Below are 55801 nucleotides of genomic sequence, written 5' to 3' on the forward strand. Positions count from 1 at the left end.
CGCAGACAAACAGCGTCTTGTCGCGCGCGCTCAGCTTGGCCTGCGACTGCGCGGTTTCCTCGAACTCGATGACCTGGCCTGGCTCGAAACCGGCGAGATCGCCGAGCGTCAGGCGGGCCAGCGGCATGGTCGCTTCGAGCGTCACCGTCGAGCGCATCACTTCTTCGGAAAAACGTGCCCGCCAGTCGGAGGTCGTGCCTTCGCTGTCGTGGACATCGGCGATACCGCGTGTGGCAAGCAGAATGCGCTGCGGGATCATCACCGTGACCGTTCCGCTGTCGGTCGGCGTCGAGATGCCGAAGACGATGCGCACCGCCGCGCCATCGCGCAGCACGCGACGCTTGGCTTCGCTGCCCGAAAGCGCCCGCGGCACCGGCAGCCGCAGCTCGAGCGAGCGCCGGCCCGATCCGTTCAACGCCTGCGCAACTTCCTGGAAGACCGTGGTCGCGACATCGGTCTCGATCTGCGACAGAGCGCGCTCGATCGGCGAAACCGGCTGATCCGGATCGCCGCCGAACAGCGCGCACACCATCACGGCGATGGCCGGCGCATCAGCCACCAGCGTCATCGCATCCGAAGACGTCGGCGATGCTATGATGGCCATGGCAAAGGCATCGCCGGCATTCGTGCGGGCATCGGGAACACGGCTGATCTCGACCGCGCGCAGGTCGACGGTGACCGGTGCGCCGAGTTCGCCGGCCAGGCTCTTCTGCAGCAGCGGCAGGGCGCGCTCGCCCATCGAGCGCCCGGTGCCGATGACATGAGCGGCCTCACCGCTGTCACCGACCAGACGCTCAATGATCAGCGAGCGGGCTTGCGAGGGGCTGCCAGGACTTGTCATGACGGCGTGCGGTCCTGTCTGTCGTCATGCATGGCTCAAGCCGCTTTCTTCTCGGCGGAAGCTGTGTTCATCGTGCTTTGCTCGACGGCATCGATCGTCGGCCGCTCATAGGACGAGATGGTCTTGCGACCGAACTCGATCGCCACCTGCGGCAGGGCGCCGTTCATGTAGGCAAGCAGCGTCTGCTTGACGATGATATAGAGGCGGTTCTTCTTCTCGCGCACCGTCTTGATCTTGGTGGCGACCGGCCCGACCACCGCATAGGACAGGAAGATGCCGAGGAAGGTTCCGACAAGGGCAGCGCCGATCAGGCCGCCGAGGATTTCGGGCGACTGGTCGAGCGCGCCCATCGCCTTGACCACGCCGAGCACGGCGGCGACGATGCCGAGCGCCGGCAGACCATCGCCCACCGCCACCAGCGCATGGTAAGCCTTCATCTTGTCGGACTTGATGGTCTGGATTTCCTCGTCCATCAGCGCCTCGATCTCATGCGAGCGGGCATTGCCGATGATGATGATGCGGCAGTAGTCGCAGATGAAATTCGTCAGGTCGTGGTTCTTGAGCACGGTCGGGAACGCCTGGAAGATTGCCGACTCCTCCGGATTGTCGATATGCGCCTCGACCTCGCTGCGCGACTTCGAGCGCAGTTCGCGCATCAGGCTGTGCAGCACGCCCAGCGTCTCCAGATAGTCGCGCTCTTTCGGCACCGCCTGCTTGAACGCTTCGAGGATACCCCTGCCGGTGTCCTTGACCGTCTTCATCGGGTTGGCGACGAGAAAGGTTCCAAGTGCGGCGCCACAGATGACCACCGCTTCCCAAGGCTGCATCAGCACATGCAGATGGCCGCCCATCGCCATGAAGCCGCCGAGAACACAGCCGAGCGTCACCACAAGTCCGATCAGAATGCCCACGCCAGATCCTTCCGCATCACGTCAGGCCTAACCGATAGCCCCCGTGCCTTGTGTGAGGCTTGAATCATGCAAGGTGAGGCGATTCAGCCTCGCGCAAGCAAGTCCGCATAGTCTTGCTTTTGAAGCTGCGACCGGAGGCATGTCGTGTTGAGCACTTTTACCAGCTACCAGCTCATCGCCAGGGACATCCCCAAGGCGATCGACCGCATCGAGGCGGAGCCGATCACCAAGCGCGACACCGACTACTATCTCGCGAACATCGGCAGCGTGAAATCGATCGACGATTTCGTCAAGAACGACCGGCTGTTCAAATATGCCATGAAAGCCTTCGGTCTCGGCGACATGGCTTACGCCAAGGCCTTCATGGTCAAAGCCCTGAAGGAAGGGGTGTCGGATTCCGACAGCTTCGCCAACAAACTGAGCGACAAGCGTTATGCCGAGTTCGTGTCGGCCTTCAATTTCGCCGCACTTGGCGCTAATGCCACGAGCTACAATTCGGCACAGCAGGGCGTGACCAACAATTATGGTCTCCAGGTCTCGGTCGGCCCTTCGCAGAACGGCTTCACCTACTACAAGGGCGAAACCTCGTACTACCTGAGCAACATTTCCAACGTAAAATCGATCGACGACCTGATGGGCAACGATCGCCTGCTCACCTATGCGATGGCCGCGTTCGGCCTGGACGCCGACGCCGAGCCGGCTGCGACCGTGCGGGCCATGCTGGAAGGCGGCGTCACCGACCCGAACAGCCCCGCAAACACGTCGACAAACAAGGGCTATGCGGCTTTCGTCGCGGCTTTCGACTTTGCCCAATATGGCGACCAGGCTACGGCGCGCGACGCCGTCCAGCAGGCGGTGCCGAAGGCTGTGATCGGCGGAACCGGACTGTTGCTCGTCAAGCCGACCGCGCAATACATCAAGGGCGAGGCCGACTACTACGCAGCCAACATCTCCAAGGTGAAGTCCATCGAAGACCTGCTGAAGGACAAGCGCCTGCTGACCTTCGCCATGGCTGCCTATGGGCTTGATGCATCGACCCAGACGACGAAGCAGATCCGCACCATGGTCAATGGCGGCGTCACCGATCCGTTGAGTCCCGCCAACCTGTTGACCGACAAGAGCTACGCCAACTTCGTCAGCGCCTTTGATTTTGCCCAGTATGGCGATCAGACGATCACGCGCGACGCGGTGCTGAAGACCACGCCGAAGCTCTACACGACCGAGTCCAGTCTTGGCCTCATCAAGCCGAATGCGGACGCCGTCCAGGCCGAGACCTGCTACTACCTCGCCAACATCACCAAGGTGAAATCGGTCGACGACCTGATGGCCGACAGCCGCCTTTATAACTATGCTCTGTCCGCAAGCGGGCTCGATCCGGCGACCACCAACAAGGATCTCGTCCGTGATGTCCTTGAGGGCGGTGTCCGCGATCCCGCCAGTGTCGCCAACAAGCTCTCCAACAAGGCCTATGCCAGGCTCGCCACCTCGTTGAATTTCGAGGCCTACGGCGCAGCGGCAACGACCCGCAGCCCGTCGCAGCAGCCGGTGGTCGACAAATACATGCGCCAGACCCTGGAAGAAGACGCCGGCAAGACCAATGAGGGCGTGCGGTTGGCGCTCTATTTCGAGCGCAAGGCCTCGACCATCACCAACTGGTACGACGTGCTGGCCGACACGGCCCTGGCCAGCGTGGTACGCACCGCCATCGGCCTGCCCGATTCCTTCGCTGCCGCAGATATCGACAAGCAGGCGCAGGCCTTCGACGCAAAGCTCGACCTCACCGATTTCACCGACCCGGCCAAGCTCGAGAAATTCCTCACCCGCTTCACCAGCCTTTGGGAAATCAATCATCCGACCTCGACCGCCCAGACATCGATCGGTGTGCTGTTTGCGCAGCCGACCACCGTCGGCATCTCGACCGATCTGATGATGGCCATGCAGAAACTGAGATTCTGAGAACACCATGCAGGACAGCCTTTACGTCGCCCTTTCCTCGCAGATCGCGCTTGAGCGCCGTCTCGACACCATCGCCGATAATGTCGCCAACGCCTCGACCATCGGCTTTCGCGCCACCGGCGTGAAGTTCGAGGATGTCGTCTCCGGCAGCGGCCCCAAATCGGTGTCCTTCGCCTCCTCCGGCAAGACCTATTTGTCCGGCGCCCATGGCGCGATGACGCAGACCGGCAACCCGTTCGACTTCGCCGTCCAGGGCGATGCCTGGTTCGGCATCGACACCCCGGCCGGCACCGTGATGACGCGCGACGGACGCTTTTCGATGAACGAGAACGGCGAGTTGATGTCGCTCGAAGGCCATCCGGTGCTCGACGCCGGCGGTGCGCCGATCCAGCTCGACCCGCGCGACGGCCCACCCAAGGCGGGCGCCGACGGCTCGCTGCGCCAGGGCGACAAGCTCGTCGGCGCCATCGGCCTGTTCAATTTCGATCCCGGCCCGAATTTCGTCCGCTACGGCAATTCTGGCATCGTGCCCGCGCGTGCGCCGGAGCCGGTCACCGACCGTTCCGATCTCGGCGTCGCGCAGGGCTATGTCGAGGAATCCAACGTCAATCCGGTGCTGGAGATGACGCGCCTGATCATGGTCCAGCGCGCCTTCGAGAACACGGCGGCGCTGATGCGCCAGACAGATGCCTCGACCGACGACGCCATCAAGACGCTCGGCTCCAAGTCGTAGCAGCATGTCGAGCAGCAAATCATCGATACGCGCGCTTGAACGGCAACCGGAGACAGCACCGGAAAACCGGCTGGCTGCGCTGGAGCGGATCTGGCGCCGCTTCGATGACACCGAGACGTTGCTGCGGCGCGGCGGCCGTGTTTCGGAGGTTTCGCCAACGCATTACAAGGTGCGCGGCCTGTCTGAAGTCGCCAGGCTTGGCGACCTCGTCGAACAGCGCGGCAATGCCGGCACGCGCCGCGGCGAGATCGTCAGGATCGGCCGCGACGAAGTCGTCATCGCCCCCTTCGAACGCAGCGCCGACGCCGGCATCGGCGACGCCGTGTTTCGCCGCGGCCCGCTGACGGTAACGCCGCTTGCCTCGTGGCGCGGGCGCGCCATCGACGCGCTGACCCGCGTCATCGATGGCGGCCCGCCGCTGATCAGGATCGGCGAGGCTGCGAGCGGCGACGGCACCACGCCCGGCGCCATGGCGCGGCAGCGCGTCGGCACCGCCTTCACGACCGGGGTCAAGGTCATCGACATCTTCACGCCGCTCTGCCTCGGCCAGCGCCTCGGCATTTTTGCCGGTTCCGGCGTCGGCAAGTCGACGCTGCTCGCCATGCTGGCCGGCGCCGACGCCTTCGACACCGTGGTCGTGGCGCTGATCGGCGAGCGCGGCCGCGAGGTACGCGAATTCCTCGAAGACACGATCGGCGCAGAGAGCATGGCCAAGACGGTCGCCGTCGTCGCCACCAGCGACGAGAGCGCCATGATGCGCCGGCGCGCGCCGGATACCGCCATGCGCGTTGCCGAACATTTTCGCGACCAGGGCCATCGCGTGCTGCTGGTGCTGGATTCGATTACCCGCTTTGCCCATGCGCTGCGCGAGGTGGCGACCGGCACCGGCGAGCCGCCGGTCGCCCGGGGCTATCCCGCTTCGGTTTTCACCGACCTGCCGAAGCTGCTCGAACGCGCCGGACCTGGCGCTGAAGGCCCCGGTATCAAAGGACAGGGATCGATCACTGCCATCATCTCGGTGCTGGTCGACGGCGATGACCACAACGACCCGGTCGCCGATTCGGTACGCGGCATCCTCGACGGCCATGTCGTGCTCGACCGCGCCATTGCCGAACAGGGCCGCTACCCCCCGGTCAATCCGCTGTCGTCGATCTCGCGCCTCGCCGACAAGGCATGGAGCCCCGAGCAACGCATGCTGGTGACCAGGCTGAAATCGATGATCTCGCGCTTCGAGGACACCCGCGACATCCGCCTGCTCGGTGCCTATCAGGGCGGCGCCGATGCCGAGCTCGATATTGCCGTGCGCCAGGTGCCGCTGATCTACGAGGCGCTGACGCAGTCGCCCAGGGATCGCGCCTCGAGCGACGCATTCTCCGACCTCGCCCGTCATCTGAAAGGCAAGCAAAGTGTCGATGCAGGAGACTGAGCTTCAGTACACCGAGCGGCTTTTGCGCGAGATGATCGCAGAGGCCAGGGCCGCCGAGGAAGCCCGGGCCAACGAAGCGAGAGCTGTCAGGGCAAAGGCCGATCTCGACAAGGCCGCCAAGGCTGAGGCCATTCTGGCCAGGGCCGCCAGGCCATTCTTGCCCAGGGTAGCCAGCGTAGTCGAGTCCACTGTGCCTCGCTTGGCCGAGCCTGCCTTGCCCAGCGTCGTCAAGCCTGAATTGCCAAGGACCCCTCGCGCCGGCCCCAAAGAAGCGATCGAGACCAGTCGTGACTCGCTTCTCGACGGGCTGTTCCCGGTCACCGAATGGCCGCAGCCGCCAAGGCCGCAATATCCCAGGCTCGACAAGAAATCCGACCGCCGCAGCGATATCGTCTTTGCCGCGCTCGGCATCACGCTTGGCCTGATCTGCGCGCTGTTTCCCTGGTATATCTTCTTCAATCAGGACCAGTTCGGCGTGCAGGCGATCAAGTTCGGCGGCAGCGGCACCAATGCAGGGCGGGTCAGCGGCGGCTCGCAGATGGAGAACAGCGGTCAGCCGCTGACGGCAAACGATGTTCCCGATGTCGACCTGTTCGCCACCGGCACGCTGCAGGACCCCGAGGACAAGACCCAGCCTCCCGGCGTCGACGAGCAGCCCTTCCCGGCGGACGCCAAATTTCGCATGGTTCATGTCGCCAATGGCCGCGCCATGATCGAGGACGATGCCGGCCTGTGGATCGTCCAGCGCGGCTCGAAGCTGCCCGATACCAGCGTCGTCTCGTCGATCGAGCAACGGGGCGGCAAGTGGGTCATGGTCACCAGCACCGACCAGGTGATCGAACTCTCCAAATAGCGGCACACCGGATTTACCCCCGAGCCGCGCAAGGTCCGCGCAAGACTGGCAGCCTAGTCTTGTACGTACCAGCCCGGAGATCCCCATGGAGCCCGTCAATCTTTTCGATCTCGCCGCCAAGCAGTCGCAATGGCTGTCGGTGCGCCAGTCGGCCATTGCCGGCAACATCGCCAACGTCAACACGCCGGGCTACACCGCCGGCGATGTCGAGCCGTTCGAGAAGGTGCTCGACCGCACGGCAGTGTCGCTGACCGCCACCCAGGCAGGCCACCTCGGCACTGCCGCCACTAATGCCGGCTTCACGGTCAAGCCAGAAGAGACGACCGGCGCCATCATGCCCTCGAAGAACACGGTGGTGGTCGAGAACGAACTGATGAAGGCCGGCGAGGTCCGCCGCTCCTTCGAGCTCAACACCGCGATCGTCAAGGCCTTCCATTCGATGATGATGATGGCGGTGAAGAGCTGACAATGGACGCCTTGACCTCAGCCCTCAAGATCGCCGCGTCCGGCCTCAGCGCCCAGTCTGACCGTTTGCGCGTCGTTTCGGAAAATCTCGCCAACGCGCAGTCGACCGGCAACACCCCGGGCGCTGACCCCTATCGCCGCAAGACCATCAGTTTCGTCTCGGAACTCGACCGTGCCTCGGGTGGCACGACGGTTGAGGTCAACTCCATCGACCGCGACCCCAGCGACTTTCCCGTCGAATTCCAGCCCGGCAACGAGGCCGCCGACGACAAGGGCTACGTCAAGATGCCCAATGTAAACGTGCTGGTCGAGATGGCCGACATGAGCGAGGCCAACCGCTCCTACGAAGCCAACCTTCAGGTCATCAAGCAGGCGCGTGATCTGATCTCCATGACCATCGACCTGATGAGGAACCAGTAATGATCAGCGGCATTGGCGGTATCGGATCGCTTCCCCTCAAGCCGGAGATCGGTGGCGCCGATACCACGACCGACCTGTTCCAGGGCACCAGGGCGCCGATGGCCGGCAGCGAAATCGGCACCACCTTCGCCGAAGCGCTGAGCCAGGCTGCTTCAAAGACCGTCAACACCTTGCAGAATGCCGAGCAGGTGTCGATCCAGGCGCTGAGGGGCGACGCCGACACCCGCCAGGTCGTCGACGCCGTCATGAGCGCCCAGCAGGCCCTGCAGACCACGATCGCCATTCGCGACAAGGTCGTCTCCGCCTATCTCGAAATCAGCCGTATGGGCATCTGAGGAGAACTTGCCGTGAAAGCACTCGCCATCGCAGCGACCGGCATGAATGCCCAGCAGACAAATCTGGAAGTCATCGCCAACAACATCGCCAACATCAACACCACCGGCTACAAGCGCGCGCGCGCCGAATTCTCCGACCTGCTCTACCAGGTCGACCGCACGCAGGGCGTGCCCAACCGCTCCAATTCATCGCTGGTGCCGGAAGGCGTGTCTATTGGCCTTGGCGTCAAGACGACGGCGGTGCGCAACGTCCATACCCAGGGCGAACTGACCTCGACCGGCAACAGTTTCGACATGGCGCTGACTGGCCGAGGCTGGTTCCAGATCGAGGGCGGCGACGGCGGCACGCTCTACAGCCGCGCCGGCGCCTTCAACACCAACGCCACCGGCCAGCTGGTGACCGTCGACGGCGCCAATGTCATCCCGGCCATTACCGTGCCGACCGATGCCATCGAAGTTGTCGTCAACAAGACCGGCCAGGTCTTTGCCCGCATCGACGGCCAGACCGACCTCCAGCTGCTGGGCCAGCTGCAGCTCGCCAACTTCGCCAATGAAGCAGGCCTCGCGCCGCTCGGCGACAATCTGTTCCAGGAGACGCCGGCCTCCGGCCCGGCCAATGTCGGCGTGCCCGGCGATCCCGGCTTCGCCTCGGTCGAGCAGGGTTATCTCGAGGCCTCCAACGTCGATCCGGTCAAGGAAATCACCGAGCTGATCTCGGCGCAGCGCGCCTATGAGATGAACTCCAAGGTCATCCAGGCCGCCGACGACATGGCCTCCGTCGTGTCCAAGAACATCAGGTAAGATTTGATGGTCTCTCCGGCCTTCCGCTCCGCGCTTTGCCGCACCGCGCTGATCCTGGCGCTGGTGGCCGGCGGTGTGCCGGCGTTTGCCCAGGAGAGCGCAGACCAGCAGACCACCACTCAGGCCGCGAGCAGTCAGGCAACCGGCGAGATCGTTCTGATCCCCAACCGGGTCATTTATCCCGGCGAGATGATCGACACCGGCGTGCTGAAACCGGTGACGCTGCTCCCCGGCAAGCACAGGCCGGATGCGGTCGCCACGCGGGCCATGGAACTCCAGGGCAAGGTCGCCAAGCGCACGCTGCTGCCCGGCCGCTATATCCCGGTCGCCGCCATCCGCGACGCCTGGCTGGTCGAACAGGGCGCCGACGTGCAGGTCTATTTCATCGCCGGCGACCTCACCATTTCGGCCACGGCGGTGTCGCTGCAGCCGGGTGCCGCCGGCGATTTGATAAAGGTCCGCAACACAGACAGCGGCAAGATCTTTTCCGGCACGGTGATGGCTGACGGCACCATCCGGGTCAGCGCGTCATGAGACGCGGAGCTGCCCTTCTGCTCGCGGCCGTTGTCGGCCTGCAGCCGGCGCTGGCCGACGGTCTTACGCCGAAGCAAAAGCGCGATCTTGCCGGCCAGAATGGCGGCGCCTTTGTCGATCCCGAATACGATCCGGCCACCACCAACCGCATGTTCAGGGTCTCCAACGGCCCAAGCTCTCTGCCACCCGGCCAGGTCGCATCGCGCATCAAGGACATTGCGCAGCTGCAGGCTTCGCGCGACAACCAGCTCGTCGGCTACGGCCTCGTCATCGGCCTCGCCGGATCGGGCGACAGCCTGCGCAATTCGCCGTTCACCGAACAGTCGATCCGCGCCATGCTCGAAAATCTCGGCATTGCCACCGAAGGTGGCAGCGCGCGGGCCAAGAACGTCGCCGCCGTCATCGTCACCGCCAACATGCCGCCTTACGTGCAGTCTGGCGCCCGCATCGACATCGACGTCTCCTCCATGGGCGACGCCACATCGCTTGCCGGCGGCACGCTGATAATGACGCCACTGAAGGCGGCCGATGGCGAGATCTATGCTGTCGGGCAAGGCTCGGTCATCGTTTCCGGCTTCACTGCCCAAGGCGATGCCGAAAAGCTGACGCAGGGCGTGCCGACGGCCGGCCGCGTGCCCAACGGCGCCATCGTCGAGCGCACGGTGCGCGCCGAATTCGAGGACCAGGCGCTGCTCACCTTGCAATTGCGCAACCCCGATTTCTCCACTGCCGTTCGCATCGCCGACGCCATCAACGGCTACACCTCGCAACGCTTCGGCATGCGCGTGGCGGCGGAGCGCGATGCACGTACCGTGCAGATCAGGCGGCCGAAGAATGTTTCGGCGGCGCGCTTCTACGCCGAGATCGAGAATTTGGTGGTCGAGACCGACACGCCGGCACGCGTCGTCATCGACGAACGCACCGGCACCATCGTCATCGGCAACGAGGTCAAGATCTCGCGGGTGGCGATCAGCCACGGCACGCTCACCGTGCGGATCACCGAACAGCCGAAGATCGTCCAGCCGGAACCGTTCTCCAAGGGCGTGACAGCGGAGGAACCCTTCACCACCATCGATGCCACGCGGCCTGACGCCCGCGTCAATGTGCTCGACGGACCGAACCTCGAAACGCTGGTGTCGGGCCTCAACCGTCTCGGCGTCAAGCCGGACGGCATCATTGCCATTTTGCAAGGCATCAAGTCGGCGGGCGCTTTGCAGGCCGATCTGGTTCTCCAATAGGCCATGCCGATGATCGATTTCTTTTCCCAAAAGCAGCACCGCCGCAGCGCAGCCTTGGCAGCTTGCGTCATCGCCGCCACCGTCCTTGCCGGCGGCACTGTCCGCGCGGAAGAAGCGGTGCGGCAGGTTCTGCCTGGCGGGCAACAGCCGGCGGCAGTGCAGCAGCTGGTCCGCGAGAAGGTGCCCGATGAAAGCGAGATCCAGCGCTTCTGCTCCAACATCGCCGACGCCGCCCGCGACCGCCGTTACGCGCTGCAGGCCGAAGAGCTGAAGCAGCTGCAGGCCGGCATCGACCTGCGCATGAAGGCGCTGGACGACAAGCGCGCCGAATACGAGCAATGGCTGAAGCGGCGTGAAGTCTTCCTGGCCCGCGCCGAGGATGGCGTCGTCAAGATCTATGCCGGCATGAAACCGGATGCCGCGGCCGAGCGCCTGGCCATGGTCAACGCCGATCTCGCCGCCGCCATCCTGATGAAACTCGATTCGCGCAAAGCCGGCGTCATTCTCAACGAGATGGACCAGAAGGCAGCGGCCACACTCACCGGCATCATGGCCAGCGCGGCGCGAAGGGTAGATCCGTCATGAAGTCGCATATACTCGCCCTGGTCGCCACGGCTTCACTTGCCGGCTGCGCCTCCGATCCCAGGGAGATCGGCAGGGAGCCGGCGCTGTCGCCGGTTGGCACCGGCATCACCGGCAGCGTCAATGCGCCCTACTCCTATCCCGAAACGCCAGCCGCGCCGGTGAAGAAATTCTCGCTGTGGGATGATCGCCAGAGCCGGTTGTTCACCGACCCACGCGCGCTGCGCGACGGCGACATCCTCACCGTCAGGATCAAGCTCAACGACAAGGCCAACTTCAAGAACCAGAACGACCGCAGCCGCACCGCCGGTCGCAAGCTCGGCTATGACGTCAACCTCGGATGGGAAGGTGCCACCACCAGCGGCAAGGGCGACGCCGGCTTGAGTTCCACCACCGAAACCAATGCGGACGGCGAAATCAAGCGCTCGGAGAACCTCGAGCTCAACGTCGCCGCCGTCGTCACCGAAGTCCTGCCCAACGGCAATCTGATGATCCGCGGCTCGCAGGAAGTGCGCGTCAATTACGAGCTCAGGGTGCTGACCATCGCCGGCATGGTGCGTCCATCCGATATCGGCGCTGAAAACACCATCTCTTATGAACGCATCGCCGAGGCGCGCATCTCCTATGGCGGCCGCGGCCGCGTCAGCGAAATCCAGCAGCCCGCTTACGGTCAGCAGATCCTCGACCAAGTCCTCCCCTTTTAGGACTGGAGAACGGCGCCGTGGCAAATGTCGAACAGGTTCAGCAAAAAAAGGGCCCGTCGCTTGTCATCCAGCTTGCGATGCTGCTGGCGGTGACGGGCGCCGCGATCGGCATGGGCTGGATGTCCGGCGGCTATCTGAAGGGCGTCGGGGGACCGGTGCCTGTGCCCGCCGCACCGGAGAACCAGTCCAATGCCGAGCAACCGAGCAAGGCGGCCGAACATGCTCCCGGCACCGGGCCGACGCTTGTCCAGCTGGCGCCGATCACCACCAATCTGGCTTCGCCTGCTGACACCTGGATAAGGCTGGAAGCGTCGGTGGTCTACGATGCGCCGCAGCCGCCGGAACTTACCGAAAGCATTCACCAGGACCTGCTTGCCATGGTCCGCACCCTGAAGATGCATCAGATCGAAGGCGCCAGCGGCTACCAGCATTTGAAAGCCGACCTCGAGGAGCGCGCCGCAATCCGCAGCGGTGGCCATGCCAAACAGGTTCTGATCAGGACATTGCTGCTCGAATGAGAAAACTCGTCCTCGCCGCCGCGATCGTCGTCGCCGCCACCTCTGTCGCCGCCGCCCAGCAGCTCGATCTCGGCGGCATCGGCAAGGCCGACGGCGCCACCGTCGGCTATATCATCCAGATGTTCGGTCTGCTCACCGTGCTGTCGGTGGCGCCGGGCCTGTTGATCATGGTGACGAGCTTCACCCGCTTCGTCATCGCCTTCTCGATCCTGCGCGCCGGCATCGGCCTGCAGTCGACGCCGGCCAATCTGATCCTGATCTCGCTGTCGCTGTTCATGACCTTCTACGTCATGGCGCCGACCTTCGACCAGGCCTGGAACACCGGCGTCAAGCCGCTGATGGACAACCAGATCAGCCAGACCGAGGCGTTCGAAAAGATTTCGGACCCGTTCCGCACCTTCATGCTGCACAATGTCCGCGACAAGGACTTCGACCTGTTCGCCGATCTCGCCCGCGAACGCGGCCAGGTCGTTGCCAGGGACACCGTCGACCTGCGCATCCTGGTGCCGGCCTTCATGATCTCCGAAATCCGCCGCGGCTTCGAGATCGGCTTCCTGATCGTGCTGCCGTTCCTCGTCATCGACCTGATCGTCGCCACCATCACCATGGCCATGGGCATGATGATGCTGCCGCCGACCGTCGTTTCGCTGCCCTTCAAGATCCTGTTCTTCGTCCTCATCGACGGCTGGAACCTGCTTGTCGGCAGCCTGGTGCGCTCCTTCACCTGACCGTCCGCGCGCCCTTGGCGCCTTGCTAAGATTTTATGCAATATATTTCCGGTTAACCGTCCCGTTTAGCCCTTTGGTAGGGACTTGCACGCATATTGCTCGGAGATGGCGGGTGATCGGGTCTCACGATCATTGGCATGATGCCGCTCCGTCATACCGGAAAAGCCGGTATGTCAAAAACACCCTGTAAAAATCAAGGTACGAGTAGCCATGTCCAGTATCATGACGAACGCCTCGGCGCTGACCGCGCTGCAGAGCCTGAACAACACCAACAAATCCCTCGAGCAGACGCAGGCCCGCATCTCGACCGGCTACCGCGTTGCCACCGCTTCCGACAACGCCGCTTACTGGTCGATCGCGACCTCGATGAAGTCCGACAACAAGGCCAACTCGGCCGTGCAGGACGCCCTCGGCCTCGGCGCCGGCAAGGTTGACACCGCCTACACCGCCATCAACGACGTCAAGGACCAGGTCGACCTGATCAAGACCAAGCTGGTCACTGCCCGTAGCGCCTCGAAGGAAGACCAGCAGAAGATCGCGACCGAAATCAACGCCATCCAGGCGCAGATCAAGTCCTCGGTCGCCAACGCCAACTTCGCCGGCTCGAACCTGCTGCAGAACGACGCTGCCGCTGCGTCCGACCTGAAGATCGTTGCGGCTTACAACCGTACCGGCGCGACCGTCACCATCGACACCATCGACGTCAAGGCAGCCGATACGCAGGTTCTCGATGTCGCCGGCACGGGCGGCATCGTCGGCGGCCTGCTCGCCGCTGCCTTCTTCGACCCGAGCACCACGGCGGTTACCCCCGCCGCCATCGACACCGCGCTCGGCACTGTTGAAACCGCGCTTGCCAAGCTGTCCACCGGCGCTGCCTCGCTCGGCGCCGCCAAGTCGCGCATTGACACCCAGAAGAGCTTCCTGTCGAACCTGTCGGACTCGATCGACAAGGGCGTCGGCGCTCTGGTCGACGCCGACATGAATAAGGAATCGACCCGTCTGCAGGCCCTCCAGGTCCAGCAGCAGCTCGGCATCCAGGCGCTGTCGATCGCCAACGGCAACTCGCAGTCGATCCTGTCGCTCTTCCGCGGCTGATCTCTCGACATTACGACTGACACCATCCGTCGGGCCGCGCCAACAGCGCGGCCCGATTTCTTTTTGCGGCTGTTGATTGTCTTGCTAAATGGCTGCCGATTTTTGCTCTTGGCCAGCGCCCTGAATGGCTTGGTTTAACAGGCCGTTAACCATATCCCGGTAGTCATGGTTAACCATTCCATGGCGGGCAGACCATACGGTCGATGGGCTTATGCCTACCCCCTTGATGAAGTTGATCCGGCGTGTTCGGGACACGCCAGTGTTTGAAAAGGGGTAAATATCTTGGCTAGCATCATGACGAACGCTTCGGCTCTGACCGCGCTGCAGAGCCTGAACAACACCAACAAGCAGCTTGAAACCACCCAGTCACGCATTTCGACCGGCTACCGCGTCGCCACCGCCAGCGACAACGCCGCCTACTGGTCGATCGCCACCACGATGAAGTCCGACAACAAGGCGCTTTCGGCCGTTCAGGACGCGCTTGGCCTCGGCGCCGGCAAGGTCGACACCGCCTACACCGCCATCACCGACATCAAGGACCAGGTCGACCTGATCAAGGCCAAGCTGGTCACTGCACGCAGCGCCAGCAAGGACGACCAGCAGAAGATCGCCACTGAGATCAAGGCTATCCAGGACCAGATCAAGTCGTCGGTCACCAACGCCTCCTATGCCGGCTCGAACCTGCTGCAGAACGACGCTGCCGCGACCTCCGACCTGAAGATCGTCGCGTCCTATAACCGCACCGGCACGACCGTCGCCATCGACACCATCGACGTCAAGGCGGCCGACACGCAGGTCCTCGATCTTCCCGGCACCGGCGGCATCGTCGGCGCTCTGCTGGCGACGACCTTCTTCGATCCCAGCACAACCCAGGTCCTTCCGGCAGCCATCGACACCGCACTTGGCGCCGTTGAAACGGCGCTTGCCAAGCTGTCCACGGGCGCTGCCTATCTCGGCGCCGCCAAGTCGCGCATCGATACCCAGAAGAGCTTCCTGTCGAACCTGTCGGACTCGATCGACAAGGGCGTCGGCGCGCTGGTCGACGCCGACATGAACAAGGAATCGACGCGGCTGCAGGCCCTGCAGGTCCAGCAGCAGCTCGGCATCCAGTCGCTGTCGATCGCCAACGGCAACTCGCAGTCGATCCTGGCGCTGTTCAAGCAGTAAGCCTGACCCGGCTTTCTCCTTCTTGAATTGAAGGGCCGCGCCGACAGCGCGGCCCTTTCGCTTTGTGGCTGTGTTTTGACGCATGTCGTTGACCCGGAACCGCTGCACTTCCGGGCGACATGCTCTATCATCTTCGCACAAGCTTCGCGGTCTAGTGTTCCCACGGAATATCATGCTGGGAGCGCTTGAATCGTGCCGCAACAGATCCAGAGCATCATCTCGAATCTCAGGGCATTTGGCGTCAGGCGCCTTGCCATGCTGGCCGGCATTGCCGCATTGGTGATGGCCGTCATCGGCATCGGCTCGGTCTATCTCAACCGCCCGGCCTATGAGACGCTCTATGTCGGGCTCGATCGCTCCGACGTGAACCAGATCGGCCTGGTGCTCGGCGAAGCCGGCATCGGCTTCGACGTCGGCTCCGACGGCACCTCCGTGCTGGTGCCGGCCGGCACCACCGCGCAGGCGCGCATGCTGCTCGCCGAAAAGGGCCTGCCGACCAGCGCCAATGCCGGCTACGAACTGTTCGACAATGTCGGCTCGCTCGGGCTGACCTCCTTCATGCAGCAGATCACCCGCGTGCGCGCGCTGGAAGGCGAGATCGCCCGCACCATCCAGTCGATATCCGGCATCAAGGCCGCCCGCGTTCACATCGTCATGTCCGAGCGCGCCAATTTCCGCCGCGACGAACAGCAACCCTCCGCCTCGGTGGTCATCCGCTATTCCGGCATCGACGCCGAAAAGAGCGCCATGTCGATCCGCCATCTCGTCGCCGCCGCCGTGCCGGGCCTGTCGGCCGACAAGGTTACCGTGCTCGATTCCAACGGCAACCTTCTCGCCGCCGGCGACGATCCCTCCAACACAAGTGCTGCCCGCACGCTCGGCGTCGAGCAGACCGTCGAGGCGCAGATCGGCGACAACATCCGCCGCGCGCTGACGCCTTATCTCGGCCCCGACAATTTCCGCGCCAGCGTCAAAGCCGACGTCAATACCGACACCCGCCAGACCGAAGAGACGATCTTCGATCCGGAGTCACGCGTGGAGCGTTCCGTGCAGTCGGTGCGCGCCAACGAAAACAGCAACCAGAGGCAGGCCTCGACCCCGGCCACCGTCGAGCAGAACCTGCCCGAGACCCAGGCGACCAGCACCGATGGTCCGCAGACGTCATCGGAGAATGATCGCAAGGAGGAGATCACCAATTACGAGATCAACTCCAAGAAGATCGCCACGGTCTCCAACGGCTATTCCGTCACCAAGATGTCGATCGCCGTCGTCGTCAACCAGCAGCGGCTGATGACCATCCTCGGCAAGGACGCCACACCCGAACAGATCGCCAAGCGCGTCGCCGACATCCAGAAGATGGTCGCCTCGGCCACCGGCTTCGACGACAAGCGCGGCGATATCATCGATGTCTCGGCGGTCGAGTTCATCGACGGGCTGGACGGCGAGCCGGTCGAACAGCCGGGCATAATGGCGTCGATCGGAACCCATGCCGGTACGATGATCAACGCCGGCGCGTTCATCGTCGTGGTGTTCCTGGTCGCCTTCTTCGGCCTGAGGCCAATGGCCACCGCGCTGAGCGCGCGGCCGACGCCGGCACTTGCCGGTCCGAGCTTCGACGACGTCCAGCGTTCGCTGCCGACACCCGAAGCCGCCGGCGCCGAACCGGCGCCGGCTGCCTTGCCCGGCAGCCGCCCAGGCGCGACTCCACTCGACGATCTTCGTCAGAAGATCAGGCCGGCGCCGCAGGAACGGCTTGCCCGCATGGTCGACATCAATGAGGAGCGCACCGCGCAGATCCTGCGCAAATGGGCGGCCCAGGAAGCAGCGGTATAGACCATGGCCTCGGCAGCGCTTTTCGACCTTTTGCCGGATTTCGGCGCACGCAGCCAGCGTGCCGGCCAGCCCTCGCTCGCGGCCATGGCCGAGCCAAGGCCGGAGACGTCTGCGCCGCAGGCCGACATCGGCGCGCTGATCGCCGAAGCGGTCATCGATGCCGAAGCCGCCCTTGAAGCCCGCCTTGCCATCGCCCACCAGGCAGCGCTCGAGGCGCAGAGACAGGCCAATGCCGATGAAGCAAAGGCCTTTCTGGAAAGTTTCGGCGGCGATCTCGGCGCGGTCGTCACTGCCCGTATCGAGATCATGGAGGCCAAGGTCAGCGACCTCGTCGGCGCCACCATTGCGCGCATCATTGGCGGCCTTGTCAGCGACGATCTGCAGAAGCGTTCGCTGGAAGCCCTTGCCGGCACGATCCGCGAAGCCGTCGGCGACAGCGAGGCGGTGCGCATCGCCGTGCGCGGACCGCTGTCATTGTTCGAGGCACTGAAGGCTTCGCTCGGCCCACGCGCGGCCAATCTCGATTTCATCGAGGCGCCCGGCTTCGACCTTACCGTCGCCATTGACGAGGCGGTGTTCGAAACCCGCATTGCCGAATGGTCGGCCGCCTTGTCGGAGGCCCTATCATGAGCGGGGCCCTATTATGAACGAGTGGACGTCATGAGCGTTGTCGAGGCCGCAGACGCCAGGCACGAGATCATCATCGTGCGGCGCAATCACGACGACCACGACGACGCCCACCATGGCGGCGTCTGGAAGATTGCCTTTGCCGATTTCATGACCGCCATGATGTGCTTCTTCCTCGTCATGTGGCTGATCAACGCCGCCAACGAGCAGACCAAGGCGGCCGTTGCCAGCTACTTCAATCCGGTCAAGCTGGTCGATCGCAACGCCAGCCGCAAGGGCCTCGAAGACCTCGGCGATGGCCCGAGCAAGGTCGGGCTGACGGCCGACGACCCGCGGGACAAGACCAGCAAGGCCGGACAGGACGGCATCGGCGGCGCCGGCACCTCGGACAAGAAGCAATCGAAGGAATCGGCGCCGAAGACCGATCTTTCCGACGAGCATCTGTTTGCCGATCCCTATGCTGTGCTGTCGGAAATCGCCACCGACACCGGCGTCATGCAAAATGTCAGCGAGAAGGGCGATGGCGGCGCGCAGGCGTCCGGCCCGGCTACCGGCGCATCCGGCGGCCAATCCTACCGCGACCCGTTCGCGCCGGATTTCTGGTCGCAGCAGGTGGCTGCACCAGGCGCCGAAGCCACCGCCGAACGCACCAAGATCGAAGGCGATCCCCTGAAGCCGGGTGACAAGGCGGCACAGACGCAAGTGGCGGAGGTGAAGGCCGTGCCGGCCGCGCCGCCAGTGGCCGCGGCGCCGCTCGAGCCGCTGGCGAAATCCGTTTCCGATAAGCCGCTGACCAAGGCTGAAGCCAAAGCAGAGGCCAAGGCTGAAGCAGCGAAGGCCGAAATTGCAAAGGCCGAAGCCGCCGAAGCACAACCCGCACCCAAACCCGAAGCCGCAGAAAAAGCGCCGACGGCCGCCACTGTTAGAGCCGCGGCGCAGGTCAAGCAGGAACTGGCCGAGGCCTTCAAGCCAGGCGACAAATTGCATGATGGCGTCTCCGTCGAAGCCACCGACAAGGGTGTCGTCATTTCCATCACGGACCAGTTCGATTTCGGCATGTTCGAGATCGGATCGGCTGTGCCTAGGCGTGAACTGGTGCTGGCGATGGAAAAGATCGGCCGCATCGTCAACGAGCAGAAAGGCACGATCAGCATCAACGGCCACACCGACGCGCGGCCGTTCCGCAGCGACACTTACGACAATTGGCGGCTGTCCACGGCGCGCGCCCATTCCGCCTATTACATGCTGGTGCGCGGCGGCGTCGACGAGCGCCGCATCACCGAGGTCGCCGGCTTCGCCGATCGCGAGCCGAAAATTGCAGCCGACCCGATGGCGGCCGCGAACCGCCGCATCGAAATCCTGATGGCGACCGACGGATGAGGCGCGCCGCGATCATCGGCCGCGCCGTCGGGCTGCTGCTGCTGAGCGCTGTCCATCCGCCATCGGCCTTCGCCGAGGACGGCTTGCAGCCCTATCAGCTGGTGCGCTCGCTGCAGCTTGTGCAGGACCGCATCGCCGCCGGCGATCACGCCGCGCTGCCGATGCAGGCCAAGCTGCTCGAAATGGCCGACACAAGGCTGCGCGCGGCGGACGCAGATGATTTCAGCGACCCGAAGAATTTTCGCGCCTTGCTGGTCTATGGCATGAGTGGCGGCAACCCCGTCACCGTCGAGGCGGCGGTGTCGCGCGCCAAGACCGACCCGCAAAGCCTGACCATCGCCAAGGGCATTGTCGATTATCTGAACGGCCGGCAGGCGGCTGCGATCGAGGCGCTGAAGCCGATCGATCCGATGACCCTGCCCCCCGATGTCGGTGCCTTTCTGGCGCTGGTCAAGGGCTCGCTTCTCGCCACCGAGCAACCGGTCAGCGCGCTTGCGCTGCTCGACGATGCTCGCCTGCTCAGCCCCGGCACGCTGGTCGAGGAAGCAGCGCTGCGCCGCTCGGTCGGCATCGCCGCCGCGCAAGGCGACGGTGCGCGTTTCGCGCTTGCCTCAACCCAATACGTCGAAGACTACCTCTATTCGCCCTATGCCAGCCAGTTCGCCGACGCCTTCGTCTCCGGCGTCATCACGCTGCACATGGCGATCAGCCAGGACAAGCTCGCCGACATCACCGCAATGATGGATCCAGAACGCGAGAAGGTGATCTATCTGCGCATCGCCCGCCGCGCCGCGATCGACGGCTTTGCCGATCTCTCCGCCTTTGCCTCGGCCAGGGCTGAACGGGGCCGCGACGGCATCCACAATCAGGACGATCCGCGCGCCCAGCTCTATTCCAGCCTGTCCACGGTAACGTCCGGCACCATCGGCGAGGTCCGCGCCAAGCTGGACAAGATCGATCGGAACCAGCTTTCGCAAAGCGACCGCGACCTGCTCGATGCCGCGCAGGCCGTGGCGGGTGAAGTCATCGCCCCGCCGGCGCCGCTGCCTGCCGAAAAGCCCGCACCTGCCGCGGCCAGGCAGGAGCCGGTCAAGACCGCGGCAGTGGAAAGACCCGACGAGCCAGAGCTGCCGCCGGTCGAAGGCGCGATGCCGGAACGGCCAGCCGCCACAACGTCGAGTGAACAGCCCGCAACCGACCAACCGAAGGCGGCAAGTGAGCCGGCCGCGCAGGCACCGAGCACGCCAGAGGCAAAGGCGGCGGAAACGCCTGCAGTCGCCTCGGCCAGCGATGCGGCTCCGGTCGTGCCGGCATCGGTGCCGGCCCCCGCCGCAGTAGAGCCTACCGATCCCACCGACGCCGCCATGGCGAGGACGCGTCGCCAGCTCGATTTGATCGACCAGATGCTTGGAGCAGCCCCGAAATGACCACCAATGTTGGCCAGGCCCTGCCGGCTCCCGCGCACGCCGGATCGAAGCAGTCGGCCTCAAACGCCAAAGGTGGCGACAAAAGCTTCGGCGACATGGTGCGCGGCGACGACGATGCGCCGACACCGATAGGCCACGGAGCAATTGAGGCCGCGTCGCACGAGCTGCGTTGGGCCAAACGCAGCCCTGCCGGTCCCGGCAAAAGCGAAATCCCACACACCCAGTCTGGCAAAACGGGGACGAAATCCGCTGCCGGCAAGGCCGCAAAAGAACATGCCGATAGTGGCCCGGACAAACCATCCAAGGACGCTGAGGTGGCCGGACGAGACGCGGATGCAGGATCGCTGCAGGATCATTTGCCACTGGTGCTGGCGCTGCACGATATCAGGCATTTCTCAACGGTCCGGACAAGCGGGAACGGCATCGCGACGAATGGACAGACTGGGCAACCGGCGCCCGCTGGCGAGGCCATTTCTGCACAGACGTCGCCTCTGAAGAGACACCGCGCAGCGTCCGGCATTGACAACAGACTCGACACGACGACGCGATCGGAACGGGCCAAGCCCGGTACCAGCGTTTCCGCACAGGATCAGGGGCAAAAGCTGCCCGCGATCGGGCTCCAGTCCGGCAAACTGCCGCACCAGGATGGTCCGACGCCTCCTCTACCGGCGGACCAGACGGCAAGCGACGTTTCGGCACCCGAGGCAAAACGGTCGGCGAAGTCCGTCGATGGAGCCCATTCCGCGGCATCGGCCACACAGGGAAAACAGCCGCCATTCGCTGCGCGCGTCGACATTGTCGCCGAACAGAGCTTCCCGGCCCCGGCGCAAAACCCGATGAACCAGACGACTTCGGCGCTTATCGACGTGCTGGCTTCGGACAACGGACTGCGGCAAGCGGTTTCGACGCCGTCGACGAGCGCCCAGACGGCCGGTTCTGTTGCCGTTCCGACACATATATTGAAGATCGAGCTTCACCCGGCAGAGCTAGGCATGGTCACCGCCAGTCTCAGGCTTTCCGGAGAACAACTTTCGATAGAATTGAAGCCCGAAACCCATGAGGCTTACCGCCGTCTCGCCACCGATAGCGACGCCATCGTGAAGTCGTTGCGCGGGCTCGGCTTCGATGTCGACAAGGTCACCATCCTGCAACCTTCGATAGCAGTCCACGCAGGGGTTCGCAGCGATGCAGCGAACTCGCAGCCAATGCCGCAAGGCCGCGACCAGTCCGCTTTTCAGCCCGGAAACTCGAGCGGCAACAATACGGGTTCGGGCGGCCAGCAGTCGGGAAGAAACCGCAATGACGATGCCCAGGAATTCGGCCGCGCTGGCGCGCCTGCTCGCGAGCGCGATGGCGAGGATATGTTTATCTAGCCTCATCGCCGGGCCTGCCAACGCCGCCACCAACCCTTGCGAGCCCGAGATCTTGCGTGCCGCCGACCGCTATGGCGTGCCCGCCGGCATCCTCTATGCGGTCGGGCTGACCGAGACCGGCAAGAAGGGTAGCTTGCAACCTAACGCATTGAATATACAGGGAAAAGCGGTCTTTCCAAGGAGCCGCACTGAGGCCCTGGCCGCCTTCGAAGCAGCCCGACGTGAGGGCAAGACGCTGATCGACCTCGGCTGCATGCAGATCAACCATCACTATCACGCCGCGCATTTCCGCAGCGTCGACGACATGCTCGACCCGCGCCAGAATGTCGACTATGCCGCGCGCTTCCTGGCCAGCCTGCATGCTCGTCATGTCAGCTGGTCGATGGCCGTCGCCCGCTACCACGCCGGCCCCGACAATGACCCCGCGCAGAAATTCTATGTCTGCCGCGTCATCGCCAATATGGTCGCCACCGGCTTCGGCAAATGGACCCCGAACGCCCGCAACTTTTGCAACCCTTAGGTGAATAATCTCTTGCGAACGGTTGCAAATCCACGCCCGGCGGGTGACGTGCCACGTCACCCGTTCGGCAACCAACGATACAACCTCCTGATTGCGGTTATTTCGAAACTCGAAATAACTCCCAAGAAAATAGCTACAAGAAATGATGGTTGTTCAGGATTCCCGGCACCGGTTACGGCTCTTCCCACGGGGCAGATGATCTGATTCGGAGGCGGGGCCGATGATTGTAATCGTTGACGAGCGTGAGCTCGTAACTGAAGGCTATAATTCACTTTTCGATCGTGAGGGCGTCGCCTGTGCAGGCTTCGCGTCCGGTGAATTCGGCGAGTGGGTGACATCGGCCGCCGACACGGATTTGCGATCGGTCCGAGCCTTCCTCATCGGCGACTGCCGCGAAGGCGCCATCTCGCCACGCCAGATCCGCGACCGCACCGGCGCTCCGGTCATTGCGCTGAGCGAACAGCACTCGCTTGAAAATACGCTGCGGCTGTTCGAGAGCGGGGTCGACGACGTCATACGCAAGCCGGTCCATATCCGGGAGATCCTGGCCCGCATCACCGCCATCCGCCGCCGCGCCCATGAGGACGTCAGCTATACCGAGATCGGCGCCATGCGCATCTTCATGGACGGCCGCGATCCCGAGATCGATGGCCAGCCGTTGCCTCTGCCGCGCCGCGAACGCCGCATCCTCGAATATCTGGCGAGCAACCGCGGACGCCGCGTCACCAAGACCCAGGTCTTCAACGCCATCTACGGCATCTTCGACGAAGAGGTCGAGGAGAACGTCGTCGAGAGCCACATCTCCAAATTGCGCAAGAAGCTGCGCGAAAAGCTCGGCCAGGACCCGATAGATTCCAAGCGCTTCCTTGGCTACCGGCTGGTGTTCTGATGGCGGTCTGCGCCAGCCTCGCGCAAGACAGAAATTATATCCTCGCGACCACAGATGGGCCCAACGATGTTGGGCATTGAGGAGACGTTCGATGAGCCTTTACGGAATGATGCGGACCGGCGTTTCCGGCATGAACGCGCAGGCCAACCGCCTTTCGGCCACAGCCGACAACATCGCCAATTCCGACACCACCGGCTACAAGCGATCCTCGGCCGAGTTTTCGACGCTGATCATGCCGCAGGTCGGCGGCGCCTATAATTCCGGCGGCGTCAACACCACCATCCGCTCGGCCATCAGCGCCCAGGGCGTGCTGCAGTACACGACCTCGGTTTCCGACCTTGCGGTCAACGGCAACGGTTTCTTCGTCGTCCAGGACCCCAGCGGAACGCCTTTCCTCACCCGCGCCGGCGCATTCGTTCCCGACGCTCAGGGCAGACTGGTCAACGCCGCCGGCTACCAGCTGATGGCCTACAGCTACGCCAACGGCACACCGGCTGCCACCGCCAACGGTTTCGAAGGGCTGGTGCCGGTCCAGATCTCCGACCAGGAAATGACCGCGACGCCCAGCACCGCGGGCAACTTCAACGCCAATCTGCCGGCCGGCGCCACGCCGCCCGCCGGTCCGCTGCCGTCCACCAACAGCCCGACGGCGGAATACACGTCGAAATCCTCGATGGTCACCTACGACAATCTCGGCAACAAGAAGCTGCTCGACCTCTATTTCACCAACACCGGGACCGGCACCTGGTCGGTCTCTGTGTTCGACCAGTCCCAGGCGACGCCGGGCACATCCTTTCCCTATACGGGCGGCGCGCTGGCCACGGCCAACCTGACCTTCGACACCACCACCGGCAAACTCACCGGCGCCGTCGATTCGATTACCATCCCCGTACCGGGCGGTGCGTCGCTCGACCTCGATTTGTCCAAGCTGACTCAGCTCGGCACCGGCTTCACGGTCTCCGAAGCCAAGGTCAACGGCAACGCGCCCAGCACGATCGAAAAGATCCAGATCGGCGAGGACGGAGTCATTTACGCCCAGTATCAGGACGGCTCGACCAAGCCGCTGTTCAAGATCCCACTGGCCGACGTCCAGAGCGCCGACAACCTCACCGCACTGCCTGGCAATGTCTATGCGCAGTCCACCGACTCCGGCACCGTGCGCATCGGCTTCGCCAATGAAGGCAAGCTCGGCAGCATCATCTCCGGCGCGTTGGAAAATTCCAACGTCGATATCGCCGAGGAATTGACCAACATGATCGCGGCGCAGCGCAGCTACACCGCTAACTCGAAAGTGTTCCAGACCGGTTCCGACCTCATGGATGTCCTTGTCAACCTGAAGAGATAAACGACGGGCGCCAGGGGAATGAACCCAAACCAGAGCAGCGCGGTGCGCGGATTTCGAATTCAAGGCCACACCGGCAAACCGGCCGGGGTGGTCTGGAATTGCAGGTTTCCGAACGCCGACGCCGCCGACAGGGCAGAGACGTCATCCCCTCCCCACTGGCCTCGTGAAAGACCCGCATGTCGCTGACTTCCGCATTGACCATAGCCCAACAGTCGCTTCAGACCACATCGAAGCAGACCAGCGTCCTTTCCCGCAATATTGCCGACGCCAGCAACCCCGACTATGCCCGCCGCACGGCGGTCGTCGTCAGCAGCGCGCCCGGCGCCCGCTCGGTCGAGATCCAGCGCGCCACCAACGCCCTGCTGTTTCGCCAGAACCTTAGCGCGCAATCGGCATGGAGCGGCCAGAGCACGCTTTACAGCGGAATTGACCGCCTCGCCGTTGCCGTCAACGGCGTCGACAACGCCTCCTCTGCCTCGACCGCGATCGGCAAGCTGCAGAACGCGCTGCAGCTTTACGCCGCTACGCCATCCAACCAGAACCTCGGCTCCAGCGTCATCGACGCGGCCCAGCAGGTGGTGCGCGCTCTGAACGACGGCACCAACGCGATCCAGGATTTCCGCACCCAGGCCGATGGCGAGATATCAACGGCGGTTAACGATCTCAACTCGCTGCTTAGTCAGTTCCAGGACGCCAACAAGGCGGTCATCTCCGCAACCCGTTCGGGTACCGACGCATCCGACGCGCTCGACCAGCGCGACGCTTTGCTGAAGAAGATCGCGGACTATGTGCCGGTGTCGACCTTCACGCGTGGCGACAACGACATGGTCATCACCACCAAGGATGGCACGACACTGTTCGAGACCATTCCGCGCTCGGTAAGTTTCACCCCGTCGGCGGGCTACACGGCCGGCACACCAGGCAACACCATCTACATCGACAATGTGCCGGTCAGCGCCGGGGCTGGCGGCAACACCAGCGCCGACGGCAAGCTCGCCGGGCTCATCACCTTGCGCGACGGCGTCGCGGCGACGATGCAGAGCCAGCTCGACGAAGTGGCGCGCGGCCTCATCACCGCCTTTGCCGAAACAGCACCTTCGCAGCCCGACCGAACCGGCCTGTTCACCTGGTCGGGTGCGCCCGCCATTCCGGCCGCCGGCACGCTGATCGACGGGCTTGCCGGCTCGATCAAGGTCAACGCCGCAATGGACTCGAGCGTCGGCGGCAATCCGGTGCTGCTGCGCGACGGCGGCGCCAATGGTGCGGCCTATATCGCCAACACTGCCGGCAACGCCTCCTATTCGCAGCTCTTGATCGGCTATGGCGACAAGCTCGACAAGCCGATGCCTTTCGACGCTGCGGCCGGCATCACCGTCACGTCCAGCGTGTCCGACTACGCCGCCAATGCCATTGGCTGGTTCGAAGGCCAGCGCCAGCAGGCCTCGAGCAACGCCGACGCCAAGGAAGCGCTGGCATCGCGCACCGCCGAGGCGCTGTCCAACGACACCGGCGTCAATGTCGACCAGGAGATGTCGCTGCTGCTCGACCTCGAACACACCTATCAGGCCTCGGCGCGCATGATGAAAACCGTCGACGACATGCTGTCGGCCCTGCTCGATGCCGTAGGATAAGCCATGAAAGCCACATCCGTCTCATCAGCCGCCCTCTCCAACGCCGCGCGCTATCAGCAGATGCGCATGCAGGCCGAACTGGTCAAAGCCACCAAGGAATCGACGACCGGCACCGTCGCCGATGTCGGTCTGGCGCTCGGCGCGCGCACCTCGCAGGCGGTCACCTTCTCGCGCGACCTCGACCGGTTGAACGTCATCATCGATTCCAATTCGCTGGTCACCGCGCGGCTGTCCTCGACGCAGGCTGCGCTTGGCCAGCTTTCCGACACTGCGCAGAATTTGCTGACCGCGCTGACCGCCGCCGGCAATTCCTCGAGCACCATCACGCAGCAAGCCGGCAAGGCCGCCGTGCAGCAGATGACCTCTATCCTCAACGCCAGCGTCAACGGCGAATATCTGTTTGCCGGCACCAACACCGACGTCAAGCCGATCGACGATTTCACCGCCGCGGGCTCGCCGGCCAAGGCGGCGTTCGACGCTTCCTTCTCGTCGTATTTCGGCTTCACGCAGGCCGATCCGCTCGCTGCCAACATCACCGCCGCCCAGATGGACGGCTTCATCACCAGCAATGTCTTGCCGCAGTTCATGGGCTCCGGCTGGCAGGCCAACTGGTCGAACGCCACCGACCAGCAGATCGTCAGCCGCATTTCGCTGGGCGAAACCACCCAAACCTCGGCCAGCGCCAATGACGACAGCATCCGCAAGCTCGCCATGGCTTCCGCCCTGATCACCGGCCTGCTGTCCGGCAATATCAGCCAGGCGGCGAAGACCACCGTTGTCGGCCGCGCCCAGGCGATGGTCGGCGAGGCGCTGGGCGGGCTAGGGCAACTGCAGGCCGAGACCGGCCTTGCCGAGAAGCGGGTCTCCGACGCCAGCGACCGCATGAAGACGCAGGTCGACCTGTTCGAGCGCCATATCCTTGATCTGGAAGGCGTCGACCCCGCCGAGGCAGCCACCCGCGTCGCGGATCTGACGCAGCATATCGAGACGTCCTTCGCGCTGACCGCGCGCCTGCAGCAGATGAGCCTGCTGAACTACCTGACCTGACAATCTCAACCGCAACGGTAGAGCCAAACGATGTACCAATTCTCCTACGCCGACATCCAGACCGACTCCGTTGCCGATGCGAAAGATCGCGAGCGGCAGCTTTTGACCCGCTCGATCGAAATGCTGGCGGCGGCGGCGGCGGTCGGCCACACCTCGATGGAGGCGGTCGAAGCGCTGCACTTCACCAACCGGGTCTGGACCACCTTCGTCGAGGATCTCGGTTCCAGCGACAATGTCCTGCCCAAGGAACTGCGCGCCAACCTCATCTCCATCGGCCTGTGGCTGCTGCGCGAGGCCGAGGACATCCGCCAGGGCCGCACCGACAATTTCGAAGGGCTGATCGAAGTGTCCCAGATCATTCGGGACGGCATTCAATGACCAACACGCTGAAGATATCGCTGAAGCCGAACGAGAAGATCTACATCAACGGCGCCGTCATCCGCGTCGACCGCAAGGTCACCGTCGAGCTGATGAACGACGTACAGTTCCTGCTCGAGAACCATGTCATCCAGGCCGACGATGCCTTGACGCCGCTCAAGCAGCTCTATTTCATCCTGCAGGTGATGCTGATGAACCCGGCCGGCGCCATCGAGGCGCGCGCCATGTTCCGCCGCTCGCTGCCCTTGCTTTTGGCAAGCTTCGAGGATGAGCAGATCAGTGGCGCGCTGAAGCAGATCGACCGCATGGTCGGCGAAGACCATATCTATGAAGCGCTGAAGGCTATCCGTGCGCTTTATCCGCTCGAACGCCGCGCACTTGGCGGCAATGACGATGTTCAGGGTGCGAAGCGCCCGCTGGCCGTGGGAGCACAATACTGATGAATGTGGACATGACGACGACGATCCCCACGGGCGCCAACCAGGGCACCCAGCAGACGTCGAAGACAGCGGTCGACTACCAGTCGTTCCTGAAGCTGTTGATCGCCGAGATGAAGAACCAGGATCCGACGAAACCGATGGATTCGACGCAGTATGTCGCCCAGCTCGCCACCTTCTCGCAGGTAGAGCAATCGGTGCAGACCAACACCAAGCTCGACCAGATCATGCAGTCCTCGGCGCTGTCGCAGGCCGATGCCTTGATCGGCCGCTCGATCACCTCGGCCGACGGCAAGACGACCGGCGTCGTGGCCTCGGTCAAGCTTGCAAGCAACGGCGTGATCGCCGTGTTGCAGAACGGCACCGAAGTGCCGGTCGGCGCGGGCGTTTCGATAAAGCCGGCCAGCTAGACAGTTCCATAGAGGCGCGCTCACATGAACGAGGCCGACGCACTCGACATCGTCCAGTACGCGGTATGGACGGTGCTTGTTGCTTCCGCGCCGGTGGTGCTGGTCGCCATGGTGGTCGGCATCGGCATTGCCCTGATCCAGGCCCTGACCCAGATCCAGGAAATCACCCTGACCTTCGTACCCAAGATCGTAGCCATCATGCTGGTCGTGGCGCTGACCGGTCCGTTCATCGGCAGCCAGATATCGGCCTTCACCAACGTCATCTTCGAACGCATCGAAAACGGGTTCTAGGCAGCGCTTGCAGGCGGCTGTGTTCCGGCTAGATTGCAGGCCATGACTCAGGCAGAACTCACCGGCAGGCCATGTGCGGAATAGCCGGCGTCTGGCGCAAACGAAACCCGATCGACGCCAACGACCTGTCGGATGTCGCCAGCATGATGCAGGCGCTGGTACATCGCGGCCCCGACGATCATGACAGCTGGCACAACAATCGGCTGGCGCTCGGTCACCGCCGGCTTACCATCATCGATCCCTCGCCCGCCGCCCGTGAGCCGATGCTGACTTCTTCCGGCGATGGCGTTCTCGTCTACAATGGCGAGGTCTACAATTACCGCTCGCTGCGCGAAACGCTGCAGGCGCAAGGCGTCGTCTTTCGAACCATCTGCGATGCCGAAGTGGTTCTCGAAGCCTTGCATCACTGGGGTCCCGAAAAAGCCGTGCCGCTGTTCGACGGGATGTTTTCCTTCGCCTATTTCGACGCTCGCAGCAGTGCGCTGTGGCTTGCGCGTGACCGTCTTGGAATCAAGCCGATGTCGGTGGCCGACACGCCGGAGCGAATCCTGTTCGCCTCGGAGGACAAGGCGATCCTCGCCTGCGACGGTTTTCCGCGCGACATCGACAGCCGCGAGATCACCTTGCGGCTTGCCTGGCAGAGCCGCGATTCCAGCTACAGCCTGTTCGACCGCATCGAGCGCCTGCCGCCCGCCGGCCTGTGGAAGATCACCGATGGCGTTATCGAGAAGCGCCGCTTCTGGCATGTGCTGGACGTGCTGGAGACCGCGCGCATTACCGGCGATGCATCCGCTGATGCTGAACACATGGCGACGCTCGAGGCGTTGCTCAAGGACAGCGTCGGACTTCACTGCATCGCCGATACCAGCGTTGCCACCGCCTGCAGCAGCGGTGTCGATTCCGGCCTGATAACGGCGCTGGCAAAGCGGTTCAGGCCGGAAGTCCACGGTTATGTCGTCGACCCGCAGCTCGGCAACAGCGAGGCCGAAGACGCCGAACGCACCGGCCGCCATGTCGGCGTGCCCTTGCGCCGGGTGCCGGTCGACAGGAACCGGTTTTTCGAACTTTGGCCAAGGGTAATCTGGCATCTTGAAAGCGATGGCTGGCACGCCAGCCATGTCGCACTGCTGGCGCTTGCCGAACGATGCCGGGCCGATGGCGTCAAGGTGCTGCTCACCGGCGAAGGCGCAGACGAATTGTTTGGCGGCTACCCCTTGCAGGCCTTGAGCATGAAGAAGTGGCGTTCCTGGTCGTGGCCCCGGCGCCTGGTCCATTCGAAGCGCTCGCTCGACCGGAGATTCGAGCAACAGCGTCATGCCCCCTACAAGGTCTCGGCTGGAAGCCACTCACAAATGGATCGCAGCATGGTCCTGCGTGCTTTGTCGCCGGAGCTGAATTTTCTGCAAACCGAGATCTTCGACCGCCTGGAGCCGGTTATGCCGCCCGCGGATCGCGCCTTTCTCGGTAGTTGCCTCTACGACCTCTATTCGCATCTGCAGGACATCCTGCACCGGCACGACCGGCTGAGCATGGCGGCGTCCGTGGAACTGCGGGTCCCGTTCCTGGAAAACCGCCTGATCGACTTCGCCATCCATTTGCCGAGGCGGCAGAAATACCGCGACAAAACAGGAAAATGGCTTTTGCGAAAGGTCGCTGAAAAGCATATTCCGCGCCAGAACGTCCAGGCGCGCAAGATCGGCTTCGAGATGTCGTCGCAATTTTCGGCCGGCACGGAGACTTTGCTACGCGGCGGTTTCCTGCGCGATGCCTTGAAATGGCCCGCCGCGAATTTGGAGGACATGGTCCAGTTGGCGCGGCGCGAGCAACCGTCCAGGCTGCGGCTTGTCGGCATGGAGCTTTTCCTGCGCCTTCACGCCGGCGGCGAGACGACAGGCACGCTGACCGAAGCCTTGCATACCGCTGCCCGGGACAGAAGCTGACTTCGCGCGCGGCCGACAGCCCCGCGCAGTGGACCAATGAGAACATCGCTCTGGGTAGCGGACCATTCCCGGCTGACGTATTTTCGCCTTGCTATCCTGTTGTTGGACCATGATCTTTTTCGAAGACGCGTTCGCCCTTTTGGATGTCGTGCTCTATTTCAAACGGATGCCATGATTGTCGTCCCCGCGGACGAAACCAGCACGTTAAGGTGGGACAGGTCTGATGATCGATGACGAGCCGGACAGCGAACGCGTTTCGGCGCTGGCGCCGTTCCGGCACGGCATCTTCCGCGCCGTCTGGTCGGCCAGCCTGGTGTCGAATTTCGGTGGCCTGATCCAGGGCGTCGGCGCCGCCTGGATGATGACCACCATCGCCACGTCGCCCTATCAGGTGGCGCTGGTCCAGGCCTCGGCCACTCTGCCGATCATGCTGTTTGCACTCGTCGCCGGCGCCATCGCCGACAGCTTCAACCGGCGCAAGGTGATGCTGATCGCCCAAATCTTCATGCTGGTCGTCTCTGCAATTCTAACGCTGTTCACCTGGAACGGCTGGATGACGCCGTGGACGCTGCTTGCCTTCACCTTCCTAATCGACAGCGGCACGGCGCTCAACAACCCGTCCTGGCAGGCATCGGTCGGCGACATGGTGCCGCGCAACAAGCTGCCGGCCGCGGTTGCACTCAATTCACTGGGCTTCAACCTGACACGCAGCGTCGGCCCGGCGATCGGCGGCATCATCGTTGCCGCCGCTGGTGCGGCTGCTGCGTTCGCCGCCAATGCGCTGAGCTATATAGGTCTCATCATCGTGCTCTTCCGCTGGAAGCCGGAGCTGCCGGTCTCGACGCTGCCGCGCGAGACGCTGGGCGCCGCCATGGGCGCCGGCCTGCGCTATGTCGCCATGTCGCCCAACATCGGCAAGGTGCTGGTCAGGGGCTCCGCCTTCGGCTTCAGCGCCGGCGCGGTTTTGGCGCTGCTGCCGCTGGTGGCGCGCGACGTCGTCAAGGGCGATGCCTTGACCTACGGCATCATGCTCGGCGCCTTCGGCATCGGCGCCGTCGGCGGCGCGCTGATAAGCGTGCGTCTCAGACAATTGCTGTCCAGCGAGACGATGGTGCGGATGGCCTTCGCCGGCTTTGCCGTCTGCGCCTTCAATGCCGCCATCAGCCTCAATGCCTGGCAGACTGCGGCGGGTTTGCTCATCGGCGGCGCCTGCTGGGTGATCGCGCTGTCGCATTTCAACGTCACGGTGCAGATGTCGACGCCGCGCTGGGTCGTCGGCCGGGTGCTGTCGGTCTACCAGACGGCGACCTTCGGCGGCATTGCGCTGGGCAGCTGGATCTGGGGCGTCGTTGCCGATGCGCATGGCGCCGAAACCGCGCTGATTGCGGCGGCCATCGCGATGCTTGTTGGCGGCGCCATCGGCCTGTTCCTGCCGCTGCCGCAGCAGACGACTCTCAACCTCGACCCGCTCAACCGCTTCAAGGAGCCGCATCTCGGCCTCGACCTGAAGCCGCGCAGCGGCCCCATCGCCATCATGATAGAGTACATTATCCGCGACGAAGATGTACCCGAATTCCTCGCCACCATGGCCGAGCGCGGGCGCATCCGCCGCCGCGACGGCGCCCGCAACTGGACGCTGGCTCGGGACCTAGAAAATCCCGCAGTCTGGATCGAACACTACCACACGCCGACCTGGCTGGAATACATCCGCCACAACCGGCGCGCCACCCATGCCGACGCCGTCGTCGGCGAGCGGGTGCGGGCGCTGCACAGCGGCGACGAACCGCCGCGCGTGCGCCGCCTGATCGAGCGCCCGACGACCGCCGGCACCGCGCTGGTCTCGCCGAAGGGGCCGATCGATCACTGAGCTCGCCATAGCCGTAGCGCCGGTCAGCCGGCGCTCTGGATCATGTAGAGCTTGCGCGTGGTCTCGCGTATCAGCCACTCGCCCTTCCAGCCCTGCGGCAGGACGAGGAGATCGCCCGGACCGAGTTCCCGCACCTCGCCATCGATGCGGCTCAGTTCCACGCGCCCCGAAATGATGTGGCAGATCTCCGACGAGTCCGAACGATCGGCGGTGAAGCGGCCGGGCGTGCATTCCCAGATGCCGACATCGACAGTCCCGTCAGGCGATTGAAAGAACGAGCGCACGGCCTCGACCTGATCGCCTTCAATCGAGCTTGGCTTAGGAGAGAACGCGCCGATCTCGGCCTTGGCGAGATCGTGGAAGGTCGAAAGATCGATCAAGTCTAGCTCCATGGATAAGAGCAATTCCAGGAAAGGGGTCTGCCCCGGAATTGCGTGAGAACAAATGGCTTTAGTGGCCGGTGATGCTGTCGGCCAACGCGGCCAGCTTCGAGGTGCGCGCAAGCCCTGCCGCCTCGCGGCCATCGGCAATGCGATAAAGCTGGTACATCGAATGCACGCCCAGCCAGCGGAAGGGCTCCGGTTCCCATGGCCTGACCTTGCGGTTGACCCAGGGCAGCTTCGTCAGCTCGGTGTTTGCCCCGAGAACAAGGTCAGCCAGCGTGCGCCCCGAAAGGTTGGAGCTGGACACGCCGAGGCCGACATAGCCGCCGGCCCAGCCGATGCGGGTCGCGGGATCGAGGCCGACCGTGGTGCACCAGTCGCGCGGCACGCCGAGCACGCCGCACCAGGCGTGATCGATGCGGCATCCCTTGGTCTGCGGCAAGAGCGTCGTCAGGATCGTGTGCAGCTGGTCGATCGTGGCCTGCTGCGTCTGGCCGTTGACGTCGGTGCGCGAGCCGTAGCGATAAGGCACGCCGCGTCCGCCCATCGTGATGCGTCCCTCACGCGTGCGCTGGGCATAGCAATAGGCATGCGCCGCATTGCCGAGCAGTTCGTGCCCTTCCCAACCGATGTCGCGCCACAGGTCGGCAGGCAGCGGCTCAGTCACGATCTGCGCGCTGTTGAGCGCCAGCCAGGTCCGCTCCTCGCCGGGGATGCCTGATGTAAAACCCTCGGTCGCGCGGATGATCGTCTCCGCCTGCACCGTACCGCGGTCTGTCGTCACGCTGCCCTTGGCGATGCTTGTCACCGTCGTCTTCTCATAGATCGGCACGCCCAGCCGCTCGACGGCATCGGCAAGCCCGCGCACCAGCTTGGCCGGCTGCACCCGCGCCTGGCCATGGACGACGAAGCCGCCCATGACGTTACGGATGTTGATGCGCGTGCGCGTTGAGGCGGCGTCCAGCATCTCGACGCGGTTCGGGTCGACATCCCAGGAACGGATCGTCTCGCATTCTTCGCGCACGCGCTCCAACTGCGCTGCGTTGGTGGCCACCGTCAGATTGTCGACGCGGCGAATGTCGGCGTCGATGCCTTCCTCGGTCGCGACCCGGATCACTTCATCAACGCAGCCTGCCATCGCCGCCTGCATCGCCATCACGCCTTGGCGGCTCGATGTCTTGAGATATTTTTCGCGCGACCAGCTGAAGCCGCCCGACAGCCAGCCGCCATTGCGCCCCGAAGCGCCGAAGCCGGCAAATTCGCGCTCGACGATCACGACGCGCAGCGATGGCTTCGCCTTTTTCAGATAGTAGGCGGTCCACAGGCCGGTATAGCCGGCGCCGACAATGGCGACATCGGCCTCGATGTTTCCAGGCAAGGACGGGCGCGGAACGGGAACCGCCCCCAGATCCGCATACCAGAACGATATGTCGCCGTTGCGCTTGGCTTGCATGGAATGACTTTCAGATGAGATCAGGCCAGATGGGATCAGGCCAGATGGAATCAGGTGAGTGTGGTGTCGGCGCTTGCGTCGTCCGCCAGCAGCTTGGCGTCGCTGCCGTCGAAGCAGAGCTCGACCTTGTCGCCGAGGCCAAAACTCTCGCCGGTCAGCGGTGAGCGCACGATCGCGGCCGAGCCGTCGGCGAGCTTAACTTCGTATTTCGATTCCGAGCCGAGATAGATGGCTTCCGCGATCGTCCCCGACAGGCGGTTGGCGCCATTGGCAGCACTTTGGCCGGCTCTTCGGATCGCGAGCTTTTCGGGACGCAGCAGCATCACCGGGCTGGCTTCTCCCGACAGCTTACGCGGTACCGTCACCGTCTCGCCGGCGATGCTCAGCGCGGTGCTGTTGCCATCGCTGCGCGCCTTGCCGCGCAGCACGGTGGAATCGCCGATGAAGCGGCCGACGAACAGCGTTGCCGGCTCGTCATAGAGCTGGCGGCCGGTGCCGACCTGCTCGATGCGCCCGCGGTTGAACACGGCGATGCGGTCCGACAGCACCAGCGCCTCTTCCTGATCGTGCGTGACATAGACGAAGGTGGTGCCGAGTTCGCGATGGATGCGCTTGATCTCGAGCTGAAGCCATTCGCGCAGCTTCTTGTCGAGCGCGCCGAGCGGCTCGTCCATCAGGAGCAGCGGCGGGTCGAAGACGATGGCGCGTGCCAACGCCACGCGCTGCTGCTGGCCGCCCGACAATTCGCTGGGATAGCGATGCGCGAAATCGCCCATCTTGACCATGTCGAGCGCCCTTGCCACGCGTGTCTGCCTCGTCGCCTGGTCGACGCCGCGAAGCGTCAGCGGATAGGCGACGTTGCGGCCGACGCTCATATGCGGGAACAGCGCGTAATGCTGGAAGACGACGCCGATGTTGCGCTTGTGCGCCGGCACGCCGACGACGCTTTTTTCCCCGACCAGAAGCTTGCCGCTGGTGACATCGGTGAAACCGGCAATCACGTTGAGCGTCGTCGTCTTGCCCGAGCCGCTGGGGCCGAGCAGCGTCATGAACTCGCCGGGCTCGATGCGCAGCGACACGCCGTCCAGCGCCTTGAAGCCGCCATAGGCCTTGCTGATCGCTTCGAGATCGATCGCCGCGCCCTTGCTTGTCGGCTTCGGATTCATTGGCGTCCTTTCCGCTCGCGGCCAAGAAGGAGCATGCCGCCGCCGATCAGGATCGTGGTCGCGAAAAGCAGGATCGTGCCGACAGCCGCCACCGTCGGATCTGCGTCGCGCGTGATCGAGGCAAAAATCTGCACCGGCAATGTCTTGAGATAGGGGTTGGTGATGAACAGCGACACGACAATCTCGTCGAACGAGGTGGCGAAAGCGAACAGCAGGCCGGAGAGCACGCCCGGCGCGATCAGCGGCAGCGTCACCGTGCGAAACGTGGTCAGTGCGCCGGCGCCCAGGCTGGCTGCGGCTGTCTCCAGCCGGCGGTCGAACACTTCGAGACTGGCCGAGACCGCGATCAGCACGAAGGGCAGCGCAAGGATGGTGTGGGCCAGCACGAAGCCGAGCAGCGTCCCGACGAGCTGCGTGTCGAGATAGACGGCATAGATGCCGATCGCCAGCACCACGCCCGGCACCACCATCGGCGTCAGCATCAGCATGCGTAAAAGGTTCGCCGGCCGCGCCTTCATGCGGTCGAGGCCGAAGGCGGCAAGCGTGCCGAGCACCGTTGCCACGACGGCAACGATGGAGGCGACTTTCAGCGAGTTCAGGAAGCTGTTCGACCAGTCCGGATTGGTGGCGAAATTCTGGTACCACTGCCAGGAAAAGCCTTGCGGCGGAAAGGCCAGCGATTTGTTTTCGTTGAACGACATCGGCACCACGACCAGCGTCGGCGCCACCAGCCATATCGCCACCAGCAGGCAGACGAGCCCGAGAAGAACGCGGGTGAGCGGCTTCATCTCCATCAGCGCCGCCCCGCTTCCCGATGACTGGACCGCATCACGGGTGCTGCCAGCGCCAGCAGCACGAAGGTGGTGACCAGCAGAACGACGCCCATGGCGCCGCCCCTGCCCCATTGCAGCAGGCTCAGCACCTGCGTCTGCACCAGCGTCGACAGCATGGTCGAGCGCGGGCCGCCGAGCAAAGCAGGCGTGATGTAGAAGCCGAGCGACAGGATGAAGACGATGATCGCGCCGGCATAGACGCCGGGCAGCGACAGCGGCAGATAGACGGTGAAGAACGCGCGCGACGGCCGCGCACCGAGGCTTTGCGCCGCACGCATCAGCCTGAGGTCGATGCCTTGCATCACGGAATAGAGCGGCAGGATCATGAACGGCAACAGCACCTGCGCCATGCCGATGACCACGCCGGTCTGGGTGCGGATCAGCTTGACGCCGCCGAACCCGACCGAGCGCAGCAACGAATTGATGACGCCCGAATCCTGCAGCAGGATCACCCATGACAGCGTTCGCACCACACCACTCACCCAGAACGGGATCAGCACGCAAAGCACAAGCACCAGCCGGACGCGCGGCCCGACCGCGGTCATCAGATAGGCATAGGGATAGGCCGCGATGACGCACACCAGCGTCACCCAGGCCGAGATGACAAAGGTCCGCTGCAGCACCGTCAGGTTCACCGGCGCACCGAAGAACCAGGCATAGTTCTGCAGCCCCCACTCAGGTTCCGACAGGCTGCGCAGCACGATGGTGAGCAGCGGGTAGCCGATCACCGCGACAAGCAGGATGAGCGCCGGCGCCGTGAGCGCGAACGGCCGCCATGCCCGACCGGGCCGCACATCGGCGGCGGGTTGGGCGATGGGTTCGGACGCGCTCACGGCCTGGCTCTCACTCGGCTGTTCAGTTGCCTGCCATCAGCGCCGACCACTTCTCCTGCGCCACCGGGAAGTTCTCGACCCAGAACTTGATGTTCTGCTTGTAACCCTGCTTCTGGCGCTCTGGCGTGTTGGTCAGGAAGGCGGCGACCGACGCATCGACCTTTGGCTGCGCGTCATTGTTGATCGGCGTATAGGAGGTCTGCTGCGCCAGGATCTCCTGCGGCCCCTTGCCGAGATAGGCATTGAGCAGCGCATAAGCCGCATCCGTATCCTTGACGCTGACCGGAATGGTCATCTGGTCCATCACCACCAGCCAGTCCTGCCAGGCCGGCGCATATTTGGCGCCGTTCTTCACCGCCGTCATGGCACGGCCCGTCCACATCATCAGCATGTCGGCCTCGCCGGACTCGGCGAGTTGCTGCGATTCAGCGCCGGTCTTCCAGTAGATCGTGTCGGGGCCGAGCTTGCGGATCACGTCGATGGATTTGTCGATGTCGGCCACCGTCATCGCCTTCGGATCGCCGCCCGACGCCTTCAACGCCTGCTCCAGCAGGCCACCGGTCGGATCGCCGGAACCATCCAGCGCGCGCACGCCCGGGAATTTTGCCGTGTCGAAGAAATCGGCCCAGCTCTTGGGCGGGTTATCCCCATACTTCTCCTTGTTGTACATCAGCACGACGCCGTAGTTCATCGCCGGCACCGAGCATTCGCCGACCTGGCCCTCGGGCACCTTGGAGACGTCAAGCTTGCTGAAATCAAGCTTCTGGAACAGCTTGCCGCAATAGACGTAAGGCGGCAGGTCGGCGGTGTCGACGACGTCCCAGGTGACGTTGCCGGATTCGACCTGCGCCTGCAGCTTGGCGATCTCTGTCGGCCCGTCATTGAGCAGCGTGGCGCCGGACTTTTCGACGAACTCCTTGAGCGCGGCGGCCTGGCCGTCCTGGTAGATGCCGCCATAGGAGACGAGCGTCAGCGTCTTTCCCTTGAGCGAGCCTTCCTTGACCTCACCCGCGACAGGCTTTTCCTGCGCGAACGCTGCGGTTGCCAGAACGCCGAGCGCCAGCACGGCGCCAAGGCCAAGATGTCTTGTTTTCAGCATGATTATTGTTCTCCCATTTGACCCGCATGGATTGAACCTACCTGGCTGCGAGCGGTTTCCAGGCCCTGTATTGATCGAGTTCGGCGCGCACCGAAGTCGGTGGCGCAATGATCCACATCACCTCGGCTCGACCACTGCCGATGTTCTCTGAGCGATGTGCTGTCGATGTCGCGTATTCGATGCTGTCGCCCTCTTCCAGCACATGCCTGACATCGCCGAGCGAAACCTCGACGATGCCGCGCAGCACGACGAGCATCTCGTGCGCGTCGCCATGGGTGTAGAGCGCTGGGCCGGTCGAGCCGCCGATTTCGAACTCGCCGACATAGACTTCCATGTCGCTTAAAGGGGGACGCGAGAGCAGCATCTTGCGGCAGCCGTCGCTGGGCGGCAGGCTCGGCCGCTCGCTGCGCAGCAAGACCCCGCGCTGCCCGGCGGCACTATCCTCGAACAGCATCGCCACGCTCACCCCAAGCGCCGAGGCCATCTGGTTGAGCGAGGCGGTGCTGGCGCCGGTCAGGCCGCGCTCGAGCTGGCTGATGAAGCTGGCGCTGGTCCCGGTCAGCTCGGCGAGTTCGCGCAGCGAAAGCCGCCGGCCGAGACGCAGGCTCTTCAGCCGCTGGCCCAGCATCTGATGGGCATGCGTCGCCGTCGAGGCGACGCCATTCTTGACCGGAGCCTGGTCGGTGCTCATCCCGTCTTTTTCTCCCACTGAACAATTTGTACAGTGACACTGTACACGTGGCAAGCGCCGAGTAGGGACATTTAAGATGCCGGCCGAGGCCTAGTCTTCGCCCGACAGGTCGCGCCGCGCCTTGTCGAGTTCCTCGGCGTAGCGCCGTATCAGATGGCCCTCGGTCAAAAGCCCGACAACGGCCCGGTTGTCGAAATTCTCGACCACCGCCAGTTCCTCCGCGACGGCGCGCTGGATGGTTTCGGCGGTGGACTGGACGTTCATGGTCGGCACCAGCACCGCATGCCGGAATTTGGCCGGCGCCAGCACCGGCGTCTCACCATCGGACGGATCGCTGTGCAGTTCGGCGACGATCAGCACGGCGACATAATGCCGGCTGCTTGCGGCGCCATTCTGGCGCTGAGGCGCAGTCAGGCTTGCCGCCCCGCTTCAATTCCCCGCGAGCGTGTCGAGGTATATGAGCGATCGCTTACGCAATCGACGCAGCTGTGTTATTTTTGGCCGTCTCTATTTCCCTCAAGGAGGAGAAGATGAGTGCGCGGGGATTTTTTTCATTAGCTGTTGGCATGATTTTTTTGAGCTCGTCTGCGGTGAGCAATTCAAGCATGGATATGCCGGTTAGGTCTGTTGTGTCACACCCGATGTCTCTTTTTTTGGCGGGAGGCAATCCGGAAAACCAAAGCCGGCCGGCAAAGGAATTTATCCAGACTGCACAACAAGATGTTTGCTGTCCTGGCGGCTACCCTTGGTATCGCAATTCGACGAACACCTGCTACGGCAGCTATGAAGACTGCCACGATACCGATGGCGGCGGATGGTCCTGCAGACAGGTCAACGCCTGCTAGACTTTCTTGGGCCTACGCCTTCTTGACTGTGCCCGGTCCTCAGATCGGCTTCGGCTCGCCGGCCTCGTAGAGCATGAGGTTGCGCTCGCCTATGCCGAGCGATGCCCAGCTCGCCCGCCAATCGGCGATGTGAGGCGAGCGGAAATGCGCGTCGAGCGCGGCCCTGTCGCTCCACACCTCGGTTACATGGATGACGTCGAGCACGTCCTGCGCGTAGGAGTATTCGATGCAGCCGGGCTCCGCACGGCTGCCCAGTATCATGCGCCGCATGGCCGGCCTTGCCTCGTCGAGCCGTTGCGCAGGCAGGCGAATGGTGCCGATGATCACCAGCATGATCTCTCTCCTCAAGGCCTCTGTCGTCCTGGCAAGTAACCAGTCCTCCCACCCTCGCGCAAGCTTGACCGGTTAGGCTCGAAGGGCTGTCGCGTGCTCGGCAGGCTTGTGATTGGGGACGATATGGCCGTCAGCGAAAGCTTAGCGACAGGAACAGTGGCCAAGAACGGCCGCGATGTCTTCTTCGCCATCGGCATCGTCATCATCCTGGCCGTGCTGTTCCTCCCGATCCCGGCCTTCCTCATCGACATCGGCCTCGCCTTCTCGATCGCACTGTCGGTGCTGATCCTGATGGTGGCGCTGTGGATCCAGCGGCCGCTCGATTTCTCGTCCTTCCCGACCGTGCTGCTGATCGCCACCATGCTACGGCTATCGCTCAACATCGCCACCACGCGCATGATCCTGTCGCACGGCAATGAGGGCACGCACGCCGCCGGCTATGTCATCGCCGGCTTCTCCAAACTTGTGATGGCCAGCGATTTCGTCATCGGCCTGATCGTCTTCATGATCCTGATTGTGGTCAACTTCATCGTCATCACCAAAGGCGCCACCCGTATTGCCGAAGTCGGCGCCCGCTTCACCCTCGACGCCATCCCCGGCAAGCAGATGTCGATCGACGCCGACCTGTCCGCCGGCATGATCGACGACAAGACAGCGCAACTGCGCCGCCGCGAGCTGGAAGAGGAATCCTCCTTCTTCGGCTCGATGGACGGCGCCTCGAAATTCGTCCGCGGCGACGCCATTGCCGGCCTCATCATCACCGCCATCAACATCGTCGGCGGCATCGCCATCGGTTACATCAGGCACGGCATGGGCATGGGCGAAGCCGCCGATGTCTTCATCAAACTGTCGGTCGGCGACGGCCTCGTCACCCAGATCCCGGCGCTTATCGTTTCGCTCGCCGCCGGCCTGCTTGTGTCCAAGGGCGGCACGCGCGGCTCGACCAACCAGGCGGTGTTCGGCCAGCTCGGTGCGCATCCGCGCGCGCTCTATGTCGCGGCCTCGCTGCTCGTCCTGCTCGGCCTGATGCCCGGCCTGCCGTTCTTCCCGTTCTTCACGCTAGCCGCCGGCATGGCCGGCCTTGGCTACGTCATCCCGATGCGCGCCAACCGCGAGGCTGCCGCCGCCGAAGCGATCAAGGATCTGGAGAAGGCGAACAAGGTCGAGGAAGAGAAGAACTCGGTCAAGGCTTCGCTGACCACCGCCGAGATCGAGCTTCTGATCGGCAAACAGCTGTCGACGCGGCTGCTGGTGTCGCATCAGGAACTGGTGTTCCGCATGGCCAAGATGCGCAAGAAATTTGCCACGCAATATGGCTTCGTCGTGCCGGAAGTGCGCGTCGCCGACGATTTCGGCATCCCGCCGAAAAGCTACCAGATCAAGGTCCACGGCACCGTCGTCGCCGAATACCAGATGCGCGTCGGCGAGATCATGGTGCTGCTCGGCAACCGGGATTTGCCCGACGTTCCCGGCGAGGAAATCCGCGAGCCGGCCTTCGGCATGCGCGCCTTCTCGGTGCTCGAAACCTTCGCCGAGGATCTGAAGCGCGAGAACTACACCTTTGCCGACAACATGTCGGTGCTGCTCACCCATTTGTCCGAGGTGATCCGCAACAACCTGCCGCAGCTTCTGTCCTACAAGGACATGAAGGCGCTGCTCGAGCGCCAGGATCCGGAATACCGCAAGCTCGCCGACGAGATCTGCACCTCGCACATCTCCTATCCCGGCCTGCAGGCGGTGCTGAAATTGCTGCTGGCCGAACGCGTATCGATCCGCAACCTGCATTTGATCATCGAGGCCATCGCCGAGATCGCGCCGCATGTGCGCCGCACCGAGCAGATCGTCGAGCATGTCCGCATCCGCATGGCCCAACAGATCTGCGGCGATCTCTCCGAGGGCGGCATGCTCAAGGTGCTGCGCCTCGGCAACCGCTGGGACCTCGCCTTCCACCAGAGCCTCAAGCGCGACGCCAAGGGCGAGGTGCGCGAATTCGACATCGACCCGCGCCAGCTGGAGGAATTCGGCCAGGACGCGACCAAGGCGATCCGCAAGCATCTCGAGGCCGGCGAGCGTTTTGTCCTCGTCACCGCGCCCGATGCGCGGCCTTATGTGCGCATGATCATCGAGCGCCTGTTCACGACGCTTCCCGTTCTCTCCCATGTCGAAATCGCCAAGGGCGTCGAGATCAAGGTGCTCGGGACGATCTCGTGAACATACTGTCGCAAGGCGTCGTCATCGCCGCCTTCCTCGCCTTCTGTCGCATCGGCGCCTGCTTCATGCTGATGCCGGGCCTGTCCAGCGCCCGCGTGCCGATCCAGGTTCGGCTGTTCGCGTCGATCGCCGCAACCGGTGGCCTGCTCGCCTTCCTGTGGGACAAGATCTTTCCCTTCGTCGATGCGCGTCCGCAGGTGCTGGCGCCGATGATCATCTCCGAACTTTTGGTCGGCGGGCTGATCGGCGCGATGACCAGGCTTTACATGGAGGCGCTGCGCTTCATGGGTTCGGCCATCGCCATGCTGATCGGCTATGGCGGCACAGGCGGACCGGCGATCGAGGAGCCGGAACCGCAGGCGGCGCTCGCCGCCATCATCTCGTTTTCGGCGCTGCTGCTGCTCTTCGTTTTCGATTTCGACCACGAGATCATCCGCGCTCTGGTCGCCTCCTACACGGTGGCGCCGGTCAACGTCTTCTTCAATCCGCAGGCCGCCCTGGTCGATCTCACCGACACGGTGTCGGACGCCTTCTTCCTGGTCATCCGGCTCGGCAGCCCGTTCATCGCCTATGCCATCCTGGTCAATTTGACGATCGGCTTCGTCAACAAGCTGACGCCGCAAATCCCGGTCTACTTCATCTCGCTGCCTTTCGTCATCGCCGGCGGCATGATCATCTTCTATTTCGCCATCGGGACCATGCTGTCGCTGTTCGTCGACGGCTTTGTCGACCTGACGCTGGCGAGGTGAGATGAGCACGCGCAAGGAACGGCTGAAGAAACTGGTCAAGGTGCAGGAGCAGCTGAAGGCCCTGCACGAGACGCGCCATGCGGCCTTCCTGGCGGCAGCGGCAACCGCCGAAACCGAGGCCAAGGAACTAGTCCAGCATTTCGACGCCGACCAGTCGATGGCGGTGCTGTTCCCTGACCTCTACCATCGCCGCATCGCGAATGCGCTGGTCCGGCAGGAAGCGAGCTTGGAAAGCGCCAGGCAGGAGGTCACGCTCATCGCCACTGCGACGGCGCGCACCAACATGGTCGAGCGCGCCTACAAGGACGTGCGCCGACAGGACGAACGCGAACGCTCCGACCGCGACCGGCTCGATCTGGTCGCGCAGAGGCGAGGGCAGGAATAATCGGAAGTTAGAGCCGGGTCACCTGCGGACGGCGTTCGGTTTCGTTCCGTGCGGCGGGCTGTGTTGGGTGTACGGCGCCGTGTTCGGCCTCTGCGCCTACGCCACCTACGATCTGACCATGGCGACGCCGGCAGCGCCCACCGCAAACGACCAGATCGCATCGACCCAGCCGGAGTTGCCGCTGCTGATAGCAATGCCTAGCATCCGGCGAAGGATTTCGAGCCGGCAAGCCTGCCACAAGCTTGTTGCGGCATGGTCGCTCAGGAAACCCGGCAAAGAGGCGGACTTTCTTGGCGATTTCTCCACCCAGTGACATCGTTCTCGATGTTGCCCGAGCCGTCGACCCGGCGGATATCGAGGCTGCCCGTGCCGCGCTGGCCAAGCGGGCCAACGGCGTTGGCGGCGCCTTTTTGGTCGACATGGCGGCTTCGGTGGATACCGGCTCGATCTTGTCGCGTGCCACGGCCGACAAGGCCGCGGCAGGCGCCGATCCCGCGGGAAAATTCAAGAAGTTCGAGGCCATGGTCTTGCAGACCTTCATCCAGAACATGCTGCCCAAGGACACAGAGGGCGTCTACGGCAAGGGGCTGGCCGGCGACATGTGGAAATCGCAGCTTGCCGAGCGTGTCGCCGACGTCATGGCCGAGCGCGGAGGGATCGGCATCGCCAAATCGCTGCTCGCCGACCACTACAAGGACGGCAAGCGCACCGTGCCGATCGGCCCGGTGTCAACCGGGCCGCACAAGACCGAGATCGACCAGCAGACCCGGCTGTCCACCTCGCTGGTCGAGGAATTGCAGCGCAAGGCCGCACGGTCGATGACCGGCGACGAGACGACCATCAAAACCGAAATCAAGATCTAGACCAGGATTTTCAATGGCCGATTTTTCAAAATACTCTTCCAACCTGCCGGCGCGTACGTCCGAAGCGCCGATCCCGTTTGCACGGCCGGGCAACCTTGCCGCCATCATCGGCCGCATCGAGGAAGCGGTCGAGGAAGAGACGGCCGGTTTGAAGAACGACACCAGCTATGACCTCAAGGCCTCCAACGCCCGCAAGAGCCGCTACCTCTATGAGCTGACCCGCGCCATGAAGGGCGCCAACGAGATCGAATTCCTGGAACAGCATCGCGACAGTCTGGCGCGGCTGCGCCAGAAGCTCGCGAAAAACGAGGCTGCAATCCTCGCCCACCTCAACGCGGTCAACGAAGTCGCCACGCTGTTGAAGAACGCCATTCAGCGCGCCGAAGCCGACGGCACATACTCGGCCGGCGAATTCGGTTGGGCGAGCTGATGATCTCGGCAACAGGCGGGAACAACCGGTGATCAAATTCATCGCCGCCGCGATCTGGATCTGCGCCGCCACGCTTGGCGCGGTGTTCTATTCGTTCCAGGCGGCCGGTGAGCGCGGCGTCGGCGAGACGCCGAAACCGATGCTGGGTGGCCTCGACTACGTCAAGACCGACATCATCTCGGTGCCGCTGATCCGCGATTCCAAGATCGACGGCTATTTCCTCACCAAGCTCGTCTACACGGTCGAGCCGGCCGAGATAAAGAAGATGTCGATCCCGGCCGAAGCGCTGATGACCGATCAGGTCTATTCCTATCTCTACTCCAATCCTCAGATCGACTTCACCAAGAAGGAAACCATCGATCTCGATGCCTTCCGCAAGGCCATACGCGACACCGTCAACGCCCGCGTCGGCGCCGACCTGGTGCATGAAGTGCTGATAGACCAAGTCAACTTCCTGACCAAGGATGAAATCCGCGACAACGCCATGCGCCGCCGCAAGGATCCGGCCACGCGGACCGAACCGGCCCCGGCGGAATCGGCCCAGGCCGAGGCGGCGAAGCCCGCTGCTGAACACTAACCTTCATCGCAGGGTGAATGTTCTCTGCCGCATTCCTTCCGACTGAAACGAGATGACGCATCGCGCGTTGACGTTTACGTCAACTCGAAGCTATATGCGCCAAGCGACCAGGATCGCGGCACGCGCGAGACAGCGACTTCGGCGGAGGCCGGTCACTGAAGCGCGGCAAAACGCAACGAGACCAGGAGAACAGTCATGAGCGTTCAGGACATTGCCGAGAAGATGAGGTCGCGCGTGGCGAGCGCCGGGTTCGAACATTCCGTGAAGTTCGATACCGGCAGTGACGGCGTCATCGTCATCGACGGCGCAACCGTCTCGACCACCGACGCGACGACCGACTGCACCATAAAGCTGTCGCTCGACGATCTGGATTCGCTGATCGCCGGCGACCTCAACCCGACCATGGCGTTCATGTCCGGCAAGATAAAGGTCGAAGGCGATATGTCGGCCGCCATGGCGCTCAGCCAACTGATCGGCTGAGCCCTTCGCAAAAACAAACGCCGCCCTCGCTGAAATGCAAAGGACCGGCGGCGTTTGTTTTTGGACAATCAGGCGGCCAGCGACAGCCTCTGTGCCTTGAGCTTGCGACCTGCAGCCCTCAGCGTGCCACGCGCGCCGTCGAGCGCACCATCGATCAGTTCCAGCGCCAGCAGGCGGTGCCGCTCGTACGGACCAGGCATGGCGAGCGCGCCGGTCTTCTCCGCCGAGAAGCCGAAGCGGCCATAGTAAGGCGCATCGCCGACCAGCAGCACCGCGGCATGGCCGAGACGCGCGGCCTCGGCCAAAGCATGGCGCATCAGCGCCGAGCCGATGCCGGCGTTCTTCAGCGCCGGATCGACGGCGAGCGGTCCGAGCAGGAGCGCCGCCGGGCCACCCTCGCCCAGCCTTACATCCCACAGCCGCACAGTGCCGATCACCGCGCCCGCCGCATCACGCGCCACGAAGGCGAGGCCTTCGGAAGGCCGGCGGCCACGCCGCAGCTTCTCCGACGATTTCTTGCGCCGCATCGGCCCCATGGCGCGATCGAGCAACGCTTCACGCGATGCGATGTCTGCCGCAGTTTCGGCGACGACAACAATGGCGCGGGCAATCTCCCCCCTCGAGGGGGAGATGTCGCCGAAGGCGACAGAGGGGGTCGGCACGACCTGACGCGACACCGCGTCGTGGACGAGGGATGCCGGCGCTTCACGCGAGACGACCCCCTCTGGCCTGCCTGCCATCTCCCCCTCAAGGGGGGAGATTCCCACGGCACCGTCAATGTAATTTACAATGTCCATTTCCGCGATCCTTCACGAGCGGAGCTTGTTCCACAGGCGAACCCGGGCGGACGCAAACGTCCGCCTGGGGTGATCTGAAGGCCGAAGCCGTCAGATCACGTAGGATCGGAGAGGCTCGAAGCCGTTGAAGGCGACCGCCGAGTAGGTGGTCGTGTAGGCGCCGGTGCCTTCGATCAGCACATCGTCGCCGATGGTCAGCGACAGAGGCAGCGGATACGGCGTCTTCTCGTACATCACGTCGGCCGAATCGCAGGTCGGGCCGGCGAGCACGCAAGGTGCGGTCTCCGAACCGTCATGGCGGGTGACGATCGGATAGCGGATCGCCTCGTCCATCGTCTCGGCCAGACCGCCGAACTTGCCGATGTCGAGGAACACCCAGCGCACATTGTCGTTTTCGGCCTTCTTCGAGATCAGCACGACTTCCGACTTGATGACGCCGGCATTGCCGACCATGCCGCGACCCGGCTCGATGATGGTCTCAGGGATCGCATTGCCGAAATGCTTGCGCAGCGCCGAGAAGATGGCCTGGCCATAGGCCTGGGCCGCCGGCACGTCACGCAGATAGCGCGTCGGGAAACCGCCGCCCATATTGACCATCTTGAGGACGATGCCTTCATCGGCGAGCGTGGCGAACACCTTCTTGGCGTCGGCCAGCGCACGGTCCCACGCCGTCAGGTCGGTCTGCTGCGAGCCGACATGGAACGACACGCCATAGGCGTCGAGGCCGAGCGTCCTGGCATGGCGCAGCACGTCGACGGCCATCGCCGGCACGCAGCCGAACTTGCGCGACAGCGGCCACTCGGCGCCTTCGCCGTCGGTCAGCACGCGGCAGAACACGCGGGCGCCGGGAGCGACGCGGGCGATCTTGTCGACTTCCTCGACGCAATCGACGGCAAACAGCCGAATGCCGAGCTGGTAGGCGCGTGCAATGTCACGCTCCTTCTTGATGGTGTTGCCGAAGGAGATACGGTCCGCCGGCGCACCGGCGTCCATCGCCATCTCGACCTCGGCAACGGAAGCGGTGTCGAAGGATGAGCCCATCGCAGCAAGCAGGCGCAGGATTTCCGGCGCCGGATTTGCTTTCACCGCATAGTAGATCCGGGAATCGGGCAGCGCCTTTTCGAAGGCGCGAAAATTGTCGCGCACGACATCGAGGTCGACGACGAGGCAGGGGCCGGACGGACGTCGGGTGGCGAGGAAGTCGAGGATGCGCTGAGTGGCCATCGGGGTCTCTCCATTAACGCCTTGCGGCGCGCAATAAGGCTGCGGACGCGGGCTCTCGGCCTCGCGACGCGCGGTCAAACAAAGGCGGGACGGAAGTTCATGGAACCAGCCGGTGGAGACCCCGGAACCATGAAACGCCGTCTCGCGGCGGTGAACCTTGGCCTTGCCCGGCCTCGGTTCGCTTTGTCTGCCTTGGCTTGGATGGGAGACCCGTCCGCACTGCCGGCAATGAAGGTGTGCCTCTTCAGTAACCCCGGTCTTTGGACGACCGGCAGAACACCAGAAAGGCCCGCACCGTCGTTGCTTCAAGGTGTCCTCGGGCTGGCGGTTGGCCGCTAGACCGACTGGAGGGGTTAGCTCCAGTTACCTTACCGATTTCCCTCACCATTCGAGGATCGGCGGACACCCACAGGCACGTGCGACTTTGGGCAAGCGCGATATAAGATCGAAAGATTTCACAATCAATAAAAATCGTATCCCAGGTTGTAAAATTTCCGGCATCGAACAATGCTGGGCCTACTGTATACGGATATCGAACGATGCCAGGCACGCACGGCCCGCTCAACGCCTTTCTTGACCTGCGCCGCATGCCGGTCGCCAATGCGGAACTGGGGCCGCTGGCCGGGCTCAGGCTGGCGGTAAAGGACATTTACGACGTCGCCGGCTACCGCACCGGTTGCGGCAATCCGGTGAAGTTCGACGAGGCGCATGCCGCGTCCAGCACGGCACCGGCCGTGCAGATGATTCTCGACGCCGGCGCGCGCTTCATCGGCAAGACGCAGACCGACGAGTTCGCTTTCTCGCTGATGGGCCAGAACGCGCATTTTCCGTTTCCGGTGAACCCGGCCGCTCCCGATCGCGTCACCGGCGGTTCCTCGTCAGGCTCGGCGGCGGCGGTGGCCGGCAAGCTTGCCGATATCGCTACCGGCTCGGACACCGGCGGCTCGATCCGCGCCCCGGCGAGCTTTTGCGGATTGATCGGGCTGCGCACCACGCATGGCCGCATTTCGCTCGAAGGCACGATGAAGCTGGCGCCGAGCTTCGACACATTCGGCTGGTTCGCCGACGACATCGAGACCTATGAGACGATCGGCAAATTGCTGCTCGGCCGCGACCCGCATCCGTATCCGCTCACCCGGCCGCTTTCGATCCGCTGGCTGGACGCTTTCGTGGCCGGCCCCGCTGAGGCAGCCGAATATGCCAGGATGAGAGCGCTGGCCGCCAGTCTTATCGGTGAGCCGGCGCCGGAAGAGTACAGCTTCGCCTCCTTCCCCGACGAGCTCTACTGGTGCTTTCGCCGCCTCCAGGCCGCCGAGGCCTGGCAGCAGCATGGCGCCTGGATCATTTCTGGCGAGCGCGATCTCGGGCCGGGCGTCGAGGAGCGCTTTGGTTTTGGCCGCACGATCGACGAAAAGACCGCGCGGGCCGAGGCGGTGCGCCGCCTGACGTTCCGCTCCGAGCTAGCCGCGCTGCTCGGCCAGGACGGGTTTCTTGTCCTGCCCACCGTTCCAGGCCCCGCACCTCTGGTCAAAAGCGAGCCGCAGCAGCTCCAGGCCTACCGCGAAAGGGCCTTGCATCTTTTGTGCCTTTCGGGTCTGTCAGGCTTTCCGCAAATCACCCTGCCGCTGGGCTCGGTTGACGGTGCCCCTTTCGGCCTCTCGCTGCTCGGCCCTCCCGGCAGCGACATTGCCCTGATACGGCTCGGCCGGCGAATTCTCGATGCGGCACGAAAGGCCTGATGATGGATACACTGACCCGCATGCGCGCCTTCATCGACGTCGTCGAGGCCGAAGGCTTTTCGGCGGCCGCGCGCAAGATCGGTCGCTCCAAGGCGCTGCTGTCGAAATATGTGCGCGAACTCGAGGACGAACTCGGCGCGCTGCTGCTCAACCGCACCACGCGGCAGTTCTCGTTGACTGAGGCCGGCCATACCTATTACAGCCGCGCTTCGGAAATCGTGCGCGAGGTCGACAGCCTAGCCGACGCCGTGCGCGAATCCTCCGGCGACGTGCGCGGCAGGATCAAGCTCTCCGCGGCGCGCACCTTCGCCGACGCGCCGATAGGCCAGTCGCTCATCGACTTCGCCAAACAGCATCCCGACATCGTGCTCGACATCCATCTCGACGACCGCTTTGTCGATCTGGTCGAGGAAGGTTTCGATCTTGCCGTGCGCATCTCGCGGCTGGAGAACTCATCGCTGATCGCCCGCCGCCTGGGGCCGTTTTCGATCAAGCTTTGCGCCTCGCCGGAGCTGATCGCCAAGCACGGCAAGCCGACGCGCCCGCAGGATCTCGCCAACTTGCCCTGCATCGTCGACACCAATGGCCGCTCGCTCGCCAACTGGCGCTTCAGGGGCGATGGCGAGGAGTCTGTCAGTGTCAACGTATCGGGTCCGATCGAGGTCAACAGCCCGATGGCCGCGCGAGCCGCCGCCGTGTCCGGTCTGGGCTTCACCATCCTGCCGGATTTCATCGCCGCACCCGACCTCGCATCCGGGCTGCTGGTGTCCTTGCTCGACGACCGCATCCAGTCGGGCAGCGGCATTTTCGCCGTCTACCCGCACCGCCGCTATCTGCCGGCCAAGGTCCGTGTCTTCGTCGATTTCCTGGTGCAATGGTTCAAGAACCGCGAGAGCGCTTGAGCCGGTCCTGCCGTGCCGCGGTCCCAATTTCGCCCCGTTTCTGGTAACCTCTCGAAATCTCTCCGAGGCCGATGGAACAGCGACCGAGAATGCATCTGAAACGGCACGCAATCATGCTGGCTTCGGCCCTGGCGACGACTTTTGCCTCCGTCGGAGCGGCTGGCGCGCATCCTCATGTCTTCGCCGAGGCCCGCCTCGACGTGATCCTCTCGCCGGATCACCAAAGTGTGAAAGCGCTGCGTCACCTCTGGCGTTTCGATGATCTGTTTTCGAGTACGGTGATGATGGAGTTCGACAAGAACTCCGACCTGAAGCTTGACGACAAGGAGCTGAAGGATGTCGCCGACACCGTTCATGCCTCGCTGGCCGAGTTCAATTATTTCCAGCTCGTCACCGTCGACGGCAAGGACGTGCCGATGACGCCGCCACCGCATCTTATGGCCAATTTCGAAAACGACCAGCTGATCATCCTGTTCGAATCCGAACCCAAGGTGCCGATCAAGCTCGCCGGCAAGATCGATTTCGGCGTCTACGATCCAACCTTCTATACGGCGATCGACTTCACCGAGGATAGCAACATCACGGTGGAAGGCCTGCCCTCGAACTGCACCAAGAGCGTCATCCGGCCTGATCCGGACGAGGCGATCAAGGAAAACCAGAAGACCTTGACGGACGCGTTCTTCAACGACCCGACAGGCACCGACATGAGCAAGATCTTCGCCACCAAGCTCGAACTGAATTGCCCGCCAGAAGGATAGATCCGGTGATGAAACCGTCCCTGCGTTTGGCATTCGGCCTCGTGGCCGCTGCCCTGCTGATGACGCACTTTCTCGGGCAGGCCCATGCCCAGAGTTCACTCGGCATCGGTGTCAATGACGGCATGGCGCCCACCACCGGCCCGTTCGCCCACATCCTGATGTGGATCAATCTGCGCCAGCAGGAATTCTACCGCGCACTGGCCACCGCGATGAAGGCGATGCGCGAGGACGGCAGCAAGATGTGGCTGCTGATCGGCCTGTCCTTCGCCTATGGTATTTTCCACGCCGCGGGCCCCGGCCACGGCAAGGCGGTCATCTCGTCCTACATGGTGGCCAATGAAGTGGCGCTCAGGCGCGGTATCCTGCTGTCCTTCGTCTCGGCGCTGCTGCAGGGCCTGACCGCGATCCTGGTGATGCTGCTTGCCTATTTCGTCCTGCGCGGCACCGCGATCTCGATGACCGACGCAGCCTGGTTCATGGAGATCATGAGCTATGTCTTCGTCACTTTGTTCGGCGCCTGGCTGCTGTGGCGCAAGCCCGGGCCTACGGTCCTGCGCTGGTTCGGCAAGGCGCCCGCCTACAGCCTGTCGGCAGCCCACGCCGGTCATTCCCATAGCGGCCATTCGCATGCCGCTCACAGCCACGCGGCGCATGCGCATGCCTTGCATGTGCATCACGACCATTCGCATGATCATCACGATCACGCCGCGCACGACCACGACACGCACGATCATTCCCATCACGACCACGCTCATCACAATCACGCCGCTCACGATCAACCGGCCGGCGAGGTCTGCGACACGTGCGGCCATTCGCATGCGCCTGATCCGGCGCTGCTGTCGGGCGACCGCTTCGACTGGCGCACGGCCTGGTCGGCTGTAGCCGCCGTCGGCATCCGCCCCTGCTCCGGCGCGCTGATTGTGCTCAGCTTCGCGCTGCTCAACGGCCTGTGGCTCGGCGGCCTGCTGTCGGTGCTGGCGATGTCTATCGGCACCGCCATCACAGTCTCGGCGTTGGCGACGATCGCTGTGACAGCCAAGAACTGGGCGGTCTATTTCGCCGGCGATGGCCGCATGGGCAACCGTATCCACACATTCGTCGAAATCGGCGGCGCCGCGTTCGTCTTCCTGTTCGGGCTGTTGCTGTTGTCGGCGAGCCTGTCCGGAACTGTATGACCTCGGCGGGTCAGGCCTGACCCGCGATCTTTCCGCCCAACTCATCCTCGATATGAGCGCGGATGATTTCATCGAAACTGTTTTCGGCGCTGAAGCCGAGGTCCCTTGCACGGCGCGCCTCGAAGCGCGTCGGCCAACCCTTGACGATCGCCCAGATGGTCTCATCCGGCTGTTCGCGGATCAGCTTCACGACGTCGGCGCCTGCAATGCGCTCCAGCGCCTCGATCTGCTCGCCGACGGTGACGGCAACGCCGGGCATTGTGAGGTTGCGGCGCGGCCCGACAGCGGCACCGTCGAGCCCGGCGGCATGGATCAGGAAGTTCACCGCCGAACGCGGGCTGGCATGGGTGTGCAGCACCGAGCGCGGCACCGGCAGGATCGCCTCGTGGCCGCTCAGCGGCTCGCGGATGATGCCGGAGAAGAAACCTGACGCCGCCTTGTTCGGCTTGCCGGGCCGCACGCAGATGGTCGGCAGCCTTATGCCGATGCCGTCGAAGAAGCCGCGCCTGGAATAGTCGGCCAGCAGCGCCTCGCTCATCTGCTTCTGGGTGCCGTAGGAGGTCAGCGGCGTCGGATGAAAGTCGTCCGGGATCACATCGGGGAACGGCGCGCCAAACACCGCGATCGACGAGGTGAAGACGAGGCGCGGCGAAAAGCCCGCCAGCCGGACCGCATCGAACAGAGCCCGTGTGCCGTCGAGATTGACGCGGTAGCCGAGATCGAAATTGGCTTCCGCCTCACCCGACACGATGCCGGCGAGATGGAACATGACGTCGGGGCGTGACGCCACCAGGCTCTCGGCAGCACCGGCGTCGGCAAGGTCGCCGGTATGCGTGGCGATGCTGACGCCGTCCATCGCCGGCGCCTGCGGCGGCACGATGTCGTGCAGGTCGAGCCCGGTGATCTTGCGGCCGTTGAGCGTGCCGTCCTTGGCCAGCCGGTCGACAAGTTTGCGGCCGACCATGCCGGCGGCGCCAGTAATCAGGATGCGCATTTCAAAGCCTCTTATTTGCCCTTGTTCTGGCTGCGACCCCGCAACCAGAACACCAGAAAGAATGCCAGCACGAAGGCGATGCCGACGATGCCGGCAAGTACGGTCGAGATATTGCCGACAGCCAGCATCACCGTCGGCAGATAGAACGCCGCGATGCCGAACAGCAGCATGATCCAGGCTGCGGCAATCAGCGCGTTTCGCGTGTCGCGATCCATCATGCCGTCCCGCCACAGCGGGAACTCGTCAACTCGGATGCCAATGCCATGAAATTCCCTGTCAGTGATAATGGCCGTGATGCGGTGGCGCACCATGGTCGTGGTCATGATCGTGCTCGTCATGGCTGTCGGCGCACTGGCCGAATTCCGGTTCGACCGTCGCGTGGCTGATGCCGTGTTCGGCGGCGAGCCGCTTCTTGATGGCGCTGACCGCCTGGTGCGGATCGACGCCATCGTTGAGGCAGGCATGCAGCGTCGCCATGTTGCTGGAGCCGTCCAGCGACCAGACATGCATATGGTGCACTTCGCGCACGCCCTTGACGGTGCCGGCAATGTCCTTGGCGATGATGTCGCGGTCGAGGCTTGCCGGTACGCCTTCGAGAAGGACGTGGGCGGCTTCGCGCATCAGCGACCATGCGGTGGACAGGATCAACACCGAGACCAGCACCGACAGAATCGGGTCGATCGGCGTCCAGCCGGTGGCCAGGATGACCAGCGCCGCCACGATCGCCGCCGCCGAACCGAGCAGGTCGCCCAGCACATGCAGGATGGCGCCGCGCATGTTGAGGCTGTCGTGGTCGCCGCCATGCAGCACGAAGAACGAGGCGAAGTTTACCAGAAGGCCGGCGATCGCCACCACCAGCATCGGCCCGCCCAGCACCGGCGCCGGCGTCATCAGCCGGCCCCAGGCTTCGTAGACGATCCACAAAGCAATGGCGAAGATGGCGATGCCGTTGGTGTAGGCGACCAGCGTCTTGACCCGGCCGAAACCATAGGTCAGGCGCACTGTCGCCGGCCGTCCGCCAAGATGGAAGGCGTACCAGGCAAGGCCAAGCGCGATCGAGTCGGCGAGCATGTGGCCGGCGTCGGCCAGCAGCGCCAGTGATCCCGTCAAAAGGCCGCCAAGCACTTCGGCCACCATGAAGCCGGCGGTCAGGCAGGCTGCGATCAGCACACGCTTCTTGTCGGTCGAGCCATGCAGGTGGCTGGCGCCATGCCCAGCAAGCGAACCATGATCATGGCTGTGCGCCATCGGAAAAAACTCCTGTTACGCGCCGAACTCGGCGCGGAAATCCTCGAGCCGCCGCTTCTGCCGGCCTTCGCCATCGAAATTGGCGGGATCGAGCCATGCCTCATAGGCTTTGCGCAGCGCCGGCCATTGCTTGTCGATGATCGAGTACCATGCGGTATCGCGGTTTTCACCCTTGACCACAAGATGCTGGCGGAAAATGCCCTCGAACTTGAAGCCGAACCGTTCCGCCGCGCGCTTTGACGGCTCGTTGCGGTTGTTGCATTTCCACTCGTAGCGGCGATAGCCGAGCCCGTCGAAAATATACTTCATGAACAGGAACTGCGCCTCGGTCGCTGCCGGCTTGCGCGAGATCAGCGGCCCCCAATAGATGTTGCCGATCTCGATGACGCCATAGGTGGGATCGATGCGCATCAGCGTCTGTCGCCCGGCGACCTTGCCGCTGGCCTTGTCGATGACGGTGAAGAACAGCGGGTCCTCGCTCGCCTCGACCTTGTCCAGCCATGGCTGGAAATCGGCGCGGGTTTGCGGCGGGTAGTCGGGCAGCCAGGCAAAGCGTCCATCGATGTCGGGCACGGACGACGCCTCGTACAACCCATCGCCGTGCTTTTCGGCGCTCAGCGGTTCGAGCCGGACATAGCGGCCGTCAATGGGCTTGCGCTCGGGCCGCGGACGCGCTTGCCAATCTTTGAGATTTTCCGACACGCAAAACTCCAATCCGTTTGACTTTTGTGAGCAGACGCTCACAAAAACGCGACCTAACAGCAAGAACCACACGGACGGGAAAAATGCTCCACACGATTTCGGCCTTCGACCGTCTCGGCGAGGAAAACGCCTTTGCCGTGTTGGCGCGCGCGACTGCACTGGCTCAACAGGGCCGCGACATCGTCAACCTCGGCATCGGCCAGCCCGACTTCAAAACGCCGCAGCACAT

63 protein-coding genes (2 of these 63 only partly in view) are annotated in these 55801 nt (G+C 63.8%); 46 read left to right on the plus strand and 17 right to left on the minus strand.

All coding sequences use genetic code 11. The features are described 5' to 3' along the window. Both ACYG9Z_RS07845 and motA read right to left on the minus strand, forming a co-directional pair. Positions 1 to 841: the 5' portion of a FliM/FliN family flagellar motor switch protein gene (locus tag ACYG9Z_RS07845; protein WP_023683478.1), read on the minus strand. It extends 92 nt beyond the left edge of the window; the window shows 841 of its 933 coding nt (coding positions 1–841); the start codon lies at positions 839 to 841; its stop codon lies off the left edge, out of view. Positions 842 to 876: 35 nt separating this feature from the next. Then, positions 877 to 1752, minus strand: a complete 876-nt coding sequence (motA, locus tag ACYG9Z_RS07850; protein ID WP_023671751.1) for a flagellar motor stator protein MotA — start codon at positions 1750 to 1752, stop codon at positions 877 to 879. 144 nt (positions 1753 to 1896) lie between these two features. Here motA and ACYG9Z_RS07855 point away from each other — a divergent pair, with 144 nt between their 5' ends. The 32 genes from ACYG9Z_RS07855 (at position 1897) to ACYG9Z_RS08010 (ending at position 32702) form a co-directional block, all read left to right on the plus strand. Beyond that, positions 1897 to 3708 carry a DUF1217 domain-containing protein gene (locus tag ACYG9Z_RS07855; protein ID WP_023751305.1) on the plus strand — a complete coding sequence of 604 codons (1812 nt, stop codon included), beginning with the start codon at positions 1897 to 1899 and terminating at the stop codon, positions 3706 to 3708. A 7-nt stretch (positions 3709 to 3715) separates the two neighbouring features. Further along, positions 3716 to 4441, plus strand: a complete 726-nt coding sequence (gene flgF / locus ACYG9Z_RS07860) for a flagellar basal-body rod protein FlgF (protein ID WP_023671749.1) — start codon at positions 3716 to 3718, stop codon at positions 4439 to 4441. Positions 4442 to 4445: 4 nt separating this feature from the next. Further along, positions 4446 to 5867 carry a flagellar protein export ATPase FliI gene (gene fliI / locus ACYG9Z_RS07865; protein ID WP_023751306.1) on the plus strand — a complete coding sequence of 474 codons (1422 nt, stop codon included), beginning with the start codon at positions 4446 to 4448 and terminating at the stop codon, positions 5865 to 5867. After that, entirely contained in the window at positions 5854 to 6720 is an 867-nt protein-coding gene (locus ACYG9Z_RS07870; protein WP_031243981.1) for a hypothetical protein, read from the plus strand. The genes fliI and ACYG9Z_RS07870 overlap by 14 nt, the downstream gene beginning before the upstream one ends. Positions 6721 to 6805: 85 nt before the next feature. Next, entirely contained in the window at positions 6806 to 7186 is a 381-nt protein-coding gene (gene flgB, locus ACYG9Z_RS07875) for a flagellar basal body rod protein FlgB (RefSeq protein ID WP_023683310.1), read from the plus strand. A gap of 2 nt (positions 7187 to 7188) precedes the next feature. Further along, entirely contained in the window at positions 7189 to 7605 is a 417-nt protein-coding gene (flgC, locus tag ACYG9Z_RS07880) for a flagellar basal body rod protein FlgC (protein WP_023686341.1), read from the plus strand. Continuing rightward, a complete protein-coding gene (locus ACYG9Z_RS07885; RefSeq protein WP_023673649.1) occupies positions 7605 to 7940 on the plus strand; it encodes a flagellar hook-basal body complex protein FliE in 336 nt (111 codons plus the stop codon). Before flgC ends, ACYG9Z_RS07885 begins: the two co-directional genes overlap by 1 nt. 12 nt (positions 7941 to 7952) lie before the next feature. Further along, a complete protein-coding gene (gene flgG, locus ACYG9Z_RS07890; RefSeq protein WP_023673650.1) occupies positions 7953 to 8741 on the plus strand; it encodes a flagellar basal-body rod protein FlgG in 789 nt (262 codons plus the stop codon). A 6-nt stretch (positions 8742 to 8747) separates the two neighbouring features. After that, positions 8748 to 9275 carry a flagellar basal body P-ring formation chaperone FlgA gene (gene flgA / locus ACYG9Z_RS07895; RefSeq protein WP_023751308.1) on the plus strand — a complete coding sequence of 176 codons (528 nt, stop codon included), beginning with the start codon at positions 8748 to 8750 and terminating at the stop codon, positions 9273 to 9275. Further along, positions 9272 to 10513, plus strand: a complete 1242-nt coding sequence (locus ACYG9Z_RS07900) for a flagellar basal body P-ring protein FlgI (RefSeq protein ID WP_023673652.1) — start codon at positions 9272 to 9274, stop codon at positions 10511 to 10513. Before flgA ends, ACYG9Z_RS07900 begins: the two co-directional genes overlap by 4 nt. A gap of 3 nt (positions 10514 to 10516) precedes the next feature. After that, positions 10517 to 11098 (plus strand): MotE family protein, encoded by a 582-nt coding sequence (locus ACYG9Z_RS07905; RefSeq protein WP_027049841.1) that lies wholly within the window; start codon positions 10517 to 10519, stop codon positions 11096 to 11098. Further along, entirely contained in the window at positions 11095 to 11799 is a 705-nt protein-coding gene (flgH, locus tag ACYG9Z_RS07910; protein WP_023691727.1) for a flagellar basal body L-ring protein FlgH, read from the plus strand. The genes ACYG9Z_RS07905 and flgH overlap by 4 nt, the downstream gene beginning before the upstream one ends. A 17-nt stretch (positions 11800 to 11816) precedes the next feature. Continuing rightward, the gene (locus ACYG9Z_RS07915; protein ID WP_023673655.1) at positions 11817 to 12317 is read left to right on the plus strand and encodes a flagellar basal body-associated FliL family protein; all 501 of its coding nucleotides are present in this window, start codon (positions 11817 to 11819) and stop codon (positions 12315 to 12317) included. Further along, the gene (gene fliP, locus ACYG9Z_RS07920) at positions 12314 to 13045 is read left to right on the plus strand and encodes a flagellar type III secretion system pore protein FliP (RefSeq protein WP_023710973.1); all 732 of its coding nucleotides are present in this window, start codon (positions 12314 to 12316) and stop codon (positions 13043 to 13045) included. The genes ACYG9Z_RS07915 and fliP overlap by 4 nt, the downstream gene beginning before the upstream one ends. A 210-nt stretch (positions 13046 to 13255) precedes the next feature. Further along, positions 13256 to 14140: a flagellin N-terminal helical domain-containing protein gene (locus ACYG9Z_RS07925; protein ID WP_023683303.1), complete on the plus strand. Its 885-nt coding sequence runs from the start codon at positions 13256 to 13258 to the stop codon at positions 14138 to 14140. Between the two features lie 282 nt (positions 14141 to 14422). Continuing rightward, the gene (locus tag ACYG9Z_RS07930) at positions 14423 to 15307 is read left to right on the plus strand and encodes a flagellin N-terminal helical domain-containing protein (protein ID WP_023683302.1); all 885 of its coding nucleotides are present in this window, start codon (positions 14423 to 14425) and stop codon (positions 15305 to 15307) included. A 192-nt stretch (positions 15308 to 15499) separates the two neighbouring features. Then, entirely contained in the window at positions 15500 to 17140 is a 1641-nt protein-coding gene (fliF, locus tag ACYG9Z_RS07935; RefSeq protein WP_023751310.1) for a flagellar basal-body MS-ring/collar protein FliF, read from the plus strand. Between the two features lie 3 nt (positions 17141 to 17143). Then, entirely contained in the window at positions 17144 to 17770 is a 627-nt protein-coding gene (locus tag ACYG9Z_RS07940) for a hypothetical protein (RefSeq protein WP_023683300.1), read from the plus strand. A gap of 30 nt (positions 17771 to 17800) precedes the next feature. Next, positions 17801 to 19147 carry a MotB family protein gene (locus ACYG9Z_RS07945; RefSeq protein ID WP_023683299.1) on the plus strand — a complete coding sequence of 449 codons (1347 nt, stop codon included), beginning with the start codon at positions 17801 to 17803 and terminating at the stop codon, positions 19145 to 19147. Then, on the plus strand, positions 19144 to 20574 hold the full coding sequence (locus ACYG9Z_RS07950) for a chemotaxis protein (RefSeq protein ID WP_023683298.1): 1431 nt from the start codon (positions 19144 to 19146) through the stop codon (positions 20572 to 20574). The genes ACYG9Z_RS07945 and ACYG9Z_RS07950 overlap by 4 nt, the downstream gene beginning before the upstream one ends. A 95-nt stretch (positions 20575 to 20669) precedes the next feature. After that, positions 20670 to 21947 (plus strand): flagellar hook-length control protein FliK, encoded by a 1278-nt coding sequence (gene fliK, locus ACYG9Z_RS07955; RefSeq protein WP_198020700.1) that lies wholly within the window; start codon positions 20670 to 20672, stop codon positions 21945 to 21947. Further along, positions 21925 to 22467, plus strand: a complete 543-nt coding sequence (locus ACYG9Z_RS07960; protein ID WP_023751312.1) for a transglycosylase SLT domain-containing protein — start codon at positions 21925 to 21927, stop codon at positions 22465 to 22467. Before fliK ends, ACYG9Z_RS07960 begins: the two co-directional genes overlap by 23 nt. A gap of 220 nt (positions 22468 to 22687) precedes the next feature. Continuing rightward, positions 22688 to 23356 (plus strand): response regulator transcription factor, encoded by a 669-nt coding sequence (locus tag ACYG9Z_RS07965; protein ID WP_023683295.1) that lies wholly within the window; start codon positions 22688 to 22690, stop codon positions 23354 to 23356. A gap of 91 nt (positions 23357 to 23447) precedes the next feature. Further along, on the plus strand, positions 23448 to 24701 hold the full coding sequence (locus ACYG9Z_RS07970; RefSeq protein ID WP_023691731.1) for a flagellar hook protein FlgE: 1254 nt from the start codon (positions 23448 to 23450) through the stop codon (positions 24699 to 24701). Positions 24702 to 24877: 176 nt separating this feature from the next. Continuing rightward, positions 24878 to 26332, plus strand: a complete 1455-nt coding sequence (gene flgK, locus ACYG9Z_RS07975; protein ID WP_023686357.1) for a flagellar hook-associated protein FlgK — start codon at positions 24878 to 24880, stop codon at positions 26330 to 26332. 3 nt (positions 26333 to 26335) lie between these two features. After that, a complete protein-coding gene (locus ACYG9Z_RS07980; RefSeq protein ID WP_023671892.1) occupies positions 26336 to 27379 on the plus strand; it encodes a flagellar hook-associated family protein in 1044 nt (347 codons plus the stop codon). A gap of 30 nt (positions 27380 to 27409) precedes the next feature. Then, positions 27410 to 27757: a flagellar biosynthesis regulator FlaF gene (gene flaF, locus ACYG9Z_RS07985; protein WP_023671893.1), complete on the plus strand. Its 348-nt coding sequence runs from the start codon at positions 27410 to 27412 to the stop codon at positions 27755 to 27757. After that, entirely contained in the window at positions 27754 to 28197 is a 444-nt protein-coding gene (gene flbT / locus ACYG9Z_RS07990; RefSeq protein ID WP_023671894.1) for a flagellar biosynthesis repressor FlbT, read from the plus strand. The genes flaF and flbT overlap by 4 nt, the downstream gene beginning before the upstream one ends. Then, positions 28197 to 28604: a flagellar hook assembly protein FlgD gene (flgD, locus tag ACYG9Z_RS07995; RefSeq protein WP_023671895.1), complete on the plus strand. Its 408-nt coding sequence runs from the start codon at positions 28197 to 28199 to the stop codon at positions 28602 to 28604. The genes flbT and flgD overlap by 1 nt, the downstream gene beginning before the upstream one ends. 24 nt (positions 28605 to 28628) lie before the next feature. Beyond that, positions 28629 to 28895: a flagellar biosynthesis protein FliQ gene (fliQ, locus tag ACYG9Z_RS08000; protein WP_023671896.1), complete on the plus strand. Its 267-nt coding sequence runs from the start codon at positions 28629 to 28631 to the stop codon at positions 28893 to 28895. A gap of 71 nt (positions 28896 to 28966) precedes the next feature. Beyond that, positions 28967 to 30835 carry an asparagine synthase (glutamine-hydrolyzing) gene (gene asnB / locus ACYG9Z_RS08005; protein WP_023691732.1) on the plus strand — a complete coding sequence of 623 codons (1869 nt, stop codon included), beginning with the start codon at positions 28967 to 28969 and terminating at the stop codon, positions 30833 to 30835. 223 nt (positions 30836 to 31058) lie between these two features. Then, on the plus strand, positions 31059 to 32702 hold the full coding sequence (locus ACYG9Z_RS08010) for an MFS transporter (protein WP_023751313.1): 1644 nt from the start codon (positions 31059 to 31061) through the stop codon (positions 32700 to 32702). A 23-nt stretch (positions 32703 to 32725) separates the two neighbouring features. Here the strand turns inward: ACYG9Z_RS08010 and ACYG9Z_RS08015 are convergent, their stop codons facing one another. The 8 genes from ACYG9Z_RS08015 to ACYG9Z_RS08050 form a co-directional block, all read right to left on the minus strand. Further along, complete coding sequence (locus ACYG9Z_RS08015) at positions 32726 to 33094, minus strand: cupin domain-containing protein (RefSeq protein WP_081725355.1); 369 nt, start codon at positions 33092 to 33094, stop codon at positions 32726 to 32728. 58 nt (positions 33095 to 33152) lie between these two features. Next, a complete protein-coding gene (locus ACYG9Z_RS08020) occupies positions 33153 to 34538 on the minus strand; it encodes an NAD(P)/FAD-dependent oxidoreductase (RefSeq protein ID WP_023695740.1) in 1386 nt (461 codons plus the stop codon). 50 nt (positions 34539 to 34588) lie between these two features. After that, positions 34589 to 35704, minus strand: a complete 1116-nt coding sequence (locus ACYG9Z_RS08025) for an ABC transporter ATP-binding protein (protein WP_023686365.1) — start codon at positions 35702 to 35704, stop codon at positions 34589 to 34591. Continuing rightward, positions 35701 to 36498, minus strand: a complete 798-nt coding sequence (locus ACYG9Z_RS08030; RefSeq protein WP_023683284.1) for an ABC transporter permease — start codon at positions 36496 to 36498, stop codon at positions 35701 to 35703. The genes ACYG9Z_RS08025 and ACYG9Z_RS08030 overlap by 4 nt, the downstream gene beginning before the upstream one ends. Next, positions 36498 to 37370, minus strand: a complete 873-nt coding sequence (locus ACYG9Z_RS08035; RefSeq protein ID WP_023683283.1) for an ABC transporter permease — start codon at positions 37368 to 37370, stop codon at positions 36498 to 36500. Before ACYG9Z_RS08035 ends, ACYG9Z_RS08030 begins: the two co-directional genes overlap by 1 nt. A gap of 22 nt (positions 37371 to 37392) precedes the next feature. After that, positions 37393 to 38469 carry an extracellular solute-binding protein gene (locus ACYG9Z_RS08040; protein ID WP_023751314.1) on the minus strand — a complete coding sequence of 359 codons (1077 nt, stop codon included), beginning with the start codon at positions 38467 to 38469 and terminating at the stop codon, positions 37393 to 37395. 37 nt (positions 38470 to 38506) lie between these two features. Then, positions 38507 to 39160, minus strand: a complete 654-nt coding sequence (locus ACYG9Z_RS08045) for a helix-turn-helix domain-containing protein (protein ID WP_027049833.1) — start codon at positions 39158 to 39160, stop codon at positions 38507 to 38509. A 90-nt stretch (positions 39161 to 39250) separates the two neighbouring features. After that, a complete protein-coding gene (locus tag ACYG9Z_RS08050; RefSeq protein WP_023683280.1) occupies positions 39251 to 39520 on the minus strand; it encodes a hypothetical protein in 270 nt (89 codons plus the stop codon). Positions 39521 to 39690: 170 nt separating this feature from the next. On the opposite strand from ACYG9Z_RS08050, the gene ACYG9Z_RS08055 reads away from it, so the two are divergent. Continuing rightward, positions 39691 to 40005 carry a hypothetical protein gene (locus ACYG9Z_RS08055; protein WP_155921527.1) on the plus strand — a complete coding sequence of 105 codons (315 nt, stop codon included), beginning with the start codon at positions 39691 to 39693 and terminating at the stop codon, positions 40003 to 40005. 39 nt (positions 40006 to 40044) lie between these two features. On the opposite strand, the gene ACYG9Z_RS08060 is transcribed toward ACYG9Z_RS08055, so the two are convergent. Beyond that, a complete protein-coding gene (locus ACYG9Z_RS08060) occupies positions 40045 to 40338 on the minus strand; it encodes a putative quinol monooxygenase (protein WP_023751315.1) in 294 nt (97 codons plus the stop codon). A 123-nt stretch (positions 40339 to 40461) separates the two neighbouring features. Between ACYG9Z_RS08060 and flhA the strand changes: the two genes are divergently transcribed. The 8 genes from flhA to ACYG9Z_RS08100 all read left to right on the plus strand — a co-directional run bounded on the left by flhA (position 40462) and on the right by ACYG9Z_RS08100 (position 46033). After that, on the plus strand, positions 40462 to 42549 hold the full coding sequence (flhA, locus tag ACYG9Z_RS08065) for a flagellar biosynthesis protein FlhA (RefSeq protein WP_023671908.1): 2088 nt from the start codon (positions 40462 to 40464) through the stop codon (positions 42547 to 42549). After that, entirely contained in the window at positions 42546 to 43298 is a 753-nt protein-coding gene (fliR, locus tag ACYG9Z_RS08070; RefSeq protein ID WP_023686374.1) for a flagellar biosynthetic protein FliR, read from the plus strand. The genes flhA and fliR overlap by 4 nt, the downstream gene beginning before the upstream one ends. A 1-nt stretch (position 43299) precedes the next feature. After that, positions 43300 to 43683, plus strand: coding sequence for a hypothetical protein (locus ACYG9Z_RS08075; protein ID WP_023751316.1), 384 nt, complete (start codon positions 43300 to 43302; stop codon positions 43681 to 43683). A gap of 67 nt (positions 43684 to 43750) precedes the next feature. Next, entirely contained in the window at positions 43751 to 43996 is a 246-nt protein-coding gene (locus ACYG9Z_RS08080) for a hypothetical protein (RefSeq protein WP_023751317.1), read from the plus strand. Further along, complete coding sequence (locus tag ACYG9Z_RS08085) at positions 43974 to 44546, plus strand: rod-binding protein (protein WP_023751318.1); 573 nt, start codon at positions 43974 to 43976, stop codon at positions 44544 to 44546. The genes ACYG9Z_RS08080 and ACYG9Z_RS08085 overlap by 23 nt, the downstream gene beginning before the upstream one ends. 13 nt (positions 44547 to 44559) lie before the next feature. Beyond that, the gene (locus ACYG9Z_RS08090; RefSeq protein ID WP_023671919.1) at positions 44560 to 44976 is read left to right on the plus strand and encodes a hypothetical protein; all 417 of its coding nucleotides are present in this window, start codon (positions 44560 to 44562) and stop codon (positions 44974 to 44976) included. Positions 44977 to 45004: 28 nt separating this feature from the next. Next, positions 45005 to 45553 (plus strand): hypothetical protein, encoded by a 549-nt coding sequence (locus ACYG9Z_RS08095; RefSeq protein WP_023671920.1) that lies wholly within the window; start codon positions 45005 to 45007, stop codon positions 45551 to 45553. A gap of 195 nt (positions 45554 to 45748) precedes the next feature. Further along, complete coding sequence (locus ACYG9Z_RS08100) at positions 45749 to 46033, plus strand: SCP2 sterol-binding domain-containing protein (protein ID WP_023751319.1); 285 nt, start codon at positions 45749 to 45751, stop codon at positions 46031 to 46033. Between the two features lie 68 nt (positions 46034 to 46101). Here ACYG9Z_RS08100 and ACYG9Z_RS08105 read toward each other — a convergent pair whose 3' ends face one another. Both ACYG9Z_RS08105 and odc2 read right to left on the minus strand, forming a co-directional pair. Continuing rightward, complete coding sequence (locus ACYG9Z_RS08105; protein WP_023751320.1) at positions 46102 to 46773, minus strand: GNAT family N-acetyltransferase; 672 nt, start codon at positions 46771 to 46773, stop codon at positions 46102 to 46104. Positions 46774 to 46920: 147 nt separating this feature from the next. Continuing rightward, a complete protein-coding gene (odc2, locus tag ACYG9Z_RS08110; RefSeq protein WP_023671923.1) occupies positions 46921 to 48054 on the minus strand; it encodes an ornithine/lysine decarboxylase in 1134 nt (377 codons plus the stop codon). A gap of 539 nt (positions 48055 to 48593) precedes the next feature. Here odc2 and ACYG9Z_RS08115 point away from each other — a divergent pair. The 4 genes from ACYG9Z_RS08115 (at position 48594) to ACYG9Z_RS08130 (ending at position 52628) form a co-directional block, all read left to right on the plus strand. Next, a complete protein-coding gene (locus ACYG9Z_RS08115) occupies positions 48594 to 49793 on the plus strand; it encodes an amidase (protein ID WP_023740970.1) in 1200 nt (399 codons plus the stop codon). A gap of 2 nt (positions 49794 to 49795) precedes the next feature. Further along, on the plus strand, positions 49796 to 50695 hold the full coding sequence (locus ACYG9Z_RS08120; RefSeq protein WP_023671925.1) for a LysR family transcriptional regulator: 900 nt from the start codon (positions 49796 to 49798) through the stop codon (positions 50693 to 50695). A gap of 89 nt (positions 50696 to 50784) precedes the next feature. Then, the gene (locus tag ACYG9Z_RS08125) at positions 50785 to 51453 is read left to right on the plus strand and encodes a DUF1007 family protein (RefSeq protein ID WP_023725173.1); all 669 of its coding nucleotides are present in this window, start codon (positions 50785 to 50787) and stop codon (positions 51451 to 51453) included. Positions 51454 to 51461: 8 nt separating this feature from the next. Beyond that, on the plus strand, positions 51462 to 52628 hold the full coding sequence (locus ACYG9Z_RS08130; protein WP_198020704.1) for a nickel/cobalt transporter: 1167 nt from the start codon (positions 51462 to 51464) through the stop codon (positions 52626 to 52628). A 10-nt stretch (positions 52629 to 52638) separates the two neighbouring features. Here the strand turns inward: ACYG9Z_RS08130 and denD are convergent, their stop codons facing one another. The 4 genes from denD to ACYG9Z_RS08150 are packed head-to-tail and all read right to left on the minus strand — an operon-like array spanning position 52639 to position 55572. Beyond that, positions 52639 to 53622 (minus strand): D-erythronate dehydrogenase, encoded by a 984-nt coding sequence (gene denD, locus ACYG9Z_RS08135; RefSeq protein ID WP_023683269.1) that lies wholly within the window; start codon positions 53620 to 53622, stop codon positions 52639 to 52641. Between the two features lie 11 nt (positions 53623 to 53633). Continuing rightward, positions 53634 to 53840 carry a hypothetical protein gene (locus ACYG9Z_RS08140; RefSeq protein ID WP_023683268.1) on the minus strand — a complete coding sequence of 69 codons (207 nt, stop codon included), beginning with the start codon at positions 53838 to 53840 and terminating at the stop codon, positions 53634 to 53636. Positions 53841 to 53898: 58 nt separating this feature from the next. Beyond that, entirely contained in the window at positions 53899 to 54870 is a 972-nt protein-coding gene (locus ACYG9Z_RS08145) for a cation diffusion facilitator family transporter (protein ID WP_023683267.1), read from the minus strand. A gap of 15 nt (positions 54871 to 54885) precedes the next feature. After that, a complete protein-coding gene (locus ACYG9Z_RS08150) occupies positions 54886 to 55572 on the minus strand; it encodes a GNAT family N-acetyltransferase (RefSeq protein ID WP_023683266.1) in 687 nt (228 codons plus the stop codon). A gap of 83 nt (positions 55573 to 55655) precedes the next feature. Between ACYG9Z_RS08150 and ACYG9Z_RS08155 the strand changes: the two genes are divergently transcribed. Next, on the plus strand, positions 55656 to 55801 hold the beginning of the coding sequence (locus ACYG9Z_RS08155) for a pyridoxal phosphate-dependent aminotransferase (RefSeq protein ID WP_023683265.1). 1039 nt of this gene lie beyond the right edge of the window; 146 of the gene's 1185 nt are visible here — the first part of the coding sequence; it begins with the start codon at positions 55656 to 55658; its stop codon lies beyond the right edge, outside the window.

This window comes from Mesorhizobium sp. RSR380A (assembly GCF_054719385.1).

Coding starts and splice junctions, on each gene's coding strand:
- flgF (WP_023671749.1), top strand. CDS start 3,716: ATGCAGGACAGCCTTTACGTCGCCCTTTCCTCGCAGATCGCGCTTGAG.
- fliI (WP_023751306.1), top strand. CDS start 4,446: ATGTCGAGCAGCAAATCATCGATACGCGCGCTTGAACGGCAACCGGAG.
- ACYG9Z_RS07870 (WP_031243981.1), top strand. CDS start 5,854: ATGCAGGAGACTGAGCTTCAGTACACCGAGCGGCTTTTGCGCGAGATG.
- flgB (WP_023683310.1), top strand. CDS start 6,806: ATGGAGCCCGTCAATCTTTTCGATCTCGCCGCCAAGCAGTCGCAATGG.
- flgC (WP_023686341.1), top strand. CDS start 7,189: ATGGACGCCTTGACCTCAGCCCTCAAGATCGCCGCGTCCGGCCTCAGC.
- ACYG9Z_RS07885 (WP_023673649.1), top strand. CDS start 7,605: ATGATCAGCGGCATTGGCGGTATCGGATCGCTTCCCCTCAAGCCGGAG.
- flgA (WP_023751308.1), top strand. CDS start 8,748: ATGGTCTCTCCGGCCTTCCGCTCCGCGCTTTGCCGCACCGCGCTGATC.
- ACYG9Z_RS07900 (WP_023673652.1), top strand. CDS start 9,272: ATGAGACGCGGAGCTGCCCTTCTGCTCGCGGCCGTTGTCGGCCTGCAG.
- ACYG9Z_RS07905 (WP_027049841.1), top strand. CDS start 10,517: ATGCCGATGATCGATTTCTTTTCCCAAAAGCAGCACCGCCGCAGCGCA.
- flgH (WP_023691727.1), top strand. CDS start 11,095: ATGAAGTCGCATATACTCGCCCTGGTCGCCACGGCTTCACTTGCCGGC.
- fliP (WP_023710973.1), top strand. CDS start 12,314: ATGAGAAAACTCGTCCTCGCCGCCGCGATCGTCGTCGCCGCCACCTCT.
- ACYG9Z_RS07925 (WP_023683303.1), top strand. CDS start 13,256: ATGTCCAGTATCATGACGAACGCCTCGGCGCTGACCGCGCTGCAGAGC.
- ACYG9Z_RS07940 (WP_023683300.1), top strand. CDS start 17,144: ATGGCCTCGGCAGCGCTTTTCGACCTTTTGCCGGATTTCGGCGCACGC.
- ACYG9Z_RS07945 (WP_023683299.1), top strand. CDS start 17,801: ATGAGCGTTGTCGAGGCCGCAGACGCCAGGCACGAGATCATCATCGTG.
- ACYG9Z_RS07950 (WP_023683298.1), top strand. CDS start 19,144: ATGAGGCGCGCCGCGATCATCGGCCGCGCCGTCGGGCTGCTGCTGCTG.
- fliK (WP_198020700.1), top strand. CDS start 20,670: ATGGTGCGCGGCGACGACGATGCGCCGACACCGATAGGCCACGGAGCA.
- ACYG9Z_RS07960 (WP_023751312.1), top strand. CDS start 21,925: ATGGCGAGGATATGTTTATCTAGCCTCATCGCCGGGCCTGCCAACGCC.
- ACYG9Z_RS07965 (WP_023683295.1), top strand. CDS start 22,688: ATGATTGTAATCGTTGACGAGCGTGAGCTCGTAACTGAAGGCTATAAT.
- ACYG9Z_RS07970 (WP_023691731.1), top strand. CDS start 23,448: ATGAGCCTTTACGGAATGATGCGGACCGGCGTTTCCGGCATGAACGCG.
- flgK (WP_023686357.1), top strand. CDS start 24,878: ATGTCGCTGACTTCCGCATTGACCATAGCCCAACAGTCGCTTCAGACC.
- ACYG9Z_RS07980 (WP_023671892.1), top strand. CDS start 26,336: ATGAAAGCCACATCCGTCTCATCAGCCGCCCTCTCCAACGCCGCGCGC.
- flaF (WP_023671893.1), top strand. CDS start 27,410: ATGTACCAATTCTCCTACGCCGACATCCAGACCGACTCCGTTGCCGAT.
- flbT (WP_023671894.1), top strand. CDS start 27,754: ATGACCAACACGCTGAAGATATCGCTGAAGCCGAACGAGAAGATCTAC.
- flgD (WP_023671895.1), top strand. CDS start 28,197: ATGAATGTGGACATGACGACGACGATCCCCACGGGCGCCAACCAGGGC.
- fliQ (WP_023671896.1), top strand. CDS start 28,629: ATGAACGAGGCCGACGCACTCGACATCGTCCAGTACGCGGTATGGACG.
- asnB (WP_023691732.1), top strand. CDS start 28,967: ATGTGCGGAATAGCCGGCGTCTGGCGCAAACGAAACCCGATCGACGCC.
- ACYG9Z_RS08010 (WP_023751313.1), top strand. CDS start 31,059: ATGATCGATGACGAGCCGGACAGCGAACGCGTTTCGGCGCTGGCGCCG.
- ACYG9Z_RS08015 (WP_081725355.1), bottom strand. CDS start 33,094: ATGGAGCTAGACTTGATCGATCTTTCGACCTTCCACGATCTCGCCAAG.
- ACYG9Z_RS08020 (WP_023695740.1), bottom strand. CDS start 34,538: ATGCAAGCCAAGCGCAACGGCGACATATCGTTCTGGTATGCGGATCTG.
- ACYG9Z_RS08025 (WP_023686365.1), bottom strand. CDS start 35,704: ATGAATCCGAAGCCGACAAGCAAGGGCGCGGCGATCGATCTCGAAGCG.
- ACYG9Z_RS08030 (WP_023683284.1), bottom strand. CDS start 36,498: ATGGAGATGAAGCCGCTCACCCGCGTTCTTCTCGGGCTCGTCTGCCTG.
- ACYG9Z_RS08040 (WP_023751314.1), bottom strand. CDS start 38,469: ATGCTGAAAACAAGACATCTTGGCCTTGGCGCCGTGCTGGCGCTCGGC.
- ACYG9Z_RS08045 (WP_027049833.1), bottom strand. CDS start 39,160: ATGAGCACCGACCAGGCTCCGGTCAAGAATGGCGTCGCCTCGACGGCG.
- ACYG9Z_RS08055 (WP_155921527.1), top strand. CDS start 39,691: ATGAGTGCGCGGGGATTTTTTTCATTAGCTGTTGGCATGATTTTTTTG.
- ACYG9Z_RS08060 (WP_023751315.1), bottom strand. CDS start 40,338: ATGCTGGTGATCATCGGCACCATTCGCCTGCCTGCGCAACGGCTCGAC.
- flhA (WP_023671908.1), top strand. CDS start 40,462: ATGGCCGTCAGCGAAAGCTTAGCGACAGGAACAGTGGCCAAGAACGGC.
- ACYG9Z_RS08075 (WP_023751316.1), top strand. CDS start 43,300: ATGAGCACGCGCAAGGAACGGCTGAAGAAACTGGTCAAGGTGCAGGAG.
- ACYG9Z_RS08090 (WP_023671919.1), top strand. CDS start 44,560: ATGGCCGATTTTTCAAAATACTCTTCCAACCTGCCGGCGCGTACGTCC.
- ACYG9Z_RS08100 (WP_023751319.1), top strand. CDS start 45,749: ATGAGCGTTCAGGACATTGCCGAGAAGATGAGGTCGCGCGTGGCGAGC.
- ACYG9Z_RS08105 (WP_023751320.1), bottom strand. CDS start 46,773: ATGGCAGGCAGGCCAGAGGGGGTCGTCTCGCGTGAAGCGCCGGCATCC.
- odc2 (WP_023671923.1), bottom strand. CDS start 48,054: ATGGCCACTCAGCGCATCCTCGACTTCCTCGCCACCCGACGTCCGTCC.
- ACYG9Z_RS08115 (WP_023740970.1), top strand. CDS start 48,594: ATGCCAGGCACGCACGGCCCGCTCAACGCCTTTCTTGACCTGCGCCGC.
- ACYG9Z_RS08120 (WP_023671925.1), top strand. CDS start 49,796: ATGGATACACTGACCCGCATGCGCGCCTTCATCGACGTCGTCGAGGCC.
- ACYG9Z_RS08125 (WP_023725173.1), top strand. CDS start 50,785: ATGCATCTGAAACGGCACGCAATCATGCTGGCTTCGGCCCTGGCGACG.
- ACYG9Z_RS08130 (WP_198020704.1), top strand. CDS start 51,462: ATGAAACCGTCCCTGCGTTTGGCATTCGGCCTCGTGGCCGCTGCCCTG.
- denD (WP_023683269.1), bottom strand. CDS start 53,622: ATGCGCATCCTGATTACTGGCGCCGCCGGCATGGTCGGCCGCAAACTT.
- ACYG9Z_RS08140 (WP_023683268.1), bottom strand. CDS start 53,840: ATGATGGATCGCGACACGCGAAACGCGCTGATTGCCGCAGCCTGGATC.
- ACYG9Z_RS08145 (WP_023683267.1), bottom strand. CDS start 54,870: ATGGCGCACAGCCATGATCATGGTTCGCTTGCTGGGCATGGCGCCAGC.